Origin of the sequence: Bacillus sp. JJ1532, assembly GCF_036965085.1 — a bacterium.
GTDB lineage: Bacteria > Bacillota > Bacilli > Bacillales > Cytobacillaceae > Cytobacillus.
In genome coordinates this window covers 1-51,095 of record NZ_JBALOW010000023.1, presented here as the reverse complement: position 1 = coordinate 51,095, position 51,095 = coordinate 1, and the positions used below count along the sequence as shown (strand labels likewise).

The 51,095-nt window shown below is 37.0% G+C and carries 48 protein-coding genes; 38 read left to right on the top strand and 10 right to left on the bottom strand.

Annotated elements, in window-relative coordinates; genetic code table 11:
* The first annotated feature begins 114 nt into the window (after positions 1–114).
* On the top strand, positions 115–1,938 hold the full coding sequence (locus V7122_RS10365; RefSeq protein ID WP_335526596.1) for a M3 family metallopeptidase: 1,824 nt from the start codon (positions 115–117) through the stop codon (positions 1,936–1,938).
* A gap of 124 nt (positions 1,939–2,062) precedes the next feature.
* Here V7122_RS10365 and V7122_RS10360 read toward each other — a convergent pair whose 3' ends face one another.
* The 4 genes from V7122_RS10360 to V7122_RS10345 all read right to left on the bottom strand — a co-directional run bounded on the left by V7122_RS10360 (position 2,063) and on the right by V7122_RS10345 (position 5,628).
* Positions 2,063–3,307, bottom strand: coding sequence for an NAD(P)/FAD-dependent oxidoreductase (locus tag V7122_RS10360; protein WP_335526594.1), 1,245 nt, complete (start codon positions 3,305–3,307; stop codon positions 2,063–2,065).
* Positions 3,304–3,636: a (2Fe-2S)-binding protein gene (locus tag V7122_RS10355; protein WP_335484580.1), complete on the bottom strand. Its 333-nt coding sequence runs from the start codon at positions 3,634–3,636 to the stop codon at positions 3,304–3,306. Before V7122_RS10355 ends, V7122_RS10360 begins: the two co-directional genes overlap by 4 nt.
* A complete protein-coding gene (locus V7122_RS10350; protein WP_066291766.1) occupies positions 3,629–3,904 on the bottom strand; it encodes a (2Fe-2S)-binding protein in 276 nt (91 codons plus the stop codon). The genes V7122_RS10355 and V7122_RS10350 overlap by 8 nt, the downstream gene beginning before the upstream one ends.
* 71 nt (positions 3,905–3,975) lie before the next feature.
* Positions 3,976–5,628, bottom strand: coding sequence for a sigma-54 interaction domain-containing protein (locus V7122_RS10345; protein WP_335526601.1), 1,653 nt, complete (start codon positions 5,626–5,628; stop codon positions 3,976–3,978).
* A 202-nt stretch (positions 5,629–5,830) separates the two neighbouring features.
* Between V7122_RS10345 and V7122_RS10340 the strand changes: the two genes are divergently transcribed.
* The 15 genes from V7122_RS10340 (at position 5,831) to V7122_RS10270 (ending at position 23,275) form a co-directional block, all read left to right on the top strand.
* Positions 5,831–7,015: an NAD(P)/FAD-dependent oxidoreductase gene (locus V7122_RS10340; RefSeq protein WP_335526592.1), complete on the top strand. Its 1,185-nt coding sequence runs from the start codon at positions 5,831–5,833 to the stop codon at positions 7,013–7,015.
* A 164-nt stretch (positions 7,016–7,179) separates the two neighbouring features.
* Entirely contained in the window at positions 7,180–8,220 is a 1,041-nt protein-coding gene (locus V7122_RS10335) for a proline racemase family protein (protein ID WP_335354223.1), read from the top strand.
* The gene (locus V7122_RS10330) at positions 8,217–9,170 is read left to right on the top strand and encodes a proline racemase family protein (RefSeq protein WP_335526589.1); all 954 of its coding nucleotides are present in this window, start codon (positions 8,217–8,219) and stop codon (positions 9,168–9,170) included. Before V7122_RS10335 ends, V7122_RS10330 begins: the two co-directional genes overlap by 4 nt.
* A gap of 267 nt (positions 9,171–9,437) precedes the next feature.
* The gene (gene dapA / locus V7122_RS10325; protein WP_335526587.1) at positions 9,438–10,331 is read left to right on the top strand and encodes a 4-hydroxy-tetrahydrodipicolinate synthase; all 894 of its coding nucleotides are present in this window, start codon (positions 9,438–9,440) and stop codon (positions 10,329–10,331) included.
* A 19-nt stretch (positions 10,332–10,350) separates the two neighbouring features.
* The gene (locus V7122_RS10320; protein ID WP_335526585.1) at positions 10,351–11,841 is read left to right on the top strand and encodes an aldehyde dehydrogenase family protein; all 1,491 of its coding nucleotides are present in this window, start codon (positions 10,351–10,353) and stop codon (positions 11,839–11,841) included.
* A 362-nt stretch (positions 11,842–12,203) separates the two neighbouring features.
* A complete protein-coding gene (gene opp3b / locus V7122_RS10315; protein WP_335526583.1) occupies positions 12,204–13,130 on the top strand; it encodes an oligopeptide ABC transporter permease in 927 nt (308 codons plus the stop codon).
* A gap of 2 nt (positions 13,131–13,132) precedes the next feature.
* Positions 13,133–14,149 carry an oligopeptide ABC transporter permease gene (gene opp3C / locus V7122_RS10310; protein ID WP_335526599.1) on the top strand — a complete coding sequence of 339 codons (1,017 nt, stop codon included), beginning with the start codon at positions 13,133–13,135 and terminating at the stop codon, positions 14,147–14,149.
* A 12-nt stretch (positions 14,150–14,161) separates the two neighbouring features.
* Positions 14,162–16,162 (top strand): ABC transporter ATP-binding protein, encoded by a 2,001-nt coding sequence (locus V7122_RS10305; RefSeq protein WP_335526581.1) that lies wholly within the window; start codon positions 14,162–14,164, stop codon positions 16,160–16,162.
* 30 nt (positions 16,163–16,192) lie between these two features.
* Positions 16,193–16,546 carry a DUF3899 domain-containing protein gene (locus V7122_RS10300; RefSeq protein WP_335526579.1) on the top strand — a complete coding sequence of 118 codons (354 nt, stop codon included), beginning with the start codon at positions 16,193–16,195 and terminating at the stop codon, positions 16,544–16,546.
* Positions 16,547–16,579: 33 nt separating this feature from the next.
* Positions 16,580–17,647 (top strand): M24 family metallopeptidase, encoded by a 1,068-nt coding sequence (locus tag V7122_RS10295; RefSeq protein ID WP_335526577.1) that lies wholly within the window; start codon positions 16,580–16,582, stop codon positions 17,645–17,647.
* A gap of 39 nt (positions 17,648–17,686) precedes the next feature.
* The gene (locus tag V7122_RS10290; RefSeq protein WP_335526574.1) at positions 17,687–19,372 is read left to right on the top strand and encodes a peptide ABC transporter substrate-binding protein; all 1,686 of its coding nucleotides are present in this window, start codon (positions 17,687–17,689) and stop codon (positions 19,370–19,372) included.
* Between the two features lie 122 nt (positions 19,373–19,494).
* Entirely contained in the window at positions 19,495–20,499 is a 1,005-nt protein-coding gene (locus V7122_RS10285; protein ID WP_335526573.1) for a proline racemase family protein, read from the top strand.
* Positions 20,500–21,172: 673 nt separating this feature from the next.
* Positions 21,173–21,769 carry an NADPH-dependent FMN reductase gene (locus tag V7122_RS10280; RefSeq protein ID WP_335344773.1) on the top strand — a complete coding sequence of 199 codons (597 nt, stop codon included), beginning with the start codon at positions 21,173–21,175 and terminating at the stop codon, positions 21,767–21,769.
* Positions 21,770–21,845: 76 nt separating this feature from the next.
* The gene (locus tag V7122_RS10275) at positions 21,846–22,160 is read left to right on the top strand and encodes a thioredoxin family protein (protein WP_335344772.1); all 315 of its coding nucleotides are present in this window, start codon (positions 21,846–21,848) and stop codon (positions 22,158–22,160) included.
* A 191-nt stretch (positions 22,161–22,351) separates the two neighbouring features.
* Positions 22,352–23,275: a cation diffusion facilitator family transporter gene (locus V7122_RS10270; protein WP_335344771.1), complete on the top strand. Its 924-nt coding sequence runs from the start codon at positions 22,352–22,354 to the stop codon at positions 23,273–23,275.
* A 59-nt stretch (positions 23,276–23,334) separates the two neighbouring features.
* Here the strand turns inward: V7122_RS10270 and V7122_RS10265 are convergent, their stop codons facing one another.
* The gene (locus V7122_RS10265; RefSeq protein WP_438824741.1) at positions 23,335–24,189 is read right to left on the bottom strand and encodes a DUF2935 domain-containing protein; all 855 of its coding nucleotides are present in this window, start codon (positions 24,187–24,189) and stop codon (positions 23,335–23,337) included.
* Between the two features lie 99 nt (positions 24,190–24,288).
* Positions 24,289–24,516: a hypothetical protein gene (locus tag V7122_RS10260; RefSeq protein WP_335526570.1), complete on the bottom strand. Its 228-nt coding sequence runs from the start codon at positions 24,514–24,516 to the stop codon at positions 24,289–24,291.
* 175 nt (positions 24,517–24,691) lie between these two features.
* Between V7122_RS10260 and V7122_RS10255 the strand changes: the two genes are divergently transcribed.
* Together V7122_RS10255 and V7122_RS10250 are read left to right on the top strand one after the other, a co-directional pair.
* The gene (locus V7122_RS10255; protein ID WP_335526568.1) at positions 24,692–24,916 is read left to right on the top strand and encodes a hypothetical protein; all 225 of its coding nucleotides are present in this window, start codon (positions 24,692–24,694) and stop codon (positions 24,914–24,916) included.
* 182 nt (positions 24,917–25,098) lie between these two features.
* Positions 25,099–25,191, top strand: a complete 93-nt coding sequence (locus tag V7122_RS10250) for a putative holin-like toxin (RefSeq protein WP_335354603.1) — start codon at positions 25,099–25,101, stop codon at positions 25,189–25,191.
* Positions 25,192–25,352: 161 nt separating this feature from the next.
* Here V7122_RS10250 and V7122_RS10245 read toward each other — a convergent pair whose 3' ends face one another.
* Both V7122_RS10245 and V7122_RS10240 read right to left on the bottom strand, forming a co-directional pair.
* A complete protein-coding gene (locus V7122_RS10245; RefSeq protein ID WP_335526566.1) occupies positions 25,353–25,475 on the bottom strand; it encodes an FbpB family small basic protein in 123 nt (40 codons plus the stop codon).
* 249 nt (positions 25,476–25,724) lie between these two features.
* The gene (locus V7122_RS10240; protein ID WP_335526565.1) at positions 25,725–27,152 is read right to left on the bottom strand and encodes a dipeptidase; all 1,428 of its coding nucleotides are present in this window, start codon (positions 27,150–27,152) and stop codon (positions 25,725–25,727) included.
* A gap of 889 nt (positions 27,153–28,041) precedes the next feature.
* On the opposite strand from V7122_RS10240, the gene V7122_RS10235 reads away from it, so the two are divergent.
* The 10 genes from V7122_RS10235 (at position 28,042) to V7122_RS10195 (ending at position 38,211) form a co-directional block, all read left to right on the top strand.
* Positions 28,042–28,968 carry a YiiX/YebB-like N1pC/P60 family cysteine hydrolase gene (locus tag V7122_RS10235; protein WP_335526563.1) on the top strand — a complete coding sequence of 309 codons (927 nt, stop codon included), beginning with the start codon at positions 28,042–28,044 and terminating at the stop codon, positions 28,966–28,968.
* A gap of 203 nt (positions 28,969–29,171) precedes the next feature.
* Positions 29,172–30,371, top strand: coding sequence for a hypothetical protein (locus tag V7122_RS10230; protein ID WP_335526561.1), 1,200 nt, complete (start codon positions 29,172–29,174; stop codon positions 30,369–30,371).
* A gap of 42 nt (positions 30,372–30,413) precedes the next feature.
* Positions 30,414–30,572, top strand: coding sequence for a cytosine permease (locus V7122_RS25730; RefSeq protein ID WP_438824778.1), 159 nt, complete (start codon positions 30,414–30,416; stop codon positions 30,570–30,572).
* A gap of 840 nt (positions 30,573–31,412) precedes the next feature.
* Positions 31,413–32,429, top strand: a complete 1,017-nt coding sequence (locus tag V7122_RS10225) for a TRAP transporter substrate-binding protein (RefSeq protein WP_335526559.1) — start codon at positions 31,413–31,415, stop codon at positions 32,427–32,429.
* Between the two features lie 39 nt (positions 32,430–32,468).
* A complete protein-coding gene (locus tag V7122_RS10220; protein ID WP_335526556.1) occupies positions 32,469–32,963 on the top strand; it encodes a TRAP transporter small permease in 495 nt (164 codons plus the stop codon).
* Positions 32,938–34,230: a TRAP transporter large permease gene (locus V7122_RS10215; RefSeq protein WP_335526554.1), complete on the top strand. Its 1,293-nt coding sequence runs from the start codon at positions 32,938–32,940 to the stop codon at positions 34,228–34,230. The genes V7122_RS10220 and V7122_RS10215 overlap by 26 nt, the downstream gene beginning before the upstream one ends.
* Before the next feature lie 57 nt (positions 34,231–34,287).
* Positions 34,288–35,304, top strand: coding sequence for a LacI family DNA-binding transcriptional regulator (locus V7122_RS10210; protein WP_335526552.1), 1,017 nt, complete (start codon positions 34,288–34,290; stop codon positions 35,302–35,304).
* A 27-nt stretch (positions 35,305–35,331) separates the two neighbouring features.
* Positions 35,332–36,495 (top strand): mandelate racemase/muconate lactonizing enzyme family protein, encoded by a 1,164-nt coding sequence (locus tag V7122_RS10205; protein ID WP_335526549.1) that lies wholly within the window; start codon positions 35,332–35,334, stop codon positions 36,493–36,495.
* 77 nt (positions 36,496–36,572) lie between these two features.
* On the top strand, positions 36,573–37,763 hold the full coding sequence (gene dgoD, locus V7122_RS10200) for a galactonate dehydratase (RefSeq protein WP_335526547.1): 1,191 nt from the start codon (positions 36,573–36,575) through the stop codon (positions 37,761–37,763).
* Positions 37,764–37,974: 211 nt separating this feature from the next.
* The gene (locus V7122_RS10195; RefSeq protein WP_335526598.1) at positions 37,975–38,211 is read left to right on the top strand and encodes a site-specific integrase; all 237 of its coding nucleotides are present in this window, start codon (positions 37,975–37,977) and stop codon (positions 38,209–38,211) included.
* 83 nt (positions 38,212–38,294) lie between these two features.
* Here V7122_RS10195 and V7122_RS10190 read toward each other — a convergent pair whose 3' ends face one another.
* Positions 38,295–39,173 carry an AraC family transcriptional regulator gene (locus V7122_RS10190; protein WP_335526545.1) on the bottom strand — a complete coding sequence of 293 codons (879 nt, stop codon included), beginning with the start codon at positions 39,171–39,173 and terminating at the stop codon, positions 38,295–38,297.
* A gap of 162 nt (positions 39,174–39,335) precedes the next feature.
* On the opposite strand from V7122_RS10190, the gene V7122_RS10185 reads away from it, so the two are divergent.
* From V7122_RS10185 to V7122_RS10145, 9 genes are all read left to right on the top strand, one after another.
* On the top strand, positions 39,336–40,586 hold the full coding sequence (locus tag V7122_RS10185; protein WP_335526542.1) for a Zn-dependent hydrolase: 1,251 nt from the start codon (positions 39,336–39,338) through the stop codon (positions 40,584–40,586).
* Between the two features lie 44 nt (positions 40,587–40,630).
* On the top strand, positions 40,631–41,857 hold the full coding sequence (gene dpaL, locus V7122_RS10180; RefSeq protein WP_335526541.1) for a diaminopropionate ammonia-lyase: 1,227 nt from the start codon (positions 40,631–40,633) through the stop codon (positions 41,855–41,857).
* Between the two features lie 513 nt (positions 41,858–42,370).
* On the top strand, positions 42,371–42,937 hold the full coding sequence (locus V7122_RS10175) for an MOSC domain-containing protein (protein WP_335526540.1): 567 nt from the start codon (positions 42,371–42,373) through the stop codon (positions 42,935–42,937).
* Positions 42,938–43,282: 345 nt separating this feature from the next.
* Positions 43,283–43,636, top strand: a complete 354-nt coding sequence (locus V7122_RS10170) for a VOC family protein (RefSeq protein ID WP_335526539.1) — start codon at positions 43,283–43,285, stop codon at positions 43,634–43,636.
* Between the two features lie 501 nt (positions 43,637–44,137).
* Entirely contained in the window at positions 44,138–44,914 is a 777-nt protein-coding gene (locus V7122_RS10165; RefSeq protein WP_335355279.1) for a DUF7225 domain-containing protein, read from the top strand.
* Positions 44,915–45,069: 155 nt separating this feature from the next.
* Positions 45,070–45,522, top strand: coding sequence for a GNAT family N-acetyltransferase (locus V7122_RS10160; protein ID WP_335355272.1), 453 nt, complete (start codon positions 45,070–45,072; stop codon positions 45,520–45,522).
* Positions 45,523–45,798: 276 nt separating this feature from the next.
* Positions 45,799–46,170 carry an ArsR/SmtB family transcription factor gene (locus tag V7122_RS10155; protein ID WP_335355271.1) on the top strand — a complete coding sequence of 124 codons (372 nt, stop codon included), beginning with the start codon at positions 45,799–45,801 and terminating at the stop codon, positions 46,168–46,170.
* Positions 46,171–46,190: 20 nt separating this feature from the next.
* Positions 46,191–46,688, top strand: a complete 498-nt coding sequence (locus V7122_RS10150) for an SRPBCC family protein (RefSeq protein WP_335355270.1) — start codon at positions 46,191–46,193, stop codon at positions 46,686–46,688.
* A gap of 154 nt (positions 46,689–46,842) precedes the next feature.
* On the top strand, positions 46,843–47,241 hold the full coding sequence (locus tag V7122_RS10145) for a VOC family protein (RefSeq protein WP_335355269.1): 399 nt from the start codon (positions 46,843–46,845) through the stop codon (positions 47,239–47,241).
* 250 nt (positions 47,242–47,491) lie between these two features.
* On the opposite strand, the gene V7122_RS10140 is transcribed toward V7122_RS10145, so the two are convergent.
* Positions 47,492–48,490 (bottom strand): zinc-dependent alcohol dehydrogenase family protein, encoded by a 999-nt coding sequence (locus V7122_RS10140; protein ID WP_335355268.1) that lies wholly within the window; start codon positions 48,488–48,490, stop codon positions 47,492–47,494.
* Positions 48,491–49,251: 761 nt separating this feature from the next.
* Between V7122_RS10140 and V7122_RS10135 the strand changes: the two genes are divergently transcribed.
* The gene (locus V7122_RS10135; protein ID WP_335355267.1) at positions 49,252–50,985 is read left to right on the top strand and encodes a sigma 54-interacting transcriptional regulator; all 1,734 of its coding nucleotides are present in this window, start codon (positions 49,252–49,254) and stop codon (positions 50,983–50,985) included.
* The last annotated feature ends 110 nt before the right edge of the window (positions 50,986–51,095 follow it).

Sequence of the window (51,095 nt, the reverse complement as noted above, 5' to 3'; positions counted from 1 at the left end):
AATTGAAATTAGATATTGGCATACATTTTGCATTAGTAATTTAGAAGTTTCCTAAAAATAATATACATCTTGTAAAATACATATCTTTAAAAAATTTAAAAGGAGAGTATTAACATGAGTCAAATAACTCGTAAAGATGTTCCAGAAGCGGAAACTTGGAACCTTGCTGATATTTTCAGTTCTGATGAGGAATGGGAGCGTTCCTACTCAACACTTGATAAAGACTTTGATGAAATACTAAAAGAATCTATTTCTTTAAATGATGCAAAAGAAACAGTTGAATTAATAAAAAGGTATGAGCAAATACTAGGTGAATTAGATCGTACTTCATGTTATGCAATGTATAAATACTCGGAAGATGAATCAGATTCTTTAAATCAAAAGATGATGGGGCGTTCGCAAATCCTTGTTGGTAAAGGGAATAATGTCACAATGAAAGTTGTGAATGCTTTATTACATATTCCGAAAGAGGAGCTCGATCAATATATTATTGAAGAAGTAGAACTGCTATCATTTAATCGATTTTTAGAAAGGATCGAGGAAAAGCGGAAACATTCTTTGACACCAGAAATGGAAGAAGCATTAGCTTCCCTATCTCAATCATTAAACACACCAGAATCCTTATTTCTTACTGTAACTTCTTCAGATATAAAATTTGCCCCAGCCACTGACCGAAATGGGAAAGAGGTTCCTGTTTCCATTCATATGTACTTTACTCAAATAGAAACATCTCCAGACACTATTTTACGAAGAAATGCCTATCAATCGTTATCAGATGGATTAAAGAAATATCAGCATGGTCTGGCAAAAACATTATCCGCCGAAATAAATAAAAATGTAGCGTTGGCTAAGTTAAGAGGGTTCTCATCGGCAATAGATATGCTGCTTCAATATTCATCGCCTGAAACCCAAATTTACTCCGCTGATGGAATTTCATCCGATTTTTTTGAAAGTATATTAGATACTTTTCGTACTGAACTTTCACCGCATATGCAAAGATATGCTAAATTGAGAAAACGTCAACTCGGATTAGATCAATTACTGTTTTCCGATGTAAAGGCACCGTTAGATCCTGATTTTGACCAGCCAATTAGTTATCAGGAGGCCGGGGAAATCATTACTGCAGCAGTTGGTGTACTAGGACCAGAATATCAGGAGCATATCCAGCGTGTATTCACAGAAAGATGGGTATACAGAGGTGACAATGTTGGCCGAAGAATGATTGCGTTTGGAGGCGGAGTCCATGGTGTTCATGGCTATTCCTTCTATCCTTGGGGCGGAAATCTATTCGATCTGATGCTTTTAAGCCATGAGCTAGGGCATACGATGCATTATTCGCTATCTGCAGAAAATCAACACTTTATTAACAATGCCCAATCATTATTATTCGCTGAAGCACCTTCAACCTTGCATGAACATCTTGTTGTTGACTATTTGCGGGAAAATAGAGACGATCCGAGATTACATCGGTGGTTAAATATGTATTTAATGATGAGCTACCATCATAATTGTGTTACACATGTTCTTGAAGCTGAGCTGTTGCGCAGACTTTATAAAATTGCGGAAAGTAGTGTACCGTTAACAACTTCAATTATTAGTGAAACGAAAGGAAAGATACTGTCTGAATTTTGGGGAGATACGGTAGAGATTGATGAGGGAGCAAAATTGACTTGGATGAGGCAGCCTCATTATTATATGGGACTTTATCCATTCACATATTCTGTTGGAATATCGGCATCCAGCATTATTGCACAGCGAATAAAGACAGAAGGTCAAAGTGTTGGTGAACAATGGACAGAGGTTGTCAAAAAAGGCGGCAGTATGAATGGACTTGATCTATATAAAATGGCGGGACTTGATATGTCAACTACAGAGAACCTGAAGCTTGCCATTGCAAATATAGCCAGAATAGTTGATGAGTTGGAACAAAGCTTTTAAGGGATCCTAGCCAATCCTTCAATATCATGCAATAGGAGGGACAATATGGAACTCATAATAACAAATGAAAAATGCTGTATTGCGAAGAATTAGGGATAGTATGCTCACTATCCCCTTTTTTTGATTAGCTAATTTTTATATTTGAACTTTCATTAACTTTGTTTGCATAAAGTCTTTCCCACAGCTCATACATTTTTCTTCTGCCTTTATCAATTTCCGGGTTGAATTGAATAGCTGCTTGTTCGCGGACTATATGGACGTTTTGCACGGCTTGGTCCAGTTTATCTTCAATGGCTGAACCGCCTTTACCAGCATGTTTAGCAATAGAAAAACCAGCGATTGTTCCTTGGGCCATGGCGATTTTTCCGCTTTCAATTCCGGTAATATTCCCAGCAACATAAAGACCTTCAAGCGGAGTTTCCATCGTTTCTGAATGATGGGGAACATGGCCACCAAGCTCAGGAATGTAATGGAATGGGCAGCCGGCAACAGCAGTAAGCTCTGCAAGTGGATATAAACCGCCAGCAATACAGACGAAATCAGCATCATATATAGTTTCCGTGCCAGGGATGATGTTTCCATACTCATCAGTATCAGCTACTCGAACCCCTTCTACTTGTTCGGTTCCGATAATTTCTAAAGCAGCTTTTCGAAGGAGCAGCGGTGTCCCATTTACTTTTACCCCATTTTTAGGGAAAAATTTCATCCCCATTTTACGGAACCAATCATTTTTCATGAACCGACTTCCCATTCGTAGTAGAGGGGATGGAGCAAGATGTGCTGCATTTAGCAGTGATTTCATAACCTCTTCTGGTTCGCCTGCTTTCCCGCTCAATGGGCCTTTTTCTGGAAGTATGATTCGATCTACACGAATGCCGGCTAATTGTAATTCATTTAAAATGGCAAAGGCTAAAATATTAGCTCCAATAATGATCCCTTTCTTACCTACTTGGACACGATGAACGTTTGTCATGACTTGAGCTGCGCCAATCGACATAACGCCAGGAAGAGTCCAGCCTGGGAGAGGAATTGGGAACTCTGCAGCCCCAGTGGCCACTAGTACATTAGGAGCTGTCAAAGTACCAATGCTCGTATGTACATTCCATAATTCATCGTTCTTTTCCAGGTTGTAGACAGACACTCCGCATCGAATGTCGACTGCTAATTTTTTCGCTTCTTGATGAAGTCTCTCTGATTCCTTTATGCCGTTCCACCATTCGCCAGACGGTTCTTGGTGAAGCTGGCCTAATAATCTGCCTCCGGGTTTTACAAATTCATCAATTACGGTTACCTTCAGACCTGAAGAAGCACTTGCAATGGCTCCAGCTAATCCAGCAGGCCCCGCTCCAATAATAATGATATCCATCATTGCTGCTCCACCATCTTTCTAACAATATTAGGAAGATGCTTTCCGCTTTCAACGACCATGTCTTTTTCGACAACTGTTAGACATGCTCTTACGTTTGCTTGATGATTAACTGTGACTCGGCATTCCATACAGTGGCCAATATTACAGTAAAATCCCCGAGGTGTCCCGCAATCCTCATGAACCCGCAGTTTTCGAATTCCGTTTGCTAAAAGTGCAGCGGCAATCGTTTCATTTTCAAATGCTTCAATCGTTTTCCCATCAAATGTAAAGGGGATGGATTTTCTATCTTCTAATTTCCCTAAAATAGGGTGGTCTATAATTCTAGTCATTATTTTCACCTACTGTTCCAAATGTTACTGGGCGAATCGGCGGCTGGTATTTTAATGGGATATCACCTTGAGAAATATTAGGAATGACATCTTCAATGATTCTATCTAAAGGAATTCTGCATGTGCGACCGCCGCAAAAACCCATACCTGCTCTTGTTCGCAATTTTAATTCCCTAGCTGTGCATTGATGTTCCTCTGCCGTGGAACGCAGATCGCCATAGGTAACTTCTTCACAGCGGCAGATTACAATGGCCTCTTTGTTGTTCATTTGGAAACCTCCTCTATTTTCTAACTATGAAAAATACTATGCAAAAATCGTACCAATTTTAGAGGAAGGCATTAACTTAGGCCGAGACGTTTTAGTCTATTATATAAGGTAGCTCTCGTGATACCGAGCCTTTTGGCACATTCAAGTTTATTTCCGTTTGCAATAAGAAGTGCTTTTTCTAGCACTCTTTTCTCATGCTGATCCATTTCCTCTTGAAGAGGCAAGATGGTATTGTCCATTTCAAAGGAATCACTTTGTTCAGTCATTGTATCTATATGGTTATCAATTGGATGAGAATGAAAAGGCAAATATTCCTTTTTAATTGACCCATCTGTCGCAAAGACAACGAGACGTTCAACAACATTCCGAAGCTCACGAATATTCCCTGGCCAATCATAACGCAGCATTTCCTGCAAAACCTCTTGTGAGAACTGATGAATCGGTCTCTGATATAGAATCGAAAAATCGTTTAAAAAATAATGAGTGAGTTCAATAATATCTTCCCGTCTTTCTCTTAAAGGGGGGATCTGCAAACTAACGACATTTAACCGGTAATACAAATCTTCGCGAAATTGCCCTTCGTTCATTAAATCTATTAAATTCCTATTTGTAGCTGCAATTACACGAAAATCCGTTTCAATTTCTTTTTCCCCGCCAACTCGGTAAAATTTCCTCTCCTGCAAGACTCGAAGCAGTTTAACCTGCATTTCAAGCGGCAATTCGCCAATTTCATCCAAGAACAGTGTGCCGCCTTTTGCTAATTCAATTTTGCCTTTCTTTCCTTTTTGATCAGCACCAGAGAAAGCTCCGCGTTCATATCCAAAAAATTCACTTTCAAATAATGAAGCAGGAATAGCGCCACAGTTTATCGAAATAAATGGTGAATCAGCTCCTTCGCTCGCTTCATGAATGGCTTTAGCAAACACTTCTTTGCCGACACCGCTTTCTCCTAGTATCAAAACAGTTGATTTAACTGAGCACACCTTTTTTGCCATTTGGACTGTTCGCTTAAGCGCAGTGCTGTTCCCTTTAATTAAACTAAACGGGTCAACCGAGTGTTTATATTTCGCAACCTCCTGTTCCAAACGATGAACTTCTGTTGACATATTGAATAGTTTCTCGTTAAGGACGACCTGATTTGTTACATCTGTCTCCGACACAACTGCGCCAATGATTTGATCATTGAAATATACCGGATTTGAGTTAATCAGGACGAATAAATCCGATCGGGGCTGGTGATGCTGACGGGAAATTCTTTTTCCCCTATGTAACGACTGCAGAATTTCAAGATCCTTATGCTCGAAGAAATTAGTAATGGGCTGTCCTAAAATTTCCCTTTCCTTCACTGAAAAGATTTTTTCGGCCCCTTCAGTCCATGTGCATACACGCTCTTGATCATCTATTACCGTGACAGAGGCATCCATTGTTCTAGTAACAGTTTCATAGAAAGCTTTTAGTTGATTATAAGAATTATTGAGGAAATAAATAATTTCGGCCGCAGTTATATAGCCAATTGGCTGTTTATCAGAATCTAAAACAACGACTGATGATACTTGAGAATCGGCTGGTACTAAAGCTTCAAATGAATCATGGATACTGACTGCCGTGCTACGGGCTTCATCAACAAAATACTCACCAGCTCTTTCAAAAATATTTTTGCCAACTATTAATTTAATTAAATTATTTTCGATCATTTTTTTTATCGGCGGTAATGAAAACACAATTTCCCCTCCAAACGTGTAAAAAAATATACACACTGTAAAAGATATTATACATGAGTTTATCAAATTTTTTTGAAATTCTAAATATGTTGATGCTGAATTTTACAAAAATAAGCGTGAATTGTCGATTTTGTTACAAACGGCTTTTTGGCACGTTACTTGCATTAGAAAATGAAAGGCAACTAAGCGAAGGGAGATTGAGTATGTGAAACATTGTGATGTGTTAGTGATTGGCGGCGGAATTATGGGCTGCTCCATTGCCTATTATACTTCTAAATCTGGAAAAGACGTAACGATCCTTGAAAAAGGAGAATTTGTCAGTGGAACATCATCAAGATGTGACGGGAACATCCTTGCCATTGATAAAGATCCGGGTTTTGACAGTCAAATGTCGTTAGTCAGCCAGAAATTAGTTGATGAGTTAAGTAGAGAATTAGAGCATAAATTTGAATATCGTGCACCAGGAAGTATTCTTGTTTGCGAGTCTGAGGAGGAAATGGAGGCAGCACAGAAATGGGTTAACCGTCAAAAAGAGGCTGGTCTGCCATTCCGTATGCTTGACCGTCAGGATATTCGCCAGGAATCCAAGTTTTTTGCAGACGATTTATTAGGCGGTTTAGAATGTGCTACTGATTCCACCGTTAATCCTTATATGCTTGCTTTCTCTCTGCTAGATGCAGCAAAAAAATTAGGGGCAAAAGCTTATAAGCAAACAGAAGTGAAATCAATGAAAAAAGAAGTAAATGGGACCTTTACTGTTGAAACAACAAATGGAGTGTTTACAGCTAATCATGTTGTCAACGCAGCAGGGATATGGGCTCCAAAGTTGGGAGAAATGCTGGATCTACGTATTCCGATTGAGCCGAGAAAAGGTCATATTATTGTTGCATCAAGGCAGGAGCATGTAGGTTCGCGGAAGGTCATGGAGTTTGGTTACTTAATTTCTAAATTTGGCGGACAGCGCCGGGTTGACCCTTTAACAGAAAAATATGGGGTGGCACTTGTCTTTGAACCAACAGAGAGCCAAAACTTCCTTATTGGCAGCAGCAGGGAGTTCGCAGGATTCAATTTACAAGTAAATAATGAAATTCTTAAATGCATTGCCAATCGTGCGATCCGCTTTTATCCGAAAATGGCGGATATGATGGTGATCCGTTCATATGCGGGCTTGCGGCCATGGACAGAGGACCATTTGCCAATCGTTTCTAAAGTGGAGCATATTCCAAACTATTACATAGCGGCTGGTCATGAGGGAGATGGAATTAGCCTTTCAGCTGTTACAGGAAAAGTCATTGAAGAACTGATTAATAATAAGGAAACATGTATTCCTGTTGAGCCGCTAAGTTATAACCGGTTTACCTCTATTCAGCATTCATCTCCTGTCCTTTAAGTGGGAGATAAATGCAAAAAAGATAACTATTTCAACAGGGTTTATTCCCTTGCTGAATAAAGTTAAGCCTCCGGCGGATGCCTCAGATTTTTATCGGGCGATGCCCGATAAAAATCTGGGCGCAAATCTGCCAAAGCAGATTTGATAGAAAGGGTGTTGACCATTTGAAGGCAAATAGAGTCTTTACAACGATCGATACACATACAGGAGGGAATCCAACGAGGACATTGATTAGCGGTCTTCCAGAACTTAAGGGAGAAACGATGTCTGAAAAAATGCTCCACATGAAAAGAGAGTATGATTGGATTCGCAAATTACTAATGAATGAACCAAGGGGCCATGATGTCATGTCTGGAGCCTTATTAACAGATCCATGTCATCCTGATGCAGATTTTGGTGTGATTTATATAGAAACGGGCGGTTATTTGCCAATGTGCGGGCATGACACAATCGGTGTTTGTACAGCATTAATTGAGTCGGGATTAATTCCTGTTCAGGAGCCTGTTACTTCGATCAATCTAGATACTCCTGCTGGGCTAGTAGAAGTGGAGATTACCGTTGAAAACGGAAAAGCAAAAGAAGTTTCTTTCTGCAATATCCCAGCTTTTCTGCTAAAAAGTGTTTCCGTAGATGTTGAGGGCATCGGCAAAGTGGATGCGGATATCGCCTATGGGGGTAACTTCTATGCCATTATTGATGCAAAATCAGTTGGATTGGAGCTAGTGCCAGATAATGCATCAAAAATCATTGAAAAAGCGATCAAAATTAGAAATACGATTAACGAAGAAACTGAAATTGTTCATCCAGAACATTCATTTATTAGGGGATTAACGCATGTTGAGTTTTTTACAGAGCCTACTCATGAAGAGGCACATGTGAAAAATACAGTCGTTGTTCCTCCAGGAGGAATTGATCGCTCTCCATGTGGAACAGGTACATCTGCCAAACTTGCCGTGCTTTATTCAAAACAAGAAATTGTCATTGATGAAGAATTTGTCCATGAAAGTATTGTTGGCTCATTGTTCCGTGGGCGTGTTCTTGAGACCACAGATGTGAATGGAGTATCCGCGGTAGTAACGAGAATTGCGGGATCAGCTTGGTTAATGGGCATGCATAAATTCTTTTATAACGAAGATGATCCGCTTAAAGAAGGATTTCTCCTCATTCCCCCAATGGAGGAACATGAAATGGAGGACGTGAAATGAAAATTCAAAAGGCTTATACAGCAACAGATGTTCACGTAGCCGGTGAAGCTTTTCGCATTATTAAAGATGTGCCATTTATTCATTATGAAAGCTTGGAGCAATTAGATGAACAGTTTTTTCATGCATATGCCGATGAAATCAAGCTTTTATTAAATGAGCCCCGCGGATTTGCCGGTTTAAACGGTTGTCTAGTGCTTCCGCCATTTAACAGGGAAGCAGATGCAGCAGTTGTCTTTTTTAATCACGAACAAACAGTGCCATTTCATCATGCGGGGGCAGTAGCAGTGATTACTGCTTTATTGGAATGCGGACATTTATCACCAAAAGAATCAAATGAGTACACATTAGAAACTGTTAGTGGTGCCATTAAGGTTAACGCAGTAATGAAGGATGACGAGGCTGTTTCCGTTAAGCTAAAAACGAAGCCTAGTCAAGTGGTTCAATCAAATGTTCCATTGAACCATAATGAATTACAAACTGAGTACGCCCTTGTACAGGCAGATCAATTATATGCCATTTTTAACAAAAAGGATGTTTCATTCGAACTTCACATGGATGATCTTGCTGATGTACAAAGCTGGGGACAGGCAGTAAATGAAGCAATTGCATCTAACGAATCGATTCAGAGGATCGTTTTATTGGATGATTCTGCAATAGAAATAGGACGAATCAAGACCGTCACCTTCCGCAGAGATAACTTTATCGTCCGTTCGCCAGGCTATGGGACGACTTCAGCCTGTTATGCAAGTCTGCTTTCTAGTGGCGGAGTTTCTAAGGAACAGCCGCTTGAAAATGAAAGTATTTTTAATAGCTTACTAACTGCCCAATTAGCAGATCAAAATGACAGCGGATTTGCGTTTACATTTACAAGCCGCGGTTTCGTCACAGGTATGCAAACCTATCTGCTAGACCCAACGGATCCGTTAGCAGCAGGATTTTTATTAAAATAGCATTCTTGTAAAAGGTGTTGCTTAGTAGGTTGGCTGACAATTAGATGAAATAGGTAGCCGGAATTGGCTGATAAATAGCTGGAATTGGCTGACAACCAGCCGAAATTGGCTGACAAACTGCTCAAATTGGCTACAAATAGCCCATATTGGCTGACAAACCTAAATTTAGCTTTTGAAATGATTCAAACTCACTTAAAAAGTGCTATTTTACCGCATTTTTTAAGGTTTGAGCATATGAGTTTTAATATATAAAGGAGGAAATTGAATATGACAACAATTAGAGGAGCTTATCCAGTTTTAATTACACCAATGACAGAGGCACAGGAAATTGACTGGGGCGGAGTAAAAAATAATGTGAACTACTTCGTTGACCAAGGTGTTTCAGGTCTTGTTATTAACGGAAGTACTGGAGAATTTGTAAGCTTGTCAAAAGAAGAGAAGTTTCAAATGGTAGAAACAGTATTAAAAGAGGTAAACGGCCGTATTCCAGTTATCGTCGGAACAGCTGCTGAAACAACAAAAGAAACAATCGAATATACGAAACAGGCTGAAGCACATGGGGCTGCCAGTGCCTTAATCATTAATCCTTATTATATGAAGCCAAAGGAAAATGAAATTTACCACCATTTTAAAGAAGTCTCAAATGCTGTCAATCTTCCTATCATGCTATATAACAATCCATTCACTTCTGGTGTGAATATGAGCACAGAATTAATGCTGCAAATCGGAAGAGAATGCGAAAACGTTACACATATTAAAGAATCAAGTGGAGAAATTGGCAAAGTAAGAGATCTTGCTAGACAAGGAAAAGGCGATTTCGAAGTGTTCTGCGGAGCAGAGGAACTTGTTATGGAATCTTATTTCGTTGGCGCAACAGGCTGGATTTCAGTTGCTGGTAATATTGTTCCTAAACTTGTAACAGATATGTTCAACCATTTCCAAAATGGAGAAATTGAAAAAGCATGGGCAATTAATGATCGTATTCTTCCGCTTTGCTCATTCTTAGAAGGCTCAGGTAAATATGTTCAAATCGTTAAGAGAGCTATGGACCTGCAAGGATTGGCTGGCGGACCTGCACGTTATCCGCGTTTAGGCTTATCACAAGAAGAAGAGCAAAAGCTAAAAGAACTTCTTGCTAGTTTAGAAACTATCAAAAACTAAGTTTAATGGAGGAGAGAACATGCAAGCGACAAATTATACGTTGAAACCGAAAGTACAGGAATTTTTAGATGGTGTAAAAGGTCTTTATATCAACGGTGAATATGTTCCAGCGAATAGTGGTAAAACATTTTCTGTCGTCAATCCAGCTAACGAAGAAGTCATTGCGGAAGTAAGCGAAGCACAAGAGGATGATATTGCTGCTGCGGTAGCTGCTGCCAGAACGGCATTTGATGAAGGTGAATGGACAAAAATGGATGCGGCTGAGCGCTCACATCTCATCTATAAATTTGCGGATCTATTAGAAGAGAACCGCGAAGAGCTTGCACAGCTAGAATCATTGGATAACGGAAAACCATACAAAGTTGCGCTGTCGGATGATGTGGATGGAACTATCCAGCACTTCCGATATTACGCTGGCTGGGCAACGAAGGTTTTTGGGAAGACAACTAATATTTCGAAGGATTATGTCACCTATACTCTTCATGAGCCAGTTGGTGTTGTAGGCCAAATTATTCCATGGAACTTCCCTCTTGCCATGGCAGCGTGGAAGCTTGGATCGGCACTTGCTGTCGGCTGTACAGTTGTCATTAAGCCGGCAAGCGAAACACCGCTATCCCTTCTTTATATTGGAAAGCTGTTTAAAGAAGCTGGTTTTCCAGATGGTGTTGTGAATATCGTGCCAGGATCGGGCAGAATTGCTGGAGAAGCGATTATCACGCATAAGGATGTCGATAAAGTCGCATTCACTGGTTCAACAGCTGTTGGAAAAGAAGTTATGAAAAAAGCTGCTGAGCAAATAAAGGGTGTAACACTAGAGCTTGGCGGGAAATCACCAGCCATTATTTTAGAGGATGCTAATCTCGAAGAAGCAATAGAAGGCGCATTTAATGGAACGATGTACAATCATGGGCAAAACTGTAGTGCTTGCACACGTGTATTTGTACATCGAAGTCAATATGATCATGTCGTAGAAGCTTTAGCAGAGCGCGCAAACGAACTGAAAGTTGGTCCTGGCATGGATCCTGAAACAGATATGGGACCACTCGTTTCAGCAAAACAGCAGCAAACTGTTCTTAATTATATCGAGCAAGGGAAAAATGAAGGGGCACGCCTTGTAGCAGGCGGAGAAAAAGCATTTGATAAGGGCTATTTTGTGCAACCAACCATCTTTGCAGATGTAGAAGATCATATGGTCATTGCCCGTGAAGAAATCTTCGGTCCCGTCATGTCCATCTTTGTTTTCGACACGATTGATGAAGTTATTAAACGTGCGAACGATAGTGATTACGGCTTAGCTGCAAGTGTTTGGACAGAGAATATCAAGAAAGCTCACTACATTGCAGGCAAGCTACAATCAGGTACAGTCTGGATTAATGATTTTGGCCTTGAATGGGAAACAATGCCTTTCGGCGGATACAAACAATCTGGAATTGGCCGTGAAATGGGTGGAGAATACGGCTTACAAAACTATACAGAAGTGAAGAGTGTTTTTGTTAATATTAAGCAATAGGAAGCAAGGTGACACTTCAAAGTCATATTAAAAAGGAACGGGCAGCTTTATTTGAAAGCTGCCTGTTTTCTTACTGATAAAGGAAAACCAGACAGTGCTAATTAGGAGCTGTTTGGTTTTTTTTTGAATAAGTGGAATAGGCAAATTTATTCAAATGATTTTTTACACTGTCTAAAAATATTTTACAAATGTGTATAAAAAAGTAGACAAGCAGAAAACAATTGCTATTCAAAGTAGTGGGAGAAATATTTATTTTCGGAATTTTACCTAAAGTTGTCTAGATTGGTATAAAAATTGCATATTAAAAAGTAAATCCAAATCACTCGCCAGAGATTCTACATAAAAAATGGAGGTGTAATCAAATGGGGAAATACGTTTTCGGAAGAATTGGCTATATGATTATTACTTTTTTTGTTATTTCAACCTTTACCTTTTTTCTCATGCAAACTTTGCCTGGCTCGCCATTTAATGATGAGAGACTATCCGAGACACAAAAAGAAAGACTATATGAGCGGTATGGTTTGGATGAGCCTGTACCTATTCAATATGTAAAGTATATGACAAATATTGTTAAAGGAGATTTTGGTGTTTCATTCCAATATGACGGCCGGGCCGTTACTGATATTATCGGGGAGAGAATTGGGGCTTCTGCCGTCTTAGGTGCACAATCAATTCTCGTTGGATGTATCATTGGCCTTCTCCTTGGGATAATTGCTGCGGTTAAACATAATACCGCGATTGATTATATGGCAATGGTCATAGCTGTAATCGGATTGTCTGTTCCCAACTTTGTTTTTGCAGGTCTATTGCAATATTGGGTAGGAGTTCGTTTACAATGGCTCCCAGTTGCTTTTTGGGAAGGCTTTGAGTATTCCATCTTGCCAACAATTTCATTATCCGTCTTTGTGATTGCAACTATTGCAAGGTTCATGAGAACGGAAATGCTTGAAGTATTAGGACAAGACTTTATTATTACCGCTAAAGCAAAAGGGCTAAATCATTTTTCCATTATCCTAAAGCATGGGCTTAGAAACGCTGCTATTCCCATTGTTACCATACTAGGACCACTGACAGTCAATCTCATGACAGGAACATTAGTCATTGAAAAAATATTTAGTGTTCCTGGCCTTGGTGAACAATTTGTTAAATCTATTATGACGAATGACTTTTCGGTCATAATGGGTGTGACTTTGTTCTATAGTATCCTGTTTATTGGTGTCGTGCTAATCGTTGATATTTTATACGGGTTGATTGATCCTAGGATCCGGTTATCTGGGGGGACGAAATGATGATGATTAATAATAAAGAAGTCATAATCACAGACGAGATGTTCCAGCCAGCTGTTTCCGAGCAGAGTCCAGAGGCCATTACCCGTCCAGCCATGACATATTGGAATGAGGTTTGGAGGCGCTTTCGAAAAAATAAAGCGGCTTTTACAGGACTAATTCTTATTACGATTATTCTTGGTTTAGCTATTTTTGGTCCTTATGCGAATGAGCATGGTTATGATGAACAAAATTTGACTAGGGCAAACTTGCCTCCAAAAGTTCCTGGGTTAGAGCATGTCTCATGGTTAGGCTTTAATGGGGTCGATATTCAAGGAGTGGACCGCTATGAAGCAAGCGGTATAACGGAATACTTCTGGTTTGGCACAGATAATTTAGGAAGAGATTTATGGACAAGGGTTTGGGAAGGAACACGGATTTCCTTATACATTGCCTTTTTGGCAGCTACCATCGACTTAATTTTCGGTGTTGCCTATGGAGGAATTTCCGCTTATTACGGCGGACGAATTGATAATATTATGCAAAGAATTGTTGAAATTTTAGTTGGGATTCCGAGCTTAATCGTAGTTATATTACTGATTCTCGTTTTACAGCCAGGAATCGTTTCCATTACGTTAGCGATGGTTATTACAGGATGGGTTGGCATGGCGAGAATTGTTCGCGGGCAAATTTTGAAGCTAAAGGAGCAGGAATATGTTTTAGCTTCAAGGACACTTGGTGCACGTGATAGACGCTTAATTTGGAAGCATTTGATTCCAAATTCAATGGGTCCGATTATTATTACAACGATGTTCACGATTCCAACGGCTATTTTTACTGAGGCTTTTTTAAGCTTTATTGGATTAGGGCTGCAGCCTCCAACCGCTTCACTTGGAACACTAATAAATGATGGATATAAATTAATGCGAATTTATCCGCATATGCTCGCTTTTTCTTCCATTATTATCAGCATGATCATGATTAGCTTCAATTTGATTGGGGATGGACTTCGAGATGCCTTAGACCCTAAAATGCGCAAATAGGAGGATGTGAACGTGGAAAAAATACTCGATGTTAAAAACTTGCAAGTATCCTTTGATACGTATGCTGGGGAAGTAAAGGCTGTGCGCGGAGTTTCCTTTCATCTAAATAAGGGAGAGACGCTTGCTATTGTTGGGGAGTCAGGCTCAGGAAAATCAGTTACTTCAAAAAGCCTAATGAAGTTAATTCCGAATCCTCCAGGTAGAATTTCAGGAGGAGAAATTATTTTTGAAGGAAATGACTTGGTTAAATACTCAGAAAAGCAAATGCAGAATATTCGTGGTTCTGAAATAGCGATGATTTTCCAAGATCCGATGACATCCCTTAACCCGACAATGACAGTTGGTAAGCAGATCATGGAGAGTATTGTGAAGCACCAAAAGCTTTCTAAAAAAGATGCGAAGGAAAAAGCGATTGAGCTGTTAAGTATGGTCGGGATTCCACAGCCGGAAAATCGATTGGCATCATACCCGCATCAATTCTCTGGCGGGATGAGACAAAGGGTTGTCATTGCAATGGCTATTTCCTGTAATCCAAAAATATTAATTGCGGATGAACCGACAACAGCTCTTGATGTAACCATCCAGGCGCAGATTCTTGAGCTATTAAAGGATTTACAGAAAAAATTAAATATGTCCATTATTTTTATTACCCATGATTTAGGGGTTGTTGCTAATATTGCCGACCGTGTGGCAGTTATGTATGCTGGGAAAATCATTGAAATCGGAACAGTGGAGGAGATTTTTTATAGTCCTCAGCATCCTTATACATGGGGTCTCTTAGGAGCTATGCCGAATTTGAATGAAAGAGCAGAGGAGCTTACGACCATTCCTGGTACACCACCGAATCTTATTCATCTGCCTGTTGGCGATGCATTTGCCAATCGGAATAAATATGCGATGAATATTGATTTTCAGTTTGAGCCTCCAATGTTTAAGGTATCGGATACACATTATGCAGCCACATGGCTTCTTCATGAAAAATCGCCAAAGATCATGCCGCCTGAAGTTCTTAAAAAGCATAGAGAAGAAGATCCGAAAGAAAAACAAAAGGAACGAATAGCAAAGCAGAAAGAAAAAAAGGAAAAACTTCTTGAAATCCAAAACTTAAAGCAATATTTTTCAGCAGGCTCCAATGTAGTGAAGGCAGTGGATGGTATTAGTTTTGATATTTTTAAAGGAGAAACATTCGGACTTGTAGGAGAATCTGGCTGTGGAAAATCTACAACAGGCCGCACGATTATTGGACTATATGAAGCATCTGATGGGAAAATTCTCTATAACAATGAAAATATTAATAAGAAAAAGTCCTTTAGTGAGGCACAGAAACTAAATCAAAAAATTCAAATGATTTTCCAAGACCCATATTCATCATTGAATCCGCGCCAGACAGTTGCAGATATTATCGCAGAAGGTCTAGACATTCATGGCCTTGCTTCTAGTAAAAAAACAAGAATGGAAAAAGTTTACGAATTACTAGAAACGGTTGGTCTGAATCGGGAGCATGCGAACCGGTATCCGCATGAATTCAGTGGAGGACAGCGTCAAAGAATTGGGATAGCAAGGGCGCTAGCAGTAGAGCCAGAATTTATTATTGCCGATGAGCCTATTTCTGCCCTTGATGTTTCCATACAGGCTCAGGTCGTGAATTTAATGAAAAAGCTGCAGAAAGAAAAAGGGCTGACTTATCTATTTATTGCCCATGATCTTTCCATGGTGAAATATATTAGCGACCGAATTGGAGTTATGTATAAAGGAAGACTAGTAGAATTAGCGGAAAGTGATGAGCTATACGATAATCCTTTACATCCATATACGAAATCACTTCTATCAGCTATCCCTTTACCTGATCCTGCAACAGAGAAAACACGTACAAGAATGAAATTTGATTCTAGCTTTGTTTGGAATGGTGAAGGAGAGGAGCCAATACTTAGAGAAGTAAAGGCGGGACATTGGCTGGCATGTACGGAACAGGAATATGAGGAATACAAGAATCAAAGCATTGATGCCATTTAAGCGAAAAAAGGAAGTGTCTGGGGGAAAGCAATGAAAAAATCAATTTACATCATTTCGATATCACTGTGTATTTCATTCATTGCAACCTTTTTTACAAATGGTGGTAAATGGATTACTTTTATCAACTTTCTGTTTTTTATCTCTATCACACTGCTTATGTTAGGTGGAATTTTAGTAGTACTAAAGGGCGGGATGTTTGATGGAATCATTTATAGCTTTCGGCGTTTTTATAGACGAACATCTAAGCTTGAGAATTATATTTCAGAGCAAACTGGAGAATTACAAAACACCCCTAAGAATAGTTTAAGTGGTTTATCGGTTCATCCAATTCTTATTTCTGGTACTGCCTTATTTTTATTTTCACTTTTTGCTGCGTATTTATGATAAAAAAATAAATTTCAACGGGAGGAAATACAAATGAAACGACTAGAAAATTTGAGAGAAATGTTCGATGGTTTTGGAATTGATGCATTGCTGATTACGAATGATCAAAACCGCAGATATATGACAGGTTTTACTGGAACGGCCGGGTTAGTATTAATTACGAAGGAAGAAGCATTGCTATTAGTAGATTTTCGCTATGTAAAACAAGCAAATGAGCAGGCTGAAGATTTTTCCATCATTCAAGTAAGCACAAAAGCGGAATTGCTCGCTGAAGTTGTTCGACAAACAGAGCGACTAAATATTGCGAAGCTTGGCTTCGAACAAACTCATATGAGCTTTTATTCTTATTCCGAATATCAAGCCCAATTAAAAGCCGAGATGGTTCCACTTACAGGAGCGATTGAAAAGCTTCGGATGATTAAGGATGAAGAGGAGATAAGCCTTATTAGAGAAGCGGCAGAAATAGCGGATGCCGCATTTACACATATTCTTGAGTTTATTAAACCGGGAATCAAGGAAATAGAAGTTTCCAATGAATTAGAGGCATATATGAGACATCTTGGGGCCACTTCCTCCGCATTCGATACGATTGTTGCTTCAGGATATCGCGGTGCTTTTCCTCATGGTGTGGCTAGCTCAAAGGAAATTGAAAAAGGCGATATGGTAACGCTAGACTTTGGTGCTTACTATAAGGGCTATCGTTCCGATATAACGAGAACGATTGCGGTTGGCGAACCGAAGGAAGAATTAAAAGACATTTATCATATTGTGCTAGAGTCGCTTTCAAAAGCCTTAGCAGGCATAGGACCAGGGATGACTGGAAAAGCAGCAGATGCTTTATCAAGAGATTTTATTACTGAAAAAGGCTATGGCAAGCAATATGGCCACGGCTCAGGTCATGGCATTGGTCTAGATATTCATGAAGAGCCGTTCAAAAATACAAAGTGTGAGATTGTGATTGAGCCTAATATGGTCCTCACAGTTGAACCGGGCATCTATATTCCAGACCTTGGAGGAGTCCGTATTGAAGATGATATTTTAATTACTCAGGCCGGCATTGAAATTATCACGAAATCTCCAAAAGAATTAATTATTTTATAGCAGCAATGCAAAAAACATATAAAAAAAGGGGTAATTCTAATGAAAATCAAAAGTATTATCATCCTTGCTTTCATGCTTCTATTAAGTTCTTTTTTAACAGGCTGTTATGGAGGAGAAAGTAAGAAAACAACTACAACTACAACTTCAGAAGGAGATAGCAGCAAGGGAGAAGTTCAAGCAGTAAGTGAGCAAGTCCTCAACCTTGTAGAAGGCGGAGAACTGCCAACCCTTGATACTCTAGGACTATTCGATGCATTATCAAGCAGAACCATGAATAATATTTTTGAAGGACTTTACAGACTTGACGAATCTCATGCACCTGTACCAGGTATGGCAGAAAGCTATGAGATGAGTGAGGATGGAAAAGTTTATACATTCAAAATTCGTTCAGATGCAAAATGGAGCAATGGAACATCTGTAACGGCAAAGGATTTCGAATTTGCATGGAAGAAGGCAATCAATCCTGACACTCTATCAACCTATTCTTATCTTTTCAATGACATTAAAAATGCTGCAGCAATCCAGGATTCCGAAAATAGCTTATTTGGAAAGGTAGATGAATTAGGCGTTAAAGTTATAGATGACCAAACATTGCAAATTGAACTAGATCATCCAGTGCCTTACTTTTTAAGCTTAGTTACTTATCCAGTATTTTTCCCGCAAAATAAGGAATTTGTGGAATCTCAAGGGGATCAATATGCCCTAGAAGCAGCGAACCTTATTTATAACGGTCCTTTCGTATTAGATTCTTGGGAGCATGAGGTTGGCTGGACTTATAAGAAAAATTCAAGCTATTGGGATGCTGCGACAGTTAAGCTAGAAACCATCAATGTCAAAGTTGTTAAAGAAGCAGCAACAAGGGTTAACCTGTATGACACAGGACAACTTGATTTAACTGAGATCGCGTCTGAATTTATTGGCCAATATGCAAATACACCAGAATTCCATACATTGCTAAAGCCAGAAGTATTCTTTATCCGCATGAATCAACAGAATAAATACTTGGCTAATGTTAATATCCGTAAGGCAATCGATATGGGTTGGGATAAGAAATCTGCTGCAGAAAGCCTGTTAAATAACGGCTCTGTACCGGCTTATTATTTAGTTCCTAAAGAATTTGCATTTGATGACAGCGGGAACGACTTCCGTACAAAATACGCTGGCTTTAATAATGAAGGAATCGAGAAAGCAAAGGAATATTGGGAAAAAGGGTTAGAAGATCTAGGTGTTAATAGCATCGAGTTAGAATTCCTAAGCTACGACAGCGAGGAAAGAAAACGCGTCAGCGAATATTTCAAAAATCAGTTAGAGACCAATTTGCCTGGCTTAACGATTAAGATCAATCAGCAGCCTAATAAGCAAAAGCTAGCCTTAGAATCAAGCCTGCAATATGATCTTACTTATTCTGGCTGGGGCCCTGATTTCCAAGACCCAATTACATTTATGGATCTTTATCTATCTGATGGCCCATATAACTGGTCAAATTACGGGAACGAGAAATTCGATAGTCTCATAACAGAAGCAAAAACAAATCCAACTGATGTTCAAAAAAGATGGGAAAATATGCAGGAAGCTGAAAGAATCCTCATCGAAGAGGATGCAGCCATTTCTCCGATGTACCAATCTGGTCTTGCCCAGTTGAAAAAGCCATATGTTAAAGGATATGTAGCTCACCCATTCGGAGTATTTGCTTCTTATAAGTGGACCTATATTGAAGGGAAATAATTTTGTTATTCTTAGTCCGTGTCCATTCTTATAGCGCGGACTAAGAATCTGAAAAGGATTATTATGATTTAAGTTCCAATAATACTCGATCTAATAAAACTATTTAAATTGGAGGTAATTCCATGAACTTCAGCAAAATGTTTACAACCGTTGATTTGCATGTTGCAGGAGAACCGTTACGTGTTATTACTGGCGGATTTCCAGAAATAAAAGGTGATACCCAGTTAGAAAGACGTGCCTATTGCATGGAGCATTTAGATCACTTACGAGAAGTATTAATGTACGAACCACGTGGCCATCATGGAATGTATGGGTGCATCATTACTCCTCCAGCAAGTCCGCATGCTGATTTCGGGGTGCTGTTTATGCATAATGAAGGATGGAGTACGATGTGCGGTCATGGGGTTATCGCTGTGATGACGCTCGGCATTGAGACAGGCATGTTTGATCTATCAGGCGGAAAAGAAAAATTTATTATTGATAGCCCAGCAGGCGAAGTAGTCGCTTATGCAAAATATAATGGAAATCAAGTAGAATCCGTTTCATTTGAAAATGTCCCTTCATTTGTTTATAAGAAGGATGTTCCAGTGAAAATTGACGGCTATGAATTTAATGTTGATATTGCTTATGGAGGCGCTTTTTACGCTGTTGTTGATAGTAAAGAAATGGATTTGAAAGTAAACTTTAAAGATGTAGCGGCTCTCCAAACATGGGGCGGGAAAATCAAACATTACATCGAAAGCCAAATGGAAGTGAAACATCCGCTTGAGCCTGGATTAAAGGGAATCTATGGAGTTATTTTTTCAGACGAGCCAAAAAAAGAAGGGTCAGACCTTCGGAATGTGACCATTTTTGCTGATGAACAAGTTGACCGTTCACCATGTGGAAGTGGAACCTCTGCCAGAGCTGCAACACTCGTAGAGCAAGGCCGTCTAAAAGAGGGAGAAAGCTTTGTCCATGAGTGCATTACCGATGGCCAATTTATTGGCGAAATATTATCGCTCACTAAAGTTGCGGATTATGACGCAGTTGTTTCTAAAGTATCCGGGCAGGCGTATATTACCGGGTTCCATCAATTTGTCGTAGATCCGAGAGATCCATTAAAGCAAGGATTTTTATTAGCTTAATAGACGTTCTTAAATTTGAATTTGAAAAAAAAGCTGATTGTAGCCATCCATTACAATCGGCTTTTTTAGTTTAACCGCTATCACCCCTAAAAATGCAGTATAATTTAAGACAGCAGATAATCAAATTACTTGACACAATTTACATACAAAAATATAATTACTTACATAAAGTAACTTATATATAAAATCAAGGTGATTGTCCAAATGACTAATCATAAAGATAGTAAATAGGTTACCAGCCGTATGAAGTTTAATGAATTAATTCGAAAAAAATATTTTTAATCTGTTGACAATCAAAAATGAATATATTATCATTATCTCGTATTCAAGATAAATGATTTAAAGATATATGAATTAAGGGTTATTTCGAAAATATTCGAACTTGATCAAAATTCAATTTATAAGATGGAACTAATTTTTCGCCTTAATATCTCAAGGTTGAGATTCTTGAAAGGTAGATGAATAAGTTGAATTTATATTTGAAAAACTAGTAAAAGTACTGCAATAACAATAATTTTTTAAGTGGATCACGGTAATAATAAAGCTTGAACCTCACAATAAACTGATAGCGAAAATAAGGAACAAAAAGGCAGAGCACAATGCCAATTTAAAGGGGTTGATGCTTTAATAAACTTTTTTAAAAACGACATAATAATATAGGTGGTGCAGGAAAATGGGTTTTTTAAACAGACTATTTGGTGGAACAGATCAGAAGGAGGAAAATACAATGACTAAATTAAACATCGGAATTATTTTAGGAAGCACACGTCAAGGACGTGTAAGCCCGCAGGTTGGAGAATGGGTAAAAGGAATTGCAGACAAACGTGGAGATGCAAATTATGAAATCGTAGATATTGCAGACTTTAATCTGCCATTCTTAGGAACAACAGATGGTACAGAACCTGGAATCGCAGCATGGAATGAAAAGCTTGCTAACTTAGATGGATTCGTATTCATCGTTCAAGAATACAATCACAGTATTACTGGAGCATTAAAAAATGCACTTGATTTTGCACGTGAAGCATGGAACAATAAAGCAGCAGGTATTGTAAGCTATGGTTCAACTGGTGGAGCTCGTGCAGCAGAACATTTACGCGGCATCATGGGAGAATTATTGATTGCTGATGTTCGTACACATCCAACATTGTCATTATTTACTGATTTTGAAAATATGTCTGAATTCAAACCAGCTGAATTACACCTCAATAATGTTAATGACATGCTTGACCAAGTAAACGCTTGGAGCGGTGCATTAAAAACGATTCGATAAGAATCAATAAATGGGAGGGGATTATAATCAATCCCTTCCCTTTTTGACTTTAATGGGAAATGTAGGAGGGAAAAAAATGAAACAAGTAAAATCGCAGCAAGAATATCGTGAGCAAATAACAAATGATGAGCTTTCTGTGGGCATTTTTACAACTACTTGGTGCCCTGATTGCAAACGATTAGATATGTTTATTAACGATATCATAGAGGAGAATCCCGATAAGAAATGGTTTACTATTGATCGAGATGAATTCCCGGAAATTTCTGAGGAACAATCAGTAATGGGAATCCCATCTTTATTAGTTTTTAAAAATGGCGAAAAGCTTGCTCATTTGCATAGTGCTAATGCAAAAACGCCAGAGCAAGTAAAAGAATTCTTAAATAATCTATAAAGAACAAAAAGCTAATCGGAACCATGTGATTAGCTTTTTTTTGTTCATTTGGGGCAAATGTATCTAGATTTTCCCTAGCTCAACTTTTTTGCCCATTCGTTATTTTTATATAATGATGAAAAATCGTTGCTCTAGACCCACATACAGAACAGTTGATAAGATATGGGAGGGATAAGAGAAGGGGAGTAGCCATGGAGAAACTAAGATACGAACAACTAAAGATGGGTGAACGTGGAGTTATAGTTAGTATCAGTGCTTATATTATTTTATCTTTGCTAAAGCTGATTATTGCAGCTGCGACCAACTCTGAAGCTCTAAAGGCAGATGGATTGAATAATGTGACGGATATTATTGCTTCAACGGCTGTCCTCATTGGATTGAAGCTTTCCCGAAAGCCTCCTGACGATGACCACCCATATGGGCATTGGAAGGCGGAAGGTGTGGCAACATTAGTAGCTTCCTTTATTATGGTGTCAGTTGGGATTCAAGTGCTGTATGGGGCTGCTCACTCTTTCTTCGATATGGAAAAGAAAGCGCCAGATTTAATTGCAGCGTGGACAGGAATTTTTTGCGCTGTGGTCATGTTTGGTGTTTATCGATATAATCTTAAGCTTGCTAATAAAATTAATAGTCAATCTGTTATGGCTGCTGCTAAGGATAATTTATCCGATGCCTGGGTAAGTATTGGAGCGGCAGTTGGGATAATCGGGTCCCAATTTCATATACCATGGCTTGACCCACTTGCAGCCATGATAGTGGGTATTCTTATTTGTAAAACAGCTTGGGAGATTTTCCGAGAAGCCTCACATCATTTGACAGACGGCTTTGATGAAAAATTATTAGAGGACTATAAAACAACAATTCTAAATACCTTTGGGGTAAAAGGAATAAAAGAAATTAGAGCTAGAAATTACGGGAATAATACGGTTGTCGATATCGTAATCCTCGTTAATTCAAAATTACACCTACAGGAAGCTCATGATATTTCAACCATTGTCGAGAACGTACTCATACAGGAACATGGTGTCTATACGGTACATGTCCATGTTGAACCAAACTCTGTTACAGGACCAACTCAAAAATCATTAAACGATAAAAATAGTCTAACGGATTAGCAAATAGAAAGCTGAGTCCGTTAGACTTTTTCTATGAAGATTGCCCCTCATATCATTTATTAAATAGTTCGTGGCTTTTCTCCTGTGAGATGTGCCTCAAACATATCGATAATTTCTAGGAATCTTTCAGCTTCGCGGAAGACATGATCTGCTAATAATGGGTGGATAATACTTTTTATTTTACATTCCTCAATTAAATCTCTTGCCGTTTTCTTAAAGTCCTTCAGTGAAGCAACAGACACACGATTCTGATCAAGGAATTGATCTAGAAGAGGAACAGTCTGAGACTGCGGCTTCATAGATTCTAAATCTCTTGCTTGAAAAACTAATTGATCAAAATCATTGCTGAAATTTCGGGCCAAATCAACTAGCTTTCTTTCTGACGGATCGAGAAGATGTCCGATGAATTGGGCATGATCAGCCATGATCCTCAAGAAGAAAACATTCTCCTTAATGATTGCATCAGGCAGTGCTTTCAATTTCCCTTCATTTAATTCAATTAATCGTTTTCGAAAATAATTGGCTTCCCTGCTTGTGTGATCAATTAAAAGGGGAAAATTATTTGCCCCTGGTAATTTGCAAGAAAGTACTAATCCTAACACCTTCCGCTTAAAGGCAAAAATATTCGTTGCAGCCTGCATGACTTGGGTATTAAACCTTCTTATTTGATCAGGAGTCGTTTGATTTGTAAAAGCATGAGATTGCTGTTCGATCTGTTCAAAAATATGATAAAACTGATTTGCCTCCGCAATTAATTGTGTATCCTCACATCTGAACCCTAATCTGAGAAATAGTGAATGCTCCTTCATGATCCTCGACCAAAAACGAATTTCATCTAATGAGCGTGTAACGAACATCACTGGATTAATTTGAGTGTAATGATCTGGTGAGTGTTCAGGCATGGTCATATCCATTCCCCCTTTAATAAACTTTGTCTTTAAAATTTATTAGTAAGAAGGATGAATATACATTGTCCTAATAATCTTTAAGTAAATTTACTTAGATTGTAAGGGTTAACCAGTAGTTTTTTTACTATCATTCTCCTTTTTCTCTTCTTTTGGAATAAATACTCCTTTATTAGGATCCCACTTCATGCCGCTTTTCTGTGCGTGAATTCCGTAAATGGTATTGTGTATTAAATCTCTAGATATCACTGTAGCCCCAGTTACTAATATTCCTTGAACGACAGATTCGATTTCAAATCCATAATGTAAAAGGCAAGCAATGATAGCAAAAAACAATTTTATCCATGCATGACTCCATAAAACTTTTAAGCAGTTGAATATTTACTTTTTAGCATAAAAAAATGACAAATATACCCCAGATAATGACTTTTCTTCACTTAAATATATGACTTTATTTTTTCATAATAAAGCTAACACATAAATGTGAAACAATTGAAGTGGAGGCTAGAATATGAAAAAAGTAATGAAAATGATTGGGATTGGATTTATCAGTTTTATTGTTTTATTGATGTCAGCTGCGCTTGTTTTTGGCAGTTCAAAGCATGGTGATTTAAAAGGGAGTGAAGAGACGAAGGCGAAGGAGTTCATGAAGGAATTTGTAAGGAAAGCGCCTTTCGATGGAACGATCCTTGTGCTTCATAAAGGGTTGGATAAAGATTATCACTCTGACCATTGATAGGGATTTCTTTATTTATTGAGTCCCACAAAAGCTATCACAAGTCCATGCATATCCCCGCAGAAAAGATCCAGTTACCTCGCCTATCTATATTGATATTAGGTAGAAATAACCAAATAATTTTCGCTTGTATAGGACAAGTTGGGATCTGGGAAGGCTGAAGGTAAGGAGGCGATGTATGGATGGAGACGTTTGAAGCGTTGTCGTTGATGATTAGCTTTGGGATGTTGGTTATCGCCGTTCTACAATTTAAAGATAAGGATAAGAATTCTTGAACACGCTGAAAAAAGCGTGTTTTTTGTTTGTGGGGATTTCTTCAGGAGGTTGTAGTTGTAAATGATCAACAAGAGGGCGAAAAGGGCTGCATTCATTCAGTCGAATGGATCGCAGCCGCTATTATAAAATGTATTTAACCTGTAAAGGTAATCTAAAAGATCTAAGCTAGCTTTTTTAATTCGTGTCGTGACTCTATCCGTTTTTCAATTTTCTCTAAAGCCTTTTTGTCATTTAATAGTTCCTGTTTGTTTTCTTCAATAAGCTCTTTTAATGTTTTACGCATTTTCTATACATCCTTTATTTTTATTTAGTCAGAATATTCTATACTTATATGTTACACCTATTTACATGTTTTAATCCTTAACTATTTGAACATTTTGTGAAATTTTGCACTTATTTGCTGATCTCAAAATAGTGGGGGATTATTTTACGCTTATCAGTATGAAGGATTGATACCTGATTCAATCAAAAAAAAGAACACAATGCATCTGCACGTGTTCCCCAATCTTTTTTTAAAATAAAACCTCAAGAATTATTGATTAACATAGAAAATTCTAGTTTCCCTGGTGATTTTACCTGCATTATTTGCTACTTCGAACGTAACAACATGGAACTTTTCTTTTAATGGTTCTTTCACCTGGAAGGATAGAGTTGAATTTTCTTTATCAAAAGTTGGCTTATATTCAATACCATCCACTATCATACGGATACTGGCCTCATCTAATTTAGATCCTTTATCGCGTACAATAGTAGCTTTCAAAAGAGGTGTATTGCTTTGAATTACTTCACCCATTTTGATTGCTGGGATAACAGAAAGCTTTTGGCCAACTTTGTCGGGGTTATGTGCTGCTGCCTTTTCTACTTCTTTTAACACACGTAATGTATTCTTTCCTAATAATTTCTCAAGATCTTGTTTTGAATAACCTCTTTTAACTAATTCCTCTGTTACCTTATACAATTCCGAAGAATCTTTTATATCTGATGGAAGTGGCCCTCCATCAAAATCAGAGCCAAGCGCTACATGATCGATGCCAATCAATTTAACAGCATAATCAATATGATCTACATAATCCTTTATATGGTTTGGTTTATTAGGATATTCATAGGTCAAAAATTCAGGATAAAAAACAATGCCTACTACCCCACCATTTTTAGCTAATGCCTTAAGCTGGTCATCTGTTAAGTTTCGTTGATGATTTCTTAATGAATGGACGGCAGAGTGACTCGCAATAATCGGAGCTTTAGAAACCTTAATAACATCCCAAAAGGTATTTTCAGACATATGTGAGACGTCAATAATCATTCCGAGTCTATTCATTTCTTCTGCAACTTTTTTACCCAGTTCTGTCAACCCGCCTTGAGAAGGGGTTCTATTCGGATCCCCATATACTCTGTTTGCTCCTTCTCCTAAGGCATTTGAATAGTTCCAGGTGAATCCAACTGCTCTTACCCCAAGGTCGTAATATTGATGGAGTAAGCCAATCGCATTATGTTCTTCTAAGGAATATGCTCCTTCAATAGTTGGTACAGCAGCGATTTTTCCATTGTGAACAGCTTTCTCAATTTCCTTTAGAGAAGGGGTGATACTGAAAATATCTGAATTTCTTTCTTCAGTCCAATAAAGGGCATTAATTAAAGCTAAGGTTCTGCTTATGCTGCGCTCATTATTTCCGTAGTAGCCTGATGTATAAGCAGCAAAGAACGGAACTTTTAGCCCTCCCTCATGAAGTTTTGGTATATCAATATGGAATGGAGTATTATTTTTAATATCGGTCGTTGGCAGCCATGTATTTGGATCAACAACCTTCATCATCGTATCATTATGGCTATCCACGACTATCGAGTTAAAATGGATATCTAATGCGTTTGAACCGTTTGCGGATACTTCATTTTGTTGATATGTAAGTGAACCGGAAAATATTAATAAAACAGCCGCGAGAAAAACAAACATTTTTTTCATTAGAGAACCTCCTTATAAGTTAGTAAACTATAAATCTCGTTATAATCTTTTTTGCTAGATCCGTACTATTTAGGGTAAATCCCTCCTTAATCCCTATGATTTATAAGCAAGTGATTCTTGTAGTTTAGATCATTATATAACCGTATTTTCCCATTTTCAAACATTACTGAACATTCAGTAATATAGTCCTGTCCTCATATATACCTTTAATCACACTTTAGAAAACAGATTGTTACAAAGGGCTTAATCCCTTTGATAATGCAATAACTCTATGAAAGTACAATGAATAAAAAAGAATCACAGTGCGGGAGCACGGTGAGTATTTTCCTCGTCTTTATAAGAAATCAAACTTAATTCAAAGAAGATCAACAAGGTTCCGAAAGGGCTGCGAGTGATTCGGAAGTGATCTCCCGACTGTAGTTGGGAGGGGGAGTTCACGGTGCGGTGGTGATTGCAGGTGGGGGTGCTGCAATCACCGCCGCATACGAATGACTCGCAGCTATCTTTTTTATAGAGGATGATACTGCTTGCTTGATAAGGTGGTGTGAAATTAGATGTTCTATCCTTTTTCATATATATTCACAGATTCCTTCAGTCTAGGAAGCGTCCTTTTGTCTTTCGTCCTAGAAAAAGGGGCTGTCCGTAATGTACACATGATTCATTCGACACCCTAAAAAACGGTAATTAAACCCTATTTACCCCAAGATTGTTTATAAAATATAATTTGATTCGTTAGTGCGATTTGTAAATATAAGGATAAAAAGGTATTTTATTCATTTGGATTTTAAAAATACAAAGGAGAGGATGTAATCTTATTAATCATATTTGTTTTATACAGATGATTGTAAAATAGTAGAAAATGAGTTTACAAAGTTAGGAGGAAAGAGAGATGAAACTTAAGCCAATATTAGCCATATTGTTAAGTAGTATTCTTATCATGAGTCCGCTAAAAGGAAATGCACAAAGTAATGAAGTAAATAAAGAGGTATTAAGTGTAATTGAATCTAAGATTCAGGAGATAGATAGTTTACTTTTATCAAGTCCGGATAAAGTACAATGTTATGAAAAGTGTACTCAAGCTGAGATTGAAAAACAAAAAGAGACTTTTTTAGATCAAGTAAACAATATACATGTTGAAATAGAAGAATACTTTAATTCTCTTGATGAGTCTGTGCAAAAATACGAATTTGAGGAACTGGTTGAAAAGTTAGATGAATTAGACTTAGAAGCAAATAGAGTTCAGGGTGAAGAAGAGGTTAGCGAATCTGTTTTAACGGAAGGTACGGACGGGTTTAACTCTCTTTCGGCTACTACTTACTGGCGTTATGGTGATATTTTGTATTACGGAATAGGTAGCGATAATGCTGCTGGCGAGCCTTCTTTTACAGGTCATACAGCTGTGCTGTCAACCACTGATTATTATGTAATTGAAGCATCCAGAACATCAAGTTCTGGAAATAAAGTTTTTCATTGGAATAGAGATAAACTATGGAAAGGCGCTTCTGGCATTAAGCAATATAAAGTAACTACTCTATTTGGAACAAACGCTACCGCAGCAGAAAGAAAAAAGGCAGTTACATTTGGGTTAAACCAAAGAGGTGAACCCTATTCACTTAAAACAGCTCTCTGGAATAACAATTATTGGTATTGCTCTAAGCTAACGATGAGACAGTGGTATGATGCAGGATATGATCTGCGAGGTGCTAGAGGTTTACATTGGAGTGGATTTTTACTTGTCATTCCATTTGATATTAGAATTGATGCAAATACGCGTTTAATAAAGGATTGGGGTAGGTCATTACCTAGTAAAATTTAATTTACAAATCCGTGGTCCAACTCCACCATCATTAAGACTGTAGCGCTTTTAGCCTTCCCATTCGACCTCCATACTTGAGTAACAGAAGTAATTATCAGTAAAAAAGCCACCTGCTTTAGCAGGTGGTCGTTTAAGGGTCAGAAAAAACAAAAGATTCTAGATTATTCTATTAATATTAAAGAATAAGGGTATCTGGAGGAATTATGAAACGAAAATTACTTTTTGTTGCTATCATAACAATATTGATTGGAATCATGATTACTATTTATACTTGGAATAAATCAACAGATAATAGTAACCGCATAGTTGTTAAAGGAATTGAAAATTTTAGTCCTAAGATAGAAGGTCCAGAAGAAGATCGTTATTTATTATTCTATCCAGCCGATCCAAGAACCTCTCAATCATTTACACTAGTTAAGGAAGTATCCATAACGGGAGAAGTGCAAAAGGAGTATGAAATTAGAGATAACCAATTTTTCCGCATGGAAATTCATCAAAAGCCAAATGAAATCAACCAGCTGTATGTTTCTTTTTTCGGTGCGGCTGCCATCGATAATTGGTTTTATACTTATGATATAGATCAACGCAAATTTAAGAAGGTTAATTTAACCTATTTTAACTATGATGTAGGTGTTGATCATATTAAACATTTTGGTCAGGATGTTTTATTCCAAACCATTGTCTCGCATAGAACAGGGGATCAAAATACAAATGAAGATAACCAATTTAACATGTCTATTTCTAACTTTTCTAGAGAAAAAAGTTATGAAACTGAATATGGTTATCCACCAAACTGGTCTCCGCTATTACAGCTGGGAGAAAAAATCATCTATGCAGGTAATGGACAGGTGAATGATGAAGGAATTGCCGATCAAGCTTTTATCGGGATCATTGATCGACAAAATGAGTCCGTTGAATATACAAACTTCAATAAACAATCGACCGAATTTTATCCCGTATATGCAAAAGAGAACCAAGCTTATATAATTGGCAATTCTGGAAAGCTCTTTGTAATAGATAAAGACGGCGATTATAAAACATACGAACCCTTTAAAGAAATACCCCCTCAAAGTTTCTATTATAAGATTGAAGGCGGCGGTACACTTTTACTAAATGAAGAGGCTGCTTTGCACAGCGTATATAATGAGAGCTCAGGAACCACGTTAGGTTTGTTGTCATTCAAAGAGAAACCAACATTCACTGTTCTAGAAAAAGATTATATAAAAAAAGAAAACTCGTATAGGCTATTATATCAAGACATAAACAAACAAGAAATTTACTTACTTGAAACAGATGGTGAAAAACATGGTAACTTACTAGTTCTAGACAATCATTCTTTTGATTTAGTCCATAAAATCCCTGTCGATTATGAGTATTTACTGGATTTTGTCATTAAAAAATGATTGTGAACAGATCAGTTTAGAAAAAACACCCCAGCACTCGCAATCATTGGAGTAGATTATTATTTATTTAGAAAGAGACAGTTAAGTCTTGATGATCTATTTAAATCAAATGGAAAGTACAAGTATTTCAAAGGATATAACCCTGCAGCTTTGATAGTTTATGTAGTTGCTACGGCCATCGGATTCTTCTTTTTCCTATAGTACAGCTTCTTTGTTTCCACTGCATTAGCTTTTGTTTTTTACTATTTCGTTACCAAAGCGTTTGCTAAAAATATCCCGTCATAATAGAAGAGGAATTAATTGTATATCCTATCGATGACTCCAAACCTAATATCCAAGTATATTGATATTTTCGAAAAACATAAACTAACTTAAATAACTTTTGCTTTTGATTGATTCCCCCTTCTGGATAAAGCATCCGTTAATTAATAAAGTAATCAGCATTCCAGGTTGTGATTCACTTGCTGCCGCAATTTCTCCCTTCGCTAGCTCAACCTTGGCGGCATCTTTCCTCGAATAAGCGTCATTAGTCCTACTTCATAGATAAAGAATACTCACGGTGCGGGAGCACGGTGAGTATTTTCATTGCCATTAGATATGTAAAACTTCATTCAAAGATGATCAACGAGGTTCCGAAAAGGCTGCGAGTGATTCGGAAGTGATCTCCTGACTGTAGTTGGGAGGGAGTTCACGGTGCGGTGGTGATTGCAGGTGGGTTTGCTGCAATGTCCGCTGCAGACGAATGACTCGCAGCTACCTTTGCATTCAAAGAGGATTAATGGAGCAACTATATCAATTTCATCGATTTTTTTAGTGATTTCTCTTTATATTTAACCTCAAACAAAAAGGCAGTAGTTTAACTTCTCCCAATCCAAAATTAATCTGACTCTATATTTTTGCTAATAAAAACCCTTTTATTTTGAATTTTTTGTATATTTTTTATATTTTTATATTTTTATTATTGAAAATAAAGTTGATTTAAACTATAATCAAAATTATTAAAACTGGAAACGTTTCCAAATTAAAATGGGGGGTATTATTATGAAATCTCAAAAATTCTTTATCATTATTCTTTCAATTGGTTTATTGTTCGCACTCACTGCATGTGGAGGTGGTCAAGCAGGTACTAAAGGTGGAAATTATTCAGTGGATGAAATCATTATTTCACACGTTGCTCCTGAAAATACTGCTAAACATGTAGGAGCTCTTGCGCTTAAAGAAAAAATAGAGAAGGCTTCTAATGGTGAAATTAAAGTGAAACTGTACTCCAACAGTTCACTTTACAATGATAAAAATGAATTTGAAAATCTAGTTGCAAATAATGTTCAATTTATACTTCCTGATATGTCCAAATTGGTGAAATATGAACCGGCATTTGATTTAGCTTCCTTACCGTTAGCTTTTAGCTCTGATGAAGCAGCGGAAGGGTTTTGGGACGGAGAAAACGGACAAAAAATTATGAAAAGTATTGAGAAAGAAGGGGTCAAAGCACTAACCATGTGGCCTAATGGTTTCAGGGTCATAACAAATAACAAGAGACCTATTCATTCCCCCGAAGATTATAAGGGATTAAAAATACGCACTTCAAGCGGAGAAGTCCTTGCCGATGTATTCAAAACACTGGATGCTGGAACTGTTTCCATTGCATTCAATGAAGTTTATACAGCTCTTCAACAGGGAACTATAGATGGTCAGGAAAACACCCTAAGTAGTGTCGCATCTGCTAATTTCGATGAAGTTCAAGATTTTCTTACTATTAATAATTTTAGTCGGGTTGATTATGTACTATTAACAAACTCTAAGTTTTGGGATAGCCTTGATGAAAAAACCCAAAAGGTTGTTCAAGAAGGAATTGATGAGGGGACAAAAACTGCGAGAGCGGAAGTTCAAAGGTTAAATGAAGAGGGTTTAAAGAAAATGAAGGATAGAGGGGAAATAGAAATTCACGAATTTTCTCAGTCAGATATTGAGAAATTCAGAAAGTTATTCCAACCAATATATGATAAATACACGCCTATATTTGGTGAGGAAGTAGTAAAAGATGCAATGAGCCGTTGATATTTTAAGAATTATAAAAAAAATGAGGAAGTGATGTCAATGAATAGAATTGCCAAGATTGAAAGGGTTATTATGATCCCACTATTCCTAACAGGAATGTGCATAAGTTTTTATGGAGTAATTATGCGTTATATTTTTAACAGTCCTGTTCATTGGATTGAGGAAATATTTGCTCTCACTTTGGTTTGGGCGATTTTCATTGGATTTAGTACTGCTTTAAAAAATAATAATCATATCGCACTCGATCTCTTGTATTCAATCCTTCCCAAAAAGATTCAACGCATATTAGATTTAATTGGATATTTGATTGGGATTATGTTCTCCATTTTCTTTATTTACTATGGCTTTCTAATGGTAATTGAAGCATACAAAATCGGAGGAGTTTCACTCGATGCTAGACTACCTCTTTGGATAACTTCTATAATCATGCCTTTAACGGGATTATTTTTAATACTAGCGTATATAGAAAAAATCATTAACCACCTTAAAGGTAAAGAGGAGAATCGTGATGATAATACAATTCTTGCAGGATAATGCAGTTATAGTTTTGTTTGCTTCATTTGCATTACTCCTTCTTATTCGGGTTCCAATAGGGATTAGTCTTGGAGTCTCAAGTATTATAGGTCTATTACTTATTAATTACAATCTGCAGACTATCCCTCATAATATGTTTTCCGCGGTAGATAGTGTTGTTCTAATGGCAATTCCCGGGTTTATTTTTGCGGGTTTGATAATGGCTAAAGGAGGAATATCCTTCCACCTTATTGAAGCACTCAAAGCCTGGGTGGGTCATATAAAAGGCGGTATTGCTGTCGTAGCCATTCTCGCCTGTATGATTTTCGCTGCCATCTCTGGATCAAGTCCAGCCACTGCAGCTGCTGTGGGATCAATCATGATTCCGGCCATGATTAAAGCAGGTTATAGCAAAAAGTATGCGATGGGGCTTATTGCTGCTGGAGGAACTCTTGGTATATTAATTCCACCATCTATAGCCTTGATCCTTTATGGCTCAATTGCTGAGCAATCAATAAGTGATCTTTTTATTGCAGGTGTAATACCAGGAATATTAATGGGAGTTATGTTAATAATTTTCTCCATTATTTATGCTCGGATTCATAATCTTGGTGGGTTAGAAAAGGCAACCCGTGAAGAAAGATTAAAAAAATCATCTAAAGCACTTTGGGGTTTCTTACTACCAATTGTCATTATTGGTGGTATATATTCAGGAGCAGTTACACCAACAGAAGCATCTATAGTAGCTGTGTTTTATTCATTAATCATTTCATTATTTGTTTATAAAGAAATGACAAAAGAAAAGTTCTTAGAGATTGTAAAAGAATCAATAAATACAACTGCGATGATTTTTTTAATCATTGCTTCAGCTCTAATATTTTCTACATTCCTTACAATTGAACAAATACCACAAGCATTCTCTGAATGGATTGCAGCAAATAGTGCGAATAAATGGATGTTTATAATTGGGATTAATCTAATGTTCTTTGTTCTTGGAATGTTTTTAGAAGCAGTAGCTATAATATTAATCACTTTACCTATAATAGTACCTGTTTTAATTCACTTTGATATTAACTTAATTCATTTCGCTATTATTATGACCATCAATATGGAACTGGCAATGATAACTCCTCCAGTAGGTTTAAATCTTTTCGTTGTTAGCGGAATAGCTAAGGAAAGGATAGGAACAGTAGTTAAGGGAGTTTTACCGTTTTTTGTAATAATGGTCGTTTGTTTAGTGCTCGTTGTCATCGTACCAGAAATTTCATTATTTCTAGTAAATAAATAAGAAAATTCAAATGAGTTTTACTATGATTTAAAAATTACTAACTTGGAGACTAATAGCATGACGAAAAAAATTACTATTAAAGATGTTGCAAAGCATGCTGGGGTTGGCCTAGGCACGGTTTCACGTGCAATTAATGGAGCTAATAATATAAGTCCTAGCATGAAAAAGAAAATTTCAGAGAGTATTAAGGCCTTAGGTTACACTCCAAATTCTGTTGCACAAAGCATGCGCACAAATAGGTATAAAAATATCGCTTTCTTTGCTGATATTTCCAATCCCATCTTTGCCCAAATCGCAAAAGAAGCCCAAATTGAACTAGAAAAATGTGAATATACACTTTCCCTGTGCAATATTGGTGAAAATGATATAAGTAATAAAATCTTATCTTTTTTAGAAGGGCGAAAATTTGATGGTATTATTCTATCTATTCCAAAAGAAGATGATTTGGAATTAAATAATTCTCTTTCTTCTATAGGAATTCCTATTGTGACTATAAATCGTGATATGCCTAATCTCCCAGCTGGAGTATTAACTGATTATTATAGTTCTGTTGAAAATGCTATCGATTATCTACTAGGGCTCGGACATAAAAATATAGCATTGGTTGGAGGTAATAAGGATATTAGGCCGACTCGAGAAGGGGCAAGAGCTTATATTGATGCTTATCACGCAAATAACAAGGTTCCAAATAAGGATTTAATTAAATACGGAAAATTAACAAGTGAATCAGGTGAAAAAATATTAACGGAATTACTGCCAAGTATTCGGAGTGGTGAAATCACTGCCATTCTTTCACTTAATAATCAAATGTTTTACGGGATATTAAGGGCTATGAGAAAGGCTAAACTCCAATATCCAAGAGACATCTCAATAATTACTTTTGAAGATAATGAAATAATTATGGAGTTACTGGATCCCCCTCTTACGGTGATCCATCGACCTATTAAAGACATCGGACGAAGTATTGTCCAAACATTAATTAAATATATAGAAGAACCTGAATTATATGGAAAATTAGATCAAGTTATTATTCCTACAGAATTTATTATTAGGGATTCCTGTCGATCGATATAATTATATGAATAATTGGAGGAAGATAAAATGTTGGAAACAAAGGTAAATAATACTCAAATAGGTGGGCTGAAATCAAGAATTGAAAAGGTAGAAGTAATACCTATAAAAATGCCTTTAAAACAAGCATTTAAAGGAAGTAATTATTTTATGACACATAGGGTGACAGTAATCACAAAAATTACAACGGAAGATGGAATAGTTGGTGAAATTTATAATGGTGATGAAATGGATGATCTCCATTTCATTGTAAAAATGATTAAAGATGAAATGGCACCACTTATCATAGGCGAAAATATTTTTGAAGTAAAACACATTTGGCAAAAACTTTATCCATTAACCTTTAATATACTGGCAGATCGAAAAATCTCATTAAATGCCCTTGCTTGTGTAGATAGTGCAATTCATGATGCAATAGGTAAAAGTTTAGGTATGCCTCTTGTAAAATTATGGGGCGGATCGAAAAAGGAACTTCCTGTAATGTTAATAGGTGGTTATTATACTGAAGGAAAAAATGTAGATAAAGAAAAGATTATTAATGATATAGATTCATATAAAGAAATGGGCGTAGCCGCATGCAAATTTAAAGTGGGCGGAAGGGCACCAGAAGTTGATATAGAAAGGGTTCGGACTGCTCGTGAAGCTGCTGGGGACGAATTTATCATTGCGGTTGATGCAAACCAAGGATGGGATAGAAATGACGCATTGAAATTTGCAAAAGGTGTTAATGACCTTAATATTAGATGGTTCGAAGAGCCCTGTCGTTGGAATTATGATAAAGACGCTATGAAAGATATTCGTTTAATGTCAGGTATCCCAGTTGCAGCAGGTCAAAGTGAAGATTCACCTGCAGGGTGTATTGAATTAATGAAAAATGGATCAATAGATGTATGTAATTTTGATGCTAGTTGGAGCGGTGGTCCTACGGCTTGGAGACAAGCAGCTGGTGCTGCAGAAGCATTAGGATTCGAAATGGCTCATCATGAAGAACCTCAAATATCAGCACATTTACTAGGCTCAACACTTACTGGAACATTTTTAGAAGTTTTTCATCCGGATCGGGACCCATTATTTTATGAGATCATTGAAAATAGAAACAAATTTAAAAATGGATACTACGAAATACCAAATGGACCTGGTTTTGGAATAGAACTTAACAGTGCCGTAATTGAAAAATATCGATTAGATAAGTAATTATTTAAAAGGGCCGAATTTCGGCCTTTTTTATAAATCTATTGGAACTAGTCTATATTTTTGAAGGAGGATATTTTGTGAAAATCACAGATGTAAAGATTATTCCTGTAAATCGTTTTCTTTTTGTAGAGGTACATACCGATGAAGGGATAAAAGGGTTAGGTGAATCGGGAAGTTGGGGATTTTTAGATGCTTCTGCAGAAGCCGTTAAAACGTTTAAGACATATCTAATTGGACAAGATCCACTTAAAATTGAACACCATTGGCAATACATGTACCGTAGTTTTCACTTTCGTGGAGCAGCAATTATGGGAGCATTAAGTGCAATTGATATTGCACTATGGGATATTGCTGGAAAGTATTTCAATACCCCAACTTACCAGTTACTCGGGGGAAAAACTCGTGATAAAGCTAGAGTTTATTACCATGTGGGTGGCGGGACAACAGAAGATATTATTAATAACTTAAAAGAAGCTAAAAGGAAGGGATATACAGCTGTCGGTCATTTAACCCCCTTCTTAGATGAAGATAGAAGTGTCCCGTATTACGAAACGTATGCTCAAAAGATTGGAAATGCAATAGACAGAGTTAGAAGCTATAGGGAAGCAGTTGGTGATGAAGTAGATCTTTGCATTGAGATTCATAGGAGATTAAAGCCTGCAGAGGCCATAGCATTCGCAAGAGGGATAGAAAAATATCATCCATTCTTTATTGAGGATCCTACAACACCCGATAACTTTGATTCAATGGTTAACATTTCAAAGAAAATAAATATACCTCTTGCTACTGGAGAAAGATTTCATACACCTCAGGAATTTGTACAACTGTTACGAAGGGACGCGGTGCATTATGTAAGACCAGATGTTTGTATGTGTGGAGGAATTACTGGTGCAAAAAAAATAGCAGCATTGGCCGAAGCTCATGACGCTATGGTTGTCCCTCATAATCCATTAAGTCCAGTGAGTACAGCAGCTTGTATACAAATTGCAGCAAGTATTCCTAACTTTGCACTTCAGGAGTATCCCGGTGATGATAGAGCTTCAGCAACAGAACGTTATATTTCCGCTAAGACCGATGACAACGACAAATCTTTTAGACAATCTGACGTAGTGAAGAAAACACTAAAATGCGAGGACGGTTACATTATTATCCCTGATGTTCCAGGTATCGGTGTAGAACTTGCTGAAGATGTAGAAAACAGATTTCCTTATTCTAGACGAACAATACAAACTAGGCTACATGTTGACGGCTCAGTGGTCGATCAATAAATTTTTGAAATCTGTCGATTCCTAAATAGAGAAAAAGCTGGTTTTTTCTTACAAAATAGAAAGACCAGTTTTTATTTTTATTATAAGGTCATCATTTTGAACTGAATACGTACATATACCTCTATTGTTGATTTTTTCAAAGAACAGTTTTCACAATGTAATATTAATTTATTTTTTTATATTAACTAAGCACAAAAAATAACAAAATACCATTATTTCTTATAGCAATGGTTTACATTCCTTTTTTAATGATATACATATTCGGCCAGAATGTTTTGTAACAGCAGCCGATATTCGAAAGTGGATCCGTGAAATGTTAAATCCAACTAACATGAAACCACTGGCCTTTTCAACCATTAACCGGCGCTTAAATTCTTTACGAAGTTTTTACTCTTGGGCAATCAAAAATAAAAAGCTGCAGCAGTTGGTTTTAATTAGAACCATCTAATGCCCTTGATCAGATTCAAGGACACATGTCTATATTAATGAAAGAGAGCTGTTCCTTTCTAACATATCCACACTATGAATTATTTATCTTAATTTTTTGTATGCATATGGAGTCATGTTCATGGAATTTCTGAATAAATCAATAAAATAGCTTGTACTATTAAAACCAACTTGATAAGCAACTTCAGTAACATTAAGATCACCTTGCTGCAGTAAATATAAGCTTTTTTGGATTCGATAATCTTTTACATAATTTAAAGGTGTACTATTTAAATACCGCTTGAAATATCGACAGCATTCAGAACGGCTTAGTTGACCAGCCCTTGCAATATCCTCCAGCATCATTTTTTCTGGATAATGCTGATGTATATAACTTAACATTTGTTTCATTCTATGGCCCTTTACTATTTCTGTCTGAACATATTCCAGTTGAATACCATTCACGATTAAATTTTTCCAAATGAATGTTAGCTGCATCGATATATCAATTTCATAGTACGCTGGTTTTTGCTCAATATATTGATGTATTTCCATAATTGCATTTAAAATGTTTTTCCCCCAAAGCTGGTTTGCATCTACATATAAGTAAGGGAAATTCGTAGCTTGAATATAGGGCTTTACATAAGGAGTATAGAGTTCTTGCGCTAAAACAAAATGAGGTGAAATATTTAAGCAAATATAAATACAACCCGACTGATCTTTTTCTTGTGCCTTGTGTAAGCATCCACTATTTATAAACAGTCCATCGCCTTCTCGAACAACTATCTGATCTTCATTAACTTGAAAAATCGCTTCCCCTTTTACGATTAACACAAATTGAATTTCGTCATGCCAATGAAGTGGAATATAGCCATGTATATTTTGTTTTATGGTAGTCTCATAACATGCAATCGGCATAACGACTGTATGATGTTTTGTAAGCTCTTTTAAGCTTTCATCTATCATGAAGTTTTTCATTTGCATAACTAAAACCTCAATATATTTATATTTTTCTATTCAATAATAGTATTATTCTAACAAATATTAACTTAATATTAACACAATTGTTGCATTTAAAAAAAATAATCATCAAAATAATAATTTCTTTACATCTGTTTTATTTTCATTTTAAAAGGGGAACTGAACATGACATTTACTAGTTTAAATCTATCAATCAAATCAGACCGACTACTCAACCGTCTTCAAGAACTTGGCCGAATAGGTCGGGACAATGACAACAAACTTACTAGATTAGCAGCATCAGATGCAGACAAAGCAGGCCGGGACCTATTTGTTACTTGGATGAAGGAATCTGGATTGGAGGTTATGATCGATAGAATCGGTAATATCTTTGGCATTTGGTATAGTCCCGAAAACAAAAATGAAGCACCAATTATGATCGGTTCTCACATTGACACAGTCATTAACGCTGGTATTTTTGATGGATGCTATGGAGTCCTTTCTGGGCTTGAAATCATAAACACTTTGCAGGAGACAGGTTTTATTCCTACTCGTCCAATTGCAGTTGCAGCATTTACGAACGAAGAGGGTGTACGATATACCCCTGATATGATGGGCTCCCTTGTATTTGCTGGTGGACTCCCTGTTGATGAGGCACTTGCAACGGTGGGAACGGATGGAACACTTTTGGGCGAAGAACTTGAACGTATTGGATATGCTGGCACGAAGGACCCTGGGTTTATTAAGCCATACGCTTATATCGAACTTCATATCGAACAAGGTCCAATTCTTGAGAACGTGGGGATTCCAATTGGTGCTGTGGAGAATCTTCAAGGTATTTCATGGCAGCGCATTACGATTGAAGGTGTTGCAAATCACGCTGGTACTACCCCAACTAATATGCGACATGATGCGGGACTTGCGGCGGCACGGGTGATCACATATTTACGTGATCGTGCGAACAATTCTAATGGACAAACTGTTGCAACAGTTGGAACGATTGAATTTAAGCCAAATGCTGTTAATGTCATTCCATCTTTTGCAACATTCACTGTTGATTTGCGTGATCCAAACGAACAGAGATTGCAAGATGAGGAGCAAGCACTTGCAAACTATCTTAAAGAACTAGCTTCTTCTGATGAAGTAACCATTACTTCTGAACAACTAGTACGTTTTCAGCCAGTTTCTTTTGACGAAACAATCGTTAAACTGGTAGAGCAAGCTGCTAGCGGGTGCGGACTCCAATCAAAACGAATGACATCTGGCGCGGGACATGATGCTCAAATGATGGCTCGTGTTTGCCCAACAGCGATGATCTTCGTTCCAAGTATCGATGGGATTAGTCATAATCCTAAGGAATATACAAAAGATACAGACTTAGTAGCTGGAGCTAATGTATTACTTGACGTAGTTAGCAATCTTGCAGGTAATGACTAATTGAGATAGAGGTCATCGCAATACAATAATAGGAGGTTCTTAAAATGCAGAAAACAGTAAATTCCGTAATGAGGTTTGCGAAAAACAACTTTTATTCACCTGAATATAACGAAGAGGAATTATCGGCATTTGCAGAAAAAGATATAAATGGAGTTCTTGAATTTCAAAAAACACATAAATCCTACAATGAAACTCCTTTGTATCAATTAAAGCAATTAGCTAAGCACTTAAACATTGCTGATATAAGGGTAAAGGATGAATCCCAACGATTTGGTCTTAATGCGTTCAAAGTAATGGGTGGGATCTACGCTGTTGCGAAATATTTAGCTGAACAACTAGGTGAGAATATTGAGAATCTTTCCTTCGAAAAATTACAATCTCCTAAAATCAAAGAAAAGCTAGGTGAATTAACTTTTATTTCAGCTACAGATGGAAATCATGGAAGAGGTGTCGCTTGGGCAGCAAGGGAGCTTGGACATAAATGTATCATTTATTTGCCAAAAGGTTCGTCCATACAGCGCTTGACTGCCATCCGCGATGAAGGAGCTACTGCGGATATTACAGAAATCAATTATGATGACACGGTTAGGTTATGTGCAAATTTAGCTGATACAAATGGCTGGATAATGGTGCAGGATACTGCTTGGGATGGGTATGAGGAAATCCCTCTTTGGATTATGCAGGGCTATGCCTCGATGGCAACGGAAATTGTGGAACAATTGAAAAAAGACGATGCAGAACCACCAACGCATATTTTCCTTCAAGCAGGGGTGGGTTCATTTGCTGCGGCCATTGCTGGATATATGGTTCGTTATTATCGGGATAATCCTCCAATCATTGTCGTGGTTGAACCAGATCAAGCTGATTGTTATTATCGATCGTATTCAACTAAAGAAGGAAGCAGAGAAATCGTCACTGGAGAAATGAATACCATTATGGCGGGATTAGCTTGTGGGGAACCGAATACAAGAGCTTTTGAGTTATTGCGTCATTATGCTGTTGGTGCATTATCTTGTCATGATAGTATTGCTGCCCTAGGAATGCGGGTATACGGGAATCCAATGCAGGGCGATCCGCGTGTTATCTCGGGAGAGTCAGGTGCAGTAACATTGGGTGTCCTTTACTACTTAAGAAAACTAGCAGACGACCCGAAAGTGTGCCAAGAGATTTCACTGGATTCAAACTCTCGGGTACTACTCATAAGCACAGAAGGAGATACAGATCTAGCAAAATATCAACAGGTTGTATGGGAAGGTCTTTGTCCAAATTGATGGGAAATTATTAGTGGGAACGATAGAGGAGAAATTTCGTGTACTGTTCACGAAGAGTATTTTGAAGAGGTTTCTACAAGATGAAGCTCCCTGCTTTGAAAAGAATTTTTTAACACATATAATAAAAATTCACTTTTGAGACAACGAAAACCCTTGCAGCGCAAGGGTTTTCGTTGTCTAGAGAATAGGGGGCTCGAACCCCTGACCCTCTACGCTGCCAGCAGGATTCAAGTAAATAAACTGAGTTAAATTAGATAATTACAGATTAATTAAGTCTTGTGTATCAAGGGCTCGAGGGCTGTTAAAAGAAAGCTAGAACAATCTAGATAAAATAAAAAAATGAAGTCTGTGCACACTTTTCTTGATGGAAATTCTTTAGCTTAAATTTTGTGCTAAGAAGGATTGTGAAGAAGTGTACTTAATCTATAGAATAGGTTAGAAGAAAAAGGAATAATTAAATCTTTATTGAATATGAAAAACAGAGAGTTTAAAAAGGAAGGCTGTGAGGATTGAATGTTTGGTGAAGAAAAAGAGAGTTCAATTTTAGGAACAGTCATAGCGGTTAGTTTAAGTAAGAAGCATACGTTTAGTAAAGAAAATCAAGAAATTATAAAATTAGTGAAGGGTTTCGGGGTCGAAGGCGATGGACACTTTGGTTCAACGGTTAAACATCGATCGAGAGTGGCACAAGATCCAAACCAACCGAACCTAAGACAAGTGCATTTAATTCAAAATGAGTTATTCAAAGATTTAGCAGACCGTTTTACTATTAAACCTGGACAAATGGGTGAAAATATAACAACTGTTGGAATAAATCTTCTTGAATTACCTACTGACACGACATTATTTATAGGTGAGTCTGCAAGTATTAAAGTAACAGGCTTACGCAATCCATGTGCTCAAATTGATAATTTTAAACAGGGTCTTTTAAAGGCTGTTTTGGATAAGGATTCAGACGGAAATCTAATAAGAAAAGCAGGAATAATGGGAGTTATATTGCAGAGTGGAGAAGTGAAACCAGGTGATACCATCCGTGTTGAATTACCTCCTAGACCATTTATAAAGCTTAAACGTGTTTAAGCAACTTGTGCGTATTAGTACGATAGTGAAATTAATCTTGTTTGTAAACAAACATTTAAAGTAACAGATAGTTTTAGCACAATAGCAGAGTAGCAGAGGAATAATTTTTGCAGCTCTTCGTGTCTCAATTTTTTTAGTAATCGGGCGACTTTCTGTAAAAAGGAACAGCGCTTACTTTCGTTATAGGGCCATTTTATGGAGGCCTGAAAGATTTCAACGTGTTAAATTAAACTTCCGAGTTTACCCAAAAATAGCAATTCCATTCAATAAGAAAAAGGTGTTGTATTGGAGAACAGAGAATTACTGGGTTAAGTGATTTTATATTTTTCGAAAGGGGAATTCAAAATGGGAAAAGTTGTAGGATTTGAATTAAGCAGTCAAGAACCGGAAAAAGCAACAAAATTTTATTCCAGGGTTTTTGGACGGGATTTCTCCGAACCACAGTGGGATTATTGGACTGTTTCTACGGAAATAGGCACTCAGGAAACTGGAATGAGCGGTGGAGTAAGTAAAGGACCTAATGATTTTCCTCATGGAACACGTATTCAAATAGAAGTTGATTCAATAGATGATTCTATCTTCAAAGCAAAAGACAATGGTGCAATGGTAGTTCGAGAAAAGATGGAGTTTGATGAATTTTTTCTAGCATACTTAGTAGATCCAACGGGTATTGGATTTGGTCTTATTCAAAAAAAATAATAACCTACCTTAATATTTGGGCGCAATTCTGAAGCAAGAATCAGCAAGAATTACGCTCTTTCTTTATGTTAAGGGCAATTTGTGTTGTATAAACAAGTGATTTACAAATAAAAGGGTACCTGAGCTTCATCTAAAAATTGTCGTGGACAACGTTAATAAAATTTCTAAAATAGGAACTTCTTTAAATAAATGAAAGTATAGTTTTACATTAACCTCAGTGTGATTAAAGGGTGCTATCTAAGAACAAGAATATCCACTTAATCATTCTCAACCTAGATTGTGGAAGATCAAAGGAAGTATAATAGAGGTTATGAAGAATTGTAATTTTAGTTTACGTTGGAGCTGTTTCACTTGGTTTTCCTTCCCTATTATTTCAAGTGATTAATAGTTTGATTGAGAAAATTGTATTTTTAACAGTTGAGGAAGTCAAGGTTGTAGCTATGACTAAAAAACAACTTTAACAATCTGGCGTTAATCGATCATCATGAGGAGAGGATTACGATAACTATTTATGACCAACTTATAGAAGTTCTTAAAGAAAAAAAAGGTGAAACTCTAACATCTATAGAGATAAGAGATAAATTAATAACAAAATTTAATACAAATCCAAGTAGTATAATACTTTCAGATTATTGTTATAACCGTTATAACAGCGGGATATCTTTTAATAAACATCTATTTATATACATCAATAGAAGTACATATAGATATGTAGGTGAAAATTATCCTTATACTGGACTAATCTTTCACAAACCTAGAGGGGCTGAGTATGAATCTGTTGTTGGTGAGTGGGATAATGGGCTACTTCTTCTCTATAAGGATAAAACTATTAAACAGGGTTCAATAGGAATCTCACAAATTAAAAAGTTGTATGAAGAATACTTGGAAATGTTACGATTTGAAATGAATGTACTTGGATACAAGGCAACTGAATTAAGGCATCTTATAGGTCGTCTAGGTGAATTCTTTTGTGTTCTTTACACAAATGGAGAACTAGCTAAAGTGACCAATCAACATGGATATGATGTCATAAAAGACGGTAGAAGAATTAGTGTTAAAACAACTGCCCAAGATAATAGTTTTATTACGATCAATAAAAATACATTCGACCAATTCGATGACTTTTTCGTAGTTCAGTACAAAGATGATGATTTTAAACTGTTATTTTATGGGCCAAAGGAAGAAATCCCATCACCTAGAACATATGGAAATAATTATGAGGTCAATATAAGTTCTTTAAAAAGAATATCAAAAACCAGTCCATTTTTTCTGGGGTAAGATACATTTGAGGGCAGGATAGTATGATAGCCATCCAATAATACTCCTTTCAGAGGTGTAAAATGATATATTTAGAAACATCGAGATTGCAATTACGCGACTGGGAAGAAATAGACTTAGAGCCATTTAGTCGACTAAATTAGGATGAAGAGGTTATGAAGTATTTTCCTAAAACCTTATCATCCGAAGAAACAAAGGTGTTTTATAAATCAATTTTGTCCGAGTTTAAAGAATGTGAATTTGGGTTATATGCCGTGGAAGTAAAGGAAAATAAAGAGTTTATAGGGTTTATAGGATTTCATAGGGCAACCTTTGAGGCTGATTTTACACCGTGTATTGAAATCGGATGGCGCTTGAAGAAAGAGGCTTGGGGAAAAGGATATGCATCTGAGGGTGCTGCAGCCTGTTTACAATATGGATTTAACAAATTGGGTTTTAGTGATGTTTATAGTGTTACAGCTGATGTTAATAAGCCTTCGAAAAACGTAATGATAAAAATTGGTATGAATTTTATTAAAACTTTCAATCACCCCAATGTTAAGAAAGATAGTCCTTTAAGAAAACATGTTCTATTTCATATAAATAAACCTGCTAACTGTAAACTATAGTTCAATTAACAGCCGTTTTCAGTGGCAAGTACCCTTTAGTCAAGAATCTACATTAAGCTTTAAAGTAGCCATAGTTTAAGAAAAAGTTATTATGTCGCAGTTCGAACATACTATTTAAACCTTTATTCCATAATAGGACGCTATCCATGAATAAGGATATGCGTCCATTTTCATTTTAGAGCCGTATTATAGAAGATCGAAAATTCAACTTTTCTTTAGTAAATGGGAATAAAAGAAATAAAGTGATATGTTTTATATTTAACTAAATAGTTGAATATGAAAATTATCTCTGTTATATTTAACTACATGGTTAACCATAATAATGATCATTTAAATAAAATTTTTCATGCTTTAGCTGATTCAACAAGAAGAGAAATGGTTCATATGATGGCGCAAAAAGAAAGAACAGTTTCTGAATTAGCAGAGCCTTTTGATATGTCCCTTGCTGGGATTTCAAAGCATATTAAGGTTCTTGAGGGAGCAAAATTAGTGGAAAGGAGTGTAAATGGAAGAACTCACATATGTCGCTTAAATACTAAATCATTATCTCAAGCTAAAGAATGGCTCCAATTTTATGAGAAATTTTGGAGCAATCGTTTTGATCTTCTGGAAAGTGAGTTATTGAAAGCCAAGAAGAAAGAACACTAAAACATCGGAAGGAGAATTTTATGAATAAAATCTCAACTACAACATTAAAAATGAAAAGAGAATTTAATGTAGAACCTGAAAGAGTTTTTGACGCATGGTTGAATCCTGTAATGATGAAAAAGTGGTTTTTTACATTAGAAGGGACGAACAAGGTCGCACAGAATGATCCCAAAGTAGGTGGAGGTTGGGAGATCGTCGACCATAGAGAGGGAAAAGATTATCGAGCAGTAGGTGAGTACCTTGAAATTGATCCTCCAAAAAAATTGGTATTTACTTTTAAAATGCCTCAATTTAGTGAGTTAGAAGATATAATAACTGTTGAGATAAAAGAAATTTCTACAGGCTGTGAAATGACTTTTACCCAACTCATACACGTTGCTCCAGAAGAAAACTGGAAAAAAGCAGATATTGAAAAAGCTCTAGGAGAGTATCATGATGGGTCTGAACATGGTTGGAACTTAATGTTTATGGGACTCAAAGAACTAGTTGAAACTGGATATATCAGCTATAAAGGTTGATGTTCATACATCGGCGCAGGTTGGCTAAAGAAAAAGTGTGACTCGGATAAAATTATTTTTATAGAGGGGCATTATTAAATTTAAGTTACCTTACGTACATTCATTTTATCAATTGATGAATAATTAATTAAGTGACTACAGGAGTTGGTATTTAATGGTAAATGTTACACCGTTTTTAATGTTTCAAGATGGTAAAGCAGAAGAAGCGATGAATTATTACATATCAATCATTGACGATTCTGAAATTACTAGTATTGTTCGCTATGGAGCTAATGAAACTGGAGACGAAGGAACTGTCATGAAAGCTACTTTTTCTTTAAAAGGGCAAGAATTTATGTGCATTGACAGTAATGTGAAGCATCAGTTTTCCTTTACTCCTTCATTTTCAATATTTGTTACTTGTGATACTGAAGAAGAAATTAACAACCTTTATGAGAAACTTATCGAGGGTGGACAAGCACTTATGCCAATTGGTAATTACGGTTTTAGTCAAAGGTTTGGTTGGCTAAATGACCGGTTTGGAGTATCGTGGCAACTAGATCTTCCTTCGTGATTTCATTAAAATTAGTGTTAACAAGCAAAAGGCAGTAATCACAATCTTGAACTTCCACAAATGGGCGCAATTCTTTAGTTAGAAATGCGCTCTTCTCAATGAATTGGGCAATAAAATTGAACAACATCTTTTTTTACGGTAATTAAAATTAAAAGCAGACGGTACATAGAGAATCTTATACAGATTCTAATGCCCATCTACTCTTTAAATGAACGTAAAGTTGTTAAGGCATTTCAAATTTGCAATAGTATTACCAACAATTTTTTAAAACAATTTTTCCTACCGCTTTGCCTGACTCCATGTACTCATGGGCTTTTGAAACTTCATCAAACGTAAAAATGTTTGAATCCAATAGTGGACGCAGCTTCCCTTCCTCAACCAAACTAGCAACCTTCTTCAAAATTTCTCCATAATGATTATGCATGTCCTTGTTTAATATTTTCAACAACATAAAGGTAACATGAAGCGAAAGTCCTTTCGAATGCACGGGGGAGAGGTCATGAGTCGAACGAGTAGCAATGGCTGTTACCGTTCCATGTACCGCTGCTGCTTCAAAAGAGCGATCAAGGTTTTCACCCCCTACCGTGTCAAACACGATGTCAAATCCTCTTCCGTTTGTATATTTTTGTACATAGTCGTGAACGCTTTCTTCTCGATAATTAATTGCTACATCAGCACCAAGGCGTGTGCCAATCTCCATCTTTTCTTGCGAAGAGGCAGTTGTATAGACTGTTGCTCCACTCCATTTGGCTAGTTGAATGGCGATGTGTCCTACACCCCCAGTGGCTCCATGGATCAATATATCTTGTCCAGGAATAAGCCTTGCTCGATTAAATAATGCTTCCCAAGCGGTAATGGAAACTAATGGTAAAGCCGCAGCTTCTTCCATCGTCAAATTTTTCGGCTTATGAGCAAGTAAATCGGCATCTGTCAGCATAAACTCTGCAAGTGCACCGCCGTGAGTCCCTCTAAATCCACCCGCGCATCCAAACACTTCATCACCAATGTTAAACTCGGTTACTCCTTCACCCACTGCAGATACTATCCCTGCCACATCTCCATGTAATACTGCTGGAAACTCGGGTGCAACGGCTGGAACTGCACCAGCACGGACTTTCGTATCAATAGGATTTACACTTGTAGCCTTTACTTGAATAAGTACATGTCCAGGTTTCAGTTCAGGTTCTGAAATCTCTTTAAATTGAAATATAGATGGTTTCCCAAAAGATTGAATAACTTGTGATTTCACTTTAGTCACTCCTTTTTTTATTTGTATTACCTAAAAATAGGGAAATATCTAATTAGTTCCTAATTCCAATAAATGATATCGCCCAAAACTCTCTTTTTCCCCTTTCGAACGATGATAAAAATGATGGGATCATTTGTTATTAGATGATCTGGTGATTTTTTTACGTAACAAATTTAATACCTAGTAGTATGAATATAAAAAATATTTAGTTTTTTATTCGCTAAACTAATAATACTTCATAAAATATAAAATTTAAAGTAAGCACATTTTTGTTGAATAGGTTTAAGAAGAATATTTGGTTAATCTGAAGAGAAATTCGAAGCTTAATCCAGTTGCTTTTCAAGGTGCTTTAATGGAGTAACGAAAAAGCCCAAATTTCTCAATTTTACTGAGAAATTGAGCTTTTTATTTTTAGTAATCCTTACGTTGTAAAATACATTAACAACGATTTCAAGGAAAAGTAAAATTACCCGATTAGAAGTTAACTAGTCATAATAGCACTAATTTGACAATCAAAAACTGGTTCCAATAAATAATGGAACCAGCTATTTGCCCTTTATTTCCGTTATTCGAAAGGGCGCTATCCTAACAAGAATATGATGTGTAATAATCCGGAAGTTGTAGCGCAGCGTCATGCAAAAGTACACGGCAAAGCTAACTAAAAGAGAGCTTAGGCTTTTTGGAAGGAAGATTCTGGTTTTTGTCGAATAAGTATGGACCATACAAATTTTTGATAGAGGATCTAAAAGGAGAGGTTAGGCGTGATTAATCGTCACATTTCACAAGGATGGACTGAGATTGTTGAGGGGATTTATAACGGTGTCATCATAGTGGATCGAGACGGTAAGATTATCATGTGTAATACATCAGGATGTGATCTTATTGGTATGTCTGAAAAAGAGATGCTAAATAAGCATATTACCAGCATTATAGAAGATTCAACCCTGCATCAAGTTTTGTTGGACGAAGTTACACTTGTCAATGTACAGCAACGTATCCAAGGTCGGGTTGTTGTTGCAAATCAATCTCCTATATATAAGGATGGTCGGCTTATTGGGGCTATCTCTGTTTTTCATGAAATATCAGAATTAAAACATACCCATAATCTGCTTGATCAAAAGGAAAAAGAGGTAGAACAATTAAAGGAAATTATAGAACTGTTATATGACGGGGTTATCATGATTGATAAACAGGGGCTAATAACAATGATGAATCAAACTTACGGTGAGTTCCTCGGTGTTAAAGTTGAAGATGTGATTGGCAAGCACGTCAAAAAAGTAATTGAAAATACACGTATGCATATTGTTGTGAAAACGGGGCAATCAGAAATTGGCTCATTTATGATAGTAAAGGATAAAAGTATTATTGTCATGCGTACCCCTATTTGGAAAGAGGGGGAGGTTGTTGGGGCTATAGGTAAGGTTTTATATACGGATATTAACGAGTTAAAAACATTGGTTCAGCGCCTAAACGTAACTGAAAGCATGCAGGACTTTTATAAACCGGAATTGAAAAAAGTGCGAGGATCCAAATATTCGTTTGACCAGATTATAGGCGAGCATGAGCGAATGAAAGAAGTAAAGGATTTAGCATTGAAAGTGGCTACTAGTCGCTCAACGGTATTGATTCGAGGAGAAAGTGGAACAGGAAAGGAATTGTTTGCTCATGCAATTCATGAAGCCAGTAACCGTTCTGATGGACCGTTTATAAGCCTTAATTGTGCCGCTATACCAGATAATTTATTGGAATCTGAGCTCTTTGGTTATGAGGAGGGGGCATTTTCGGGAGCGAAAAAGGGCGGAAAACCCGGAAAGATTGAACAAGCCCAGGGTGGAACGTTATTTCTAGATGAAGTCGGCGATATGCCTCTCAATATGCAGGTAAAGCTATTACGAGTCTTACAGGAAAAAGAAATTGAAAGAATTGGCGGCAGTCAGACTAATCAGATTGATATCAGGTTAATTTCAGCAACAAATCGTCCGTTAGAGGAAATGGTTAAAAATGAAGAGTTCCGAGAAGACCTTTATTACCGCCTAAATGTGATTCATATTACGATTCCACCTTTGAGGGAGCGAGGCAAAGATATCATTACTACGGCGCATCTTATTTTGGGTCAATTAAATAATGAGCTTGGTAAAAGCATAAGTGGCTTTCACCCTAATGTAGAGGATTTATTTCGTCGTTATCAGTGGAGTGGTAACGTGAGAGAAATGCAAAATGTCATTGAGCGTGCTCTTCATATCGCAGATAATGGTCCGGAAATCTGTTTAGAGCACCTTCCCCCTTATTTATTAGACCATGTTGAAAGGCATACAGATGTTTCAGTTTCATCCTTCTCTCTTGAAGAGGAATTGGAAAGGGCTGAAAAAGCGGCAATCATCCGGGCATTAAAGGCCAGTGAAGGGAATCGAACTGAAGCGGCAGAAATGCTTGGCATACATAGAGCTAGCCTATATCGAAAAATGGAGAAATATAGTTTGTTAAGGCATCAATAAGTGTCGCAATAACGAGACGTGTCGCATTATAGAGACAAAGTGTTGGAGCTCGCTATAATGACCATATTAATAAAAATAACGTTGCAGTTTAGCAACGTTATTTTTATTAA

Coding starts and splice junctions, on each gene's coding strand:
- V7122_RS10365 (WP_335526596.1), top strand. CDS start 115: ATGAGTCAAATAACTCGTAAAGATGTTCCAGAAGCGGAAACTTGGAAC.
- V7122_RS10360 (WP_335526594.1), bottom strand. CDS start 3,307: ATGATGGATATCATTATTATTGGAGCGGGGCCTGCTGGATTAGCTGGA.
- V7122_RS10355 (WP_335484580.1), bottom strand. CDS start 3,636: ATGACTAGAATTATAGACCACCCTATTTTAGGGAAATTAGAAGATAGA.
- V7122_RS10350 (WP_066291766.1), bottom strand. CDS start 3,904: ATGAACAACAAAGAGGCCATTGTAATCTGCCGCTGTGAAGAAGTTACC.
- V7122_RS10330 (WP_335526589.1), top strand. CDS start 8,217: ATGAAAATTCAAAAGGCTTATACAGCAACAGATGTTCACGTAGCCGGT.
- dapA (WP_335526587.1), top strand. CDS start 9,438: ATGACAACAATTAGAGGAGCTTATCCAGTTTTAATTACACCAATGACA.
- V7122_RS10320 (WP_335526585.1), top strand. CDS start 10,351: ATGCAAGCGACAAATTATACGTTGAAACCGAAAGTACAGGAATTTTTA.
- opp3b (WP_335526583.1), top strand. CDS start 12,204: ATGGGGAAATACGTTTTCGGAAGAATTGGCTATATGATTATTACTTTT.
- opp3C (WP_335526599.1), top strand. CDS start 13,133: ATGATTAATAATAAAGAAGTCATAATCACAGACGAGATGTTCCAGCCA.
- V7122_RS10300 (WP_335526579.1), top strand. CDS start 16,193: ATGAAAAAATCAATTTACATCATTTCGATATCACTGTGTATTTCATTC.
- V7122_RS10295 (WP_335526577.1), top strand. CDS start 16,580: ATGAAACGACTAGAAAATTTGAGAGAAATGTTCGATGGTTTTGGAATT.
- V7122_RS10290 (WP_335526574.1), top strand. CDS start 17,687: ATGAAAATCAAAAGTATTATCATCCTTGCTTTCATGCTTCTATTAAGT.
- V7122_RS10285 (WP_335526573.1), top strand. CDS start 19,495: ATGAACTTCAGCAAAATGTTTACAACCGTTGATTTGCATGTTGCAGGA.
- V7122_RS10280 (WP_335344773.1), top strand. CDS start 21,173: ATGGGTTTTTTAAACAGACTATTTGGTGGAACAGATCAGAAGGAGGAA.
- V7122_RS10275 (WP_335344772.1), top strand. CDS start 21,846: ATGAAACAAGTAAAATCGCAGCAAGAATATCGTGAGCAAATAACAAAT.
- V7122_RS10270 (WP_335344771.1), top strand. CDS start 22,352: ATGGAGAAACTAAGATACGAACAACTAAAGATGGGTGAACGTGGAGTT.
- V7122_RS10265 (WP_438824741.1), bottom strand. CDS start 24,189: ATGGATATGACCATGCCTGAACACTCACCAGATCATTACACTCAAATT.
- V7122_RS10255 (WP_335526568.1), top strand. CDS start 24,692: ATGAAAAAAGTAATGAAAATGATTGGGATTGGATTTATCAGTTTTATT.
- V7122_RS10250 (WP_335354603.1), top strand. CDS start 25,099: ATGGAGACGTTTGAAGCGTTGTCGTTGATGATTAGCTTTGGGATGTTG.
- V7122_RS10245 (WP_335526566.1), bottom strand. CDS start 25,475: ATGCGTAAAACATTAAAAGAGCTTATTGAAGAAAACAAACAGGAACTA.
- V7122_RS10240 (WP_335526565.1), bottom strand. CDS start 27,152: ATGAAAAAAATGTTTGTTTTTCTCGCGGCTGTTTTATTAATATTTTCC.
- V7122_RS10235 (WP_335526563.1), top strand. CDS start 28,042: ATGAAACTTAAGCCAATATTAGCCATATTGTTAAGTAGTATTCTTATC.
- V7122_RS10230 (WP_335526561.1), top strand. CDS start 29,172: ATGAAACGAAAATTACTTTTTGTTGCTATCATAACAATATTGATTGGA.
- V7122_RS10225 (WP_335526559.1), top strand. CDS start 31,413: ATGAAATCTCAAAAATTCTTTATCATTATTCTTTCAATTGGTTTATTG.
- V7122_RS10220 (WP_335526556.1), top strand. CDS start 32,469: ATGAATAGAATTGCCAAGATTGAAAGGGTTATTATGATCCCACTATTC.
- V7122_RS10215 (WP_335526554.1), top strand. CDS start 32,938: ATGATAATACAATTCTTGCAGGATAATGCAGTTATAGTTTTGTTTGCT.
- V7122_RS10210 (WP_335526552.1), top strand. CDS start 34,288: ATGACGAAAAAAATTACTATTAAAGATGTTGCAAAGCATGCTGGGGTT.
- V7122_RS10205 (WP_335526549.1), top strand. CDS start 35,332: ATGTTGGAAACAAAGGTAAATAATACTCAAATAGGTGGGCTGAAATCA.
- V7122_RS10190 (WP_335526545.1), bottom strand. CDS start 39,173: ATGCAAATGAAAAACTTCATGATAGATGAAAGCTTAAAAGAGCTTACA.
- V7122_RS10185 (WP_335526542.1), top strand. CDS start 39,336: ATGACATTTACTAGTTTAAATCTATCAATCAAATCAGACCGACTACTC.
- dpaL (WP_335526541.1), top strand. CDS start 40,631: ATGCAGAAAACAGTAAATTCCGTAATGAGGTTTGCGAAAAACAACTTT.
- V7122_RS10175 (WP_335526540.1), top strand. CDS start 42,371: ATGTTTGGTGAAGAAAAAGAGAGTTCAATTTTAGGAACAGTCATAGCG.
- V7122_RS10170 (WP_335526539.1), top strand. CDS start 43,283: ATGGGAAAAGTTGTAGGATTTGAATTAAGCAGTCAAGAACCGGAAAAA.
- V7122_RS10160 (WP_335355272.1), top strand. CDS start 45,070: ATGAAGTATTTTCCTAAAACCTTATCATCCGAAGAAACAAAGGTGTTT.
- V7122_RS10155 (WP_335355271.1), top strand. CDS start 45,799: ATGAAAATTATCTCTGTTATATTTAACTACATGGTTAACCATAATAAT.
- V7122_RS10150 (WP_335355270.1), top strand. CDS start 46,191: ATGAATAAAATCTCAACTACAACATTAAAAATGAAAAGAGAATTTAAT.
- V7122_RS10145 (WP_335355269.1), top strand. CDS start 46,843: ATGGTAAATGTTACACCGTTTTTAATGTTTCAAGATGGTAAAGCAGAA.